The 55,367-nt window shown below is 74.7% G+C and carries 53 protein-coding genes and 3 pseudogenes (2 of these 56 running past the window's edge); 23 read left to right on the top strand and 33 right to left on the bottom strand.

The genetic code is table 11. The features are described 5' to 3' along the window. The 3 genes in view from OH807_RS02150 to OH807_RS02140 are tightly spaced (at most 12 nt apart) and all read right to left on the bottom strand, a layout consistent with a single transcriptional unit that may run on beyond the window. Positions 1–520, bottom strand: partial view of a helix-turn-helix domain-containing protein gene (locus tag OH807_RS02150; protein WP_406193110.1) — the 5' portion only. It extends 371 nt beyond the left edge of the window; only the first 520 of its 891 coding nucleotides appear in the window; its start codon is at positions 518–520; its stop codon lies beyond the left edge, outside the window. A gap of 12 nt (positions 521–532) precedes the next feature. Then, positions 533–817, bottom strand: a complete 285-nt coding sequence (locus OH807_RS02145; RefSeq protein ID WP_406193107.1) for a DUF5984 family protein — start codon at positions 815–817, stop codon at positions 533–535. Beyond that, the gene (locus tag OH807_RS02140; RefSeq protein WP_406193104.1) at positions 814–1,050 is read right to left on the bottom strand and encodes a hypothetical protein; all 237 of its coding nucleotides are present in this window, start codon (positions 1,048–1,050) and stop codon (positions 814–816) included. The genes OH807_RS02145 and OH807_RS02140 overlap by 4 nt, the downstream gene beginning before the upstream one ends. Before the next feature lie 376 nt (positions 1,051–1,426). Between OH807_RS02140 and OH807_RS02135 the strand changes: the two genes are divergently transcribed. After that, positions 1,427–2,683 (top strand): FAD-dependent oxidoreductase, encoded by a 1,257-nt coding sequence (locus OH807_RS02135; RefSeq protein ID WP_406193102.1) that lies wholly within the window; start codon positions 1,427–1,429, stop codon positions 2,681–2,683. A 115-nt stretch (positions 2,684–2,798) separates the two neighbouring features. Here the strand turns inward: OH807_RS02135 and OH807_RS02130 are convergent, their stop codons facing one another. The 3 genes from OH807_RS02130 to OH807_RS02120 form a co-directional block, all read right to left on the bottom strand. Beyond that, complete coding sequence (locus OH807_RS02130) at positions 2,799–3,233, bottom strand: hypothetical protein (RefSeq protein ID WP_406193099.1); 435 nt, start codon at positions 3,231–3,233, stop codon at positions 2,799–2,801. A gap of 88 nt (positions 3,234–3,321) precedes the next feature. Continuing rightward, complete coding sequence (locus tag OH807_RS02125) at positions 3,322–4,245, bottom strand: RNA polymerase sigma-70 factor (protein ID WP_406193097.1); 924 nt, start codon at positions 4,243–4,245, stop codon at positions 3,322–3,324. A 153-nt stretch (positions 4,246–4,398) separates the two neighbouring features. Beyond that, positions 4,399–4,884, bottom strand: a complete 486-nt coding sequence (locus OH807_RS02120; RefSeq protein WP_406193095.1) for a carboxymuconolactone decarboxylase family protein — start codon at positions 4,882–4,884, stop codon at positions 4,399–4,401. Between the two features lie 238 nt (positions 4,885–5,122). Here OH807_RS02120 and OH807_RS02115 point away from each other — a divergent pair, with 238 nt between their 5' ends. After that, complete coding sequence (locus tag OH807_RS02115; protein ID WP_406193093.1) at positions 5,123–5,962, top strand: hypothetical protein; 840 nt, start codon at positions 5,123–5,125, stop codon at positions 5,960–5,962. A 41-nt stretch (positions 5,963–6,003) separates the two neighbouring features. Here OH807_RS02115 and OH807_RS02110 read toward each other — a convergent pair whose 3' ends face one another. Together OH807_RS02110 and OH807_RS02105 are read right to left on the bottom strand one after the other, a co-directional pair. Continuing rightward, positions 6,004–7,242: an RNA polymerase sigma factor gene (locus OH807_RS02110; protein ID WP_406193090.1), complete on the bottom strand. Its 1,239-nt coding sequence runs from the start codon at positions 7,240–7,242 to the stop codon at positions 6,004–6,006. Further along, positions 7,239–7,610, bottom strand: coding sequence for a YciI family protein (locus OH807_RS02105; protein ID WP_406193087.1), 372 nt, complete (start codon positions 7,608–7,610; stop codon positions 7,239–7,241). Before OH807_RS02105 ends, OH807_RS02110 begins: the two co-directional genes overlap by 4 nt. 170 nt (positions 7,611–7,780) lie before the next feature. Between OH807_RS02105 and OH807_RS02100 the strand changes: the two genes are divergently transcribed. The 3 genes from OH807_RS02100 (at position 7,781) to OH807_RS02090 (ending at position 10,670) form a co-directional block, all read left to right on the top strand. Then, positions 7,781–9,343 (top strand): MFS transporter, encoded by a 1,563-nt coding sequence (locus tag OH807_RS02100; RefSeq protein WP_406193084.1) that lies wholly within the window; start codon positions 7,781–7,783, stop codon positions 9,341–9,343. 131 nt (positions 9,344–9,474) lie between these two features. Then, on the top strand, positions 9,475–9,747 hold the full coding sequence (locus OH807_RS02095) for a hypothetical protein (RefSeq protein ID WP_406193081.1): 273 nt from the start codon (positions 9,475–9,477) through the stop codon (positions 9,745–9,747). Positions 9,748–9,833: 86 nt separating this feature from the next. Next, positions 9,834–10,670 (top strand): DUF1963 domain-containing protein, encoded by an 837-nt coding sequence (locus OH807_RS02090; RefSeq protein WP_406193079.1) that lies wholly within the window; start codon positions 9,834–9,836, stop codon positions 10,668–10,670. Between the two features lie 118 nt (positions 10,671–10,788). Here the strand turns inward: OH807_RS02090 and OH807_RS02085 are convergent, their stop codons facing one another. Further along, a complete protein-coding gene (locus OH807_RS02085) occupies positions 10,789–11,460 on the bottom strand; it encodes a DUF4097 family beta strand repeat-containing protein (RefSeq protein ID WP_406193077.1) in 672 nt (223 codons plus the stop codon). A gap of 225 nt (positions 11,461–11,685) precedes the next feature. Here OH807_RS02085 and OH807_RS02080 point away from each other — a divergent pair, with 225 nt between their 5' ends. Continuing rightward, on the top strand, positions 11,686–12,576 hold the full coding sequence (locus tag OH807_RS02080; RefSeq protein ID WP_406193074.1) for a helix-turn-helix domain-containing protein: 891 nt from the start codon (positions 11,686–11,688) through the stop codon (positions 12,574–12,576). A 152-nt stretch (positions 12,577–12,728) separates the two neighbouring features. Next, complete coding sequence (locus OH807_RS02075) at positions 12,729–13,331, top strand: hypothetical protein (RefSeq protein ID WP_406193071.1); 603 nt, start codon at positions 12,729–12,731, stop codon at positions 13,329–13,331. A gap of 135 nt (positions 13,332–13,466) precedes the next feature. Here the strand turns inward: OH807_RS02075 and OH807_RS02070 are convergent, their stop codons facing one another. Next, the gene (locus OH807_RS02070; protein ID WP_406193068.1) at positions 13,467–14,111 is read right to left on the bottom strand and encodes an MFS transporter; all 645 of its coding nucleotides are present in this window, start codon (positions 14,109–14,111) and stop codon (positions 13,467–13,469) included. Between the two features lie 80 nt (positions 14,112–14,191). Here OH807_RS02070 and OH807_RS02065 point away from each other — a divergent pair, with 80 nt between their 5' ends. Then, entirely contained in the window at positions 14,192–14,374 is a 183-nt protein-coding gene (locus OH807_RS02065) for a helix-turn-helix domain-containing protein (protein WP_406193065.1), read from the top strand. Positions 14,375–14,611: 237 nt separating this feature from the next. Continuing rightward, a complete protein-coding gene (locus OH807_RS02060; protein ID WP_406193062.1) occupies positions 14,612–15,319 on the top strand; it encodes a M24 family metallopeptidase in 708 nt (235 codons plus the stop codon). Between the two features lie 112 nt (positions 15,320–15,431). Here OH807_RS02060 and OH807_RS02055 read toward each other — a convergent pair whose 3' ends face one another. Beyond that, entirely contained in the window at positions 15,432–16,646 is a 1,215-nt protein-coding gene (locus OH807_RS02055) for an MFS transporter (protein WP_406193059.1), read from the bottom strand. A gap of 249 nt (positions 16,647–16,895) precedes the next feature. Next, positions 16,896–17,255: a hypothetical protein gene (locus OH807_RS02050; protein ID WP_406193056.1), complete on the bottom strand. Its 360-nt coding sequence runs from the start codon at positions 17,253–17,255 to the stop codon at positions 16,896–16,898. A gap of 185 nt (positions 17,256–17,440) precedes the next feature. Between OH807_RS02050 and OH807_RS02045 the strand changes: the two genes are divergently transcribed. After that, on the top strand, positions 17,441–17,794 hold the full coding sequence (locus OH807_RS02045) for a VOC family protein (RefSeq protein ID WP_406193053.1): 354 nt from the start codon (positions 17,441–17,443) through the stop codon (positions 17,792–17,794). A gap of 651 nt (positions 17,795–18,445) precedes the next feature. On the opposite strand, the gene OH807_RS02040 is transcribed toward OH807_RS02045, so the two are convergent. Next, positions 18,446–18,877 (bottom strand): glutaredoxin domain-containing protein, encoded by a 432-nt coding sequence (locus tag OH807_RS02040; protein WP_406193050.1) that lies wholly within the window; start codon positions 18,875–18,877, stop codon positions 18,446–18,448. Between OH807_RS02040 and OH807_RS02035 the strand changes: the two are divergent. Continuing rightward, positions 18,861–19,308: pseudogene (locus OH807_RS02035) on the top strand (EamA family transporter); the annotation flags it as partial. The gene OH807_RS02040 and the pseudogene OH807_RS02035 overlap by 17 nt on opposite strands. Positions 19,309–19,387: 79 nt before the next feature. On the opposite strand, the gene OH807_RS02030 reads toward OH807_RS02035, so the two are convergent. Both OH807_RS02030 and OH807_RS02025 read right to left on the bottom strand, forming a co-directional pair. Next, on the bottom strand, positions 19,388–19,774 hold the full coding sequence (locus OH807_RS02030) for a VOC family protein (RefSeq protein ID WP_406193047.1): 387 nt from the start codon (positions 19,772–19,774) through the stop codon (positions 19,388–19,390). Next, positions 19,771–20,063: pseudogene (locus OH807_RS02025) on the bottom strand (ArsR/SmtB family transcription factor). Before OH807_RS02025 ends, OH807_RS02030 begins: the two are co-directional and overlap by 4 nt. A 217-nt stretch (positions 20,064–20,280) precedes the next feature. On the opposite strand from OH807_RS02025, the gene OH807_RS02020 reads away from it, so the two are divergent. From OH807_RS02020 to OH807_RS02000, 5 genes are all read left to right on the top strand, one after another. Continuing rightward, a complete protein-coding gene (locus tag OH807_RS02020) occupies positions 20,281–20,979 on the top strand; it encodes an ArsR/SmtB family transcription factor (protein WP_406193044.1) in 699 nt (232 codons plus the stop codon). After that, the gene (locus OH807_RS02015; RefSeq protein ID WP_406193041.1) at positions 20,976–21,713 is read left to right on the top strand and encodes an SRPBCC domain-containing protein; all 738 of its coding nucleotides are present in this window, start codon (positions 20,976–20,978) and stop codon (positions 21,711–21,713) included. The genes OH807_RS02020 and OH807_RS02015 overlap by 4 nt, the downstream gene beginning before the upstream one ends. 137 nt (positions 21,714–21,850) lie before the next feature. After that, entirely contained in the window at positions 21,851–22,423 is a 573-nt protein-coding gene (locus OH807_RS02010) for a dihydrofolate reductase family protein (protein WP_406193038.1), read from the top strand. A gap of 148 nt (positions 22,424–22,571) precedes the next feature. Continuing rightward, positions 22,572–23,339 (top strand): class I SAM-dependent methyltransferase, encoded by a 768-nt coding sequence (locus OH807_RS02005; RefSeq protein WP_406193035.1) that lies wholly within the window; start codon positions 22,572–22,574, stop codon positions 23,337–23,339. Positions 23,340–23,460: 121 nt separating this feature from the next. Then, entirely contained in the window at positions 23,461–24,072 is a 612-nt protein-coding gene (locus OH807_RS02000; protein WP_406193032.1) for a DUF402 domain-containing protein, read from the top strand. A gap of 15 nt (positions 24,073–24,087) precedes the next feature. Here the strand turns inward: OH807_RS02000 and OH807_RS01995 are convergent, their stop codons facing one another. The 14 genes and pseudogenes from OH807_RS01995 to OH807_RS01930 form a co-directional block, all read right to left on the bottom strand. Then, positions 24,088–25,239, bottom strand: coding sequence for an iron-containing alcohol dehydrogenase (locus OH807_RS01995; protein ID WP_406193029.1), 1,152 nt, complete (start codon positions 25,237–25,239; stop codon positions 24,088–24,090). Continuing rightward, positions 25,236–26,468 (bottom strand): phosphoglycerate kinase, encoded by a 1,233-nt coding sequence (gene pgk / locus OH807_RS01990; protein ID WP_406193026.1) that lies wholly within the window; start codon positions 26,466–26,468, stop codon positions 25,236–25,238. The genes OH807_RS01995 and pgk overlap by 4 nt, the downstream gene beginning before the upstream one ends. Further along, positions 26,458–27,531, bottom strand: coding sequence for an N-acetyl-gamma-glutamyl-phosphate reductase (gene argC, locus OH807_RS01985; RefSeq protein ID WP_406193023.1), 1,074 nt, complete (start codon positions 27,529–27,531; stop codon positions 26,458–26,460). The genes pgk and argC overlap by 11 nt, the downstream gene beginning before the upstream one ends. A gap of 26 nt (positions 27,532–27,557) precedes the next feature. Next, positions 27,558–28,613 (bottom strand): zinc-binding dehydrogenase, encoded by a 1,056-nt coding sequence (locus tag OH807_RS01980; protein ID WP_406193020.1) that lies wholly within the window; start codon positions 28,611–28,613, stop codon positions 27,558–27,560. Further along, positions 28,610–29,563, bottom strand: a complete 954-nt coding sequence (locus OH807_RS01975) for a hydroxyacid dehydrogenase (protein ID WP_406193017.1) — start codon at positions 29,561–29,563, stop codon at positions 28,610–28,612. Before OH807_RS01975 ends, OH807_RS01980 begins: the two co-directional genes overlap by 4 nt. A gap of 97 nt (positions 29,564–29,660) precedes the next feature. Continuing rightward, positions 29,661–30,326: a phenazine biosynthesis FMN-dependent oxidase PhzG gene (gene phzG, locus OH807_RS01970; protein ID WP_406193014.1), complete on the bottom strand. Its 666-nt coding sequence runs from the start codon at positions 30,324–30,326 to the stop codon at positions 29,661–29,663. 114 nt (positions 30,327–30,440) lie between these two features. Continuing rightward, positions 30,441–32,765, bottom strand: coding sequence for an FAD/NAD(P)-binding protein (locus OH807_RS01965; RefSeq protein WP_406193011.1), 2,325 nt, complete (start codon positions 32,763–32,765; stop codon positions 30,441–30,443). Continuing rightward, on the bottom strand, positions 32,762–33,889 hold the full coding sequence (locus OH807_RS01960) for a pyridoxal-phosphate-dependent aminotransferase family protein (protein WP_406193008.1): 1,128 nt from the start codon (positions 33,887–33,889) through the stop codon (positions 32,762–32,764). Before OH807_RS01960 ends, OH807_RS01965 begins: the two co-directional genes overlap by 4 nt. 90 nt (positions 33,890–33,979) lie before the next feature. Then, on the bottom strand, positions 33,980–35,401 hold the full coding sequence (locus OH807_RS01955) for an MFS transporter (RefSeq protein WP_406193005.1): 1,422 nt from the start codon (positions 35,399–35,401) through the stop codon (positions 33,980–33,982). Next, entirely contained in the window at positions 35,398–36,783 is a 1,386-nt protein-coding gene (locus OH807_RS01950; RefSeq protein WP_406193002.1) for a condensation domain-containing protein, read from the bottom strand. Before OH807_RS01950 ends, OH807_RS01955 begins: the two co-directional genes overlap by 4 nt. Next, on the bottom strand, positions 36,780–38,552 hold the full coding sequence (locus tag OH807_RS01945; RefSeq protein ID WP_406192999.1) for a non-ribosomal peptide synthetase: 1,773 nt from the start codon (positions 38,550–38,552) through the stop codon (positions 36,780–36,782). Before OH807_RS01945 ends, OH807_RS01950 begins: the two co-directional genes overlap by 4 nt. Before the next feature lie 263 nt (positions 38,553–38,815). Then, positions 38,816–39,643 carry an isocitrate lyase/phosphoenolpyruvate mutase family protein gene (locus OH807_RS01940; protein WP_406210633.1) on the bottom strand — a complete coding sequence of 276 codons (828 nt, stop codon included), beginning with the start codon at positions 39,641–39,643 and terminating at the stop codon, positions 38,816–38,818. Positions 39,644–40,023: 380 nt separating this feature from the next. After that, positions 40,024–42,882: a M4 family metallopeptidase gene (locus OH807_RS01935; protein WP_406192996.1), complete on the bottom strand. Its 2,859-nt coding sequence runs from the start codon at positions 42,880–42,882 to the stop codon at positions 40,024–40,026. Positions 42,883–43,166: 284 nt separating this feature from the next. Continuing rightward, positions 43,167–43,586, bottom strand: a pseudogene (locus OH807_RS01930) (SRPBCC family protein); the annotation flags it as partial. Positions 43,587–43,625: 39 nt separating this feature from the next. On the opposite strand from OH807_RS01930, the gene OH807_RS01925 reads away from it, so the two are divergent. The 6 genes from OH807_RS01925 (at position 43,626) to OH807_RS01900 (ending at position 51,720) form a co-directional block, all read left to right on the top strand. Beyond that, entirely contained in the window at positions 43,626–44,297 is a 672-nt protein-coding gene (locus OH807_RS01925; protein WP_406192993.1) for a TetR/AcrR family transcriptional regulator, read from the top strand. Positions 44,298–44,358: 61 nt separating this feature from the next. Continuing rightward, entirely contained in the window at positions 44,359–44,673 is a 315-nt protein-coding gene (locus OH807_RS01920) for a hypothetical protein (protein ID WP_406192990.1), read from the top strand. 338 nt (positions 44,674–45,011) lie between these two features. After that, a complete protein-coding gene (locus tag OH807_RS01915) occupies positions 45,012–47,012 on the top strand; it encodes an ATP-binding protein (RefSeq protein WP_406192987.1) in 2,001 nt (666 codons plus the stop codon). Between the two features lie 118 nt (positions 47,013–47,130). Beyond that, positions 47,131–48,603, top strand: a complete 1,473-nt coding sequence (locus OH807_RS01910; protein ID WP_406192985.1) for an MFS transporter — start codon at positions 47,131–47,133, stop codon at positions 48,601–48,603. 113 nt (positions 48,604–48,716) lie between these two features. Next, positions 48,717–50,081, top strand: coding sequence for a carotenoid oxygenase family protein (locus OH807_RS01905; protein ID WP_406192982.1), 1,365 nt, complete (start codon positions 48,717–48,719; stop codon positions 50,079–50,081). Between the two features lie 157 nt (positions 50,082–50,238). Then, entirely contained in the window at positions 50,239–51,720 is a 1,482-nt protein-coding gene (locus tag OH807_RS01900; RefSeq protein ID WP_406192979.1) for an alpha/beta fold hydrolase, read from the top strand. Between the two features lie 151 nt (positions 51,721–51,871). On the opposite strand, the gene OH807_RS01895 is transcribed toward OH807_RS01900, so the two are convergent. The 3 genes from OH807_RS01895 to OH807_RS01885 all read right to left on the bottom strand — a co-directional run bounded on the left by OH807_RS01895 (position 51,872) and on the right by OH807_RS01885 (position 54,313). Then, complete coding sequence (locus OH807_RS01895; RefSeq protein WP_406192976.1) at positions 51,872–52,426, bottom strand: hypothetical protein; 555 nt, start codon at positions 52,424–52,426, stop codon at positions 51,872–51,874. 129 nt (positions 52,427–52,555) lie between these two features. Then, complete coding sequence (locus tag OH807_RS01890; protein WP_406192973.1) at positions 52,556–53,809, bottom strand: serine hydrolase domain-containing protein; 1,254 nt, start codon at positions 53,807–53,809, stop codon at positions 52,556–52,558. Between the two features lie 219 nt (positions 53,810–54,028). Then, positions 54,029–54,313: a hypothetical protein gene (locus tag OH807_RS01885; RefSeq protein WP_406192970.1), complete on the bottom strand. Its 285-nt coding sequence runs from the start codon at positions 54,311–54,313 to the stop codon at positions 54,029–54,031. 205 nt (positions 54,314–54,518) lie between these two features. Here OH807_RS01885 and OH807_RS01880 point away from each other — a divergent pair, with 205 nt between their 5' ends. Continuing rightward, the gene (locus OH807_RS01880; protein ID WP_406192967.1) at positions 54,519–54,911 is read left to right on the top strand and encodes a nuclear transport factor 2 family protein; all 393 of its coding nucleotides are present in this window, start codon (positions 54,519–54,521) and stop codon (positions 54,909–54,911) included. A gap of 292 nt (positions 54,912–55,203) precedes the next feature. On the opposite strand, the gene OH807_RS01875 is transcribed toward OH807_RS01880, so the two are convergent. Then, a protein-coding gene (locus tag OH807_RS01875) for a DeoR/GlpR family DNA-binding transcription regulator (protein ID WP_406192964.1) crosses the window boundary here: on the bottom strand, positions 55,204–55,367 show its final stretch. The gene runs 595 nt beyond the window's last position; the window shows 164 of its 759 coding nt (coding positions 596–759); its start codon lies off the right edge, out of view — the gene reads right to left on this strand; the stop codon is at positions 55,204–55,206.

Below are 55,367 nucleotides of genomic sequence, written 5' to 3'. Positions count from 1 at the left end.
AGGCCCAGGAGACCTCGTCGGCCCACTGCGGTCCCTGGTCGAGGCGCGGGGCGAGGAAGGCGTCGAGCAGGCGGAACCGCTCGGCCCAGTCGCTCTGCTCCGCCGTCCGTTCGATCAGTTGCCGGGCCGGGCGGCCGAGGAGGTCGGGAAGGTCCGCCCAGTTGTGTTCCAGCTCGCCGAGGACGGGGCCGAAGAGCCGGTGCGCGTCGGCGGGCCGGAGCGAGAGCGACACGCCCTCCAGCCGGCCCTGGTGCTCCGCGACGGTGGCCGTCCGCCGCAGCCCGCCGACGGGGGAGGCGGCCCGGAGCGCGGCCCGGTGGTCGATGGCGTCGGTCAGCCGTAGGGGTTCGGAGAGTCCGACGACCAGGGTGACCACGTCGGTCGGCACCTCCAGCCGGCGCCGCCCCCGGCGCAGGTCGAGCCGGTACCCGCGGTACCGGAGCGCACGGGCCGTCTGCCAGGATCCGCCGTCGGGCAGGGTGCCGGACGAAATTGTCAGGTGTCCGTCAATCTGACTCATGCATCCATACTGTCAGCGCGGCGCGGAGCCCGGGAGTGCGGCCCGGAGCGCGGCCCGGCCCGCGGTGGCGGCGCTCCCGGCCGCGAGGAGCAGCCGTACGCCGGCCCGGACGGTGTCCCAGTCGGTGCCCGGCTCGCGGTCGAGGGCGCGGGGCAGCCGGGCGGCCCGGTCCCGCTGCTCCCGGCGCAGTTGAACCACGTCCACGTCGACTCCGGGCCGTGGGCCGAGCGGTCCGAAGCGGAACCGGATCCCCGGGTCGGTGCGGGTCGTCGGCCCGGGGATCCGGTCCGGGCTCACGGGTGCTGGGCGTGGTCCAGGGCGATGACGCCGAGGCCGGCCACGGCGAGCCCCACGAAGCCCGCCGCGATCAGACGGATCGTCCTCGGGGTGGCTGCGCCGACCCCACCGAAGGCCCAGCGCTCCATCAGCCGGAGGACGCTCCCGGCGGATCCCCGGACGTCCAGCGCAACGAGTCCGCCACCGCCGATGACGAGGACGAACCACAGGACGACGAGTGTGTTCCTGATCATCAAGGCCCTTCGGCTCCGGGGGTAGTGGCCCGCACGGCCACCGTCGGCCGGGCTGGCCGTTCGTCAAGACGCCCGACCGCCGGGGCGCTCGGGCGCTCGGGCGATCAAGGCCGACGGGGGCGTCAGTGTGCCACGGGGGCCGGAGCCCGGGCAACGGTTATCCGGCGGCTGTACCGGGCGAGGCCGGGACGGGCGGGTTGGCCCAGCCGGCCGGCGGCGTGCTAGCGTCGCGGCCGCTGGCTGGAATGCGCGAAAAACTCGCTCCTGAATGGTGTTTCTGAGCGGCGCCCGTGCGGTGTTCGTTCCTCGTCGAGGAACCCGGTGCTTCCTTCGTGATCGTGAACGAAGGCAGAGGACTGTGCTTTTTCCGTACCGTGTGATCATCGTCGGCGCCGGACCGGGCGGGCTCGCGCTCGCCCACGGCCTGCGCGGACTGGGGGCGGACGTCACCGTCCATGAACGTGACGCCCACCCCGATGCGCGCCCGCAGGGCTACCGCGTCCAGCTCGACGAGCCCGGCCTGACCGGTCTGGAGCGCTGCCTGCCCGCCCCGCTGTTCCGGCTCTGCCTGGCGACCGCGGGCGCGCCGCCCGCGCGGGTCTCGGTCCGCAACCGCCGGCTGGACACCCTCGCGGACCGGTCCGCAGCCCGGCCTGGCTCCGCCGCCGGCTCCGCCGCCGGCCCGGGCTCCGCGCCGGGCCCGTACGCGGTCGACCGGCCGACCCTGCGCCGGATCCTGCTCAGCGGGCTCGCCCACCGCGTGCACCACGGTGCCCGGCTGGTGGACTGGGCGTACAGGGCGGACGGCAGGGTCACCGCGCGCTTCGCGGACGGCCGGAGCGCGACCGCGGACCTGCTGGTCGGCGCGGACGGCGTCAACTCCGTCGTGCGCCGCATCCTGCTGCCCGGCGCCCGGGTCGAGGACGCCGGCCTCCGGTTGGTCTACGGCCGGATCCCGCTCGGTGCGGCGGGTCGGGCGGGCATCCCCGACTGGGTGTTCGACAGCGTTTTCACCGTGGTCACCGGCGGCCCCGGCCACCCGCACCTGGGGCTCGGACCGGTGGAGTTCGCCACCAGGCCGGATGCGGCCGGCGCCGCCCTGACCCCGCCGGTGGCGCTGTCGCCGGCCGGCGACTACATCGCCTGCATGGTCGGCGCCCCGGCCGGCCACCCGGCGATGCCGCCCTTCGAGGAGCTGCGCCGGCTCACGCCGAGCGCGTTGCACGGCCTCGCCCTGCGGATGATGGGCGCGGACTGGCACCCGGACGTCCACGGCCTGCTGGCCCGCTGGGACACCAACTCGCTGTTCCCGCTGCGGATCTCCACCGCCGGGCCGGTGCCGGCCTGGGAGCCGGGGCCGGTCACGCTGATCGGCGACGCGATCCACGCGATGAGCCCGGTACTGGCGATGGGCGCCAACACCGCTCTCCGTGACGCCGGCGAACTCACCCGCGCCCTCGCCGACGCCTCCGGGGCCTCCGACGTCTCCGGGTCGTCGGGGTCGTCCGCGGCCGGCCCCGGTGGGGCCCTGGTGGCCGCCGTCCGGGTGTACGAGGAGCGGATGAGGGAGTACGCCTCCGCCGCCGTGGCCGACTCCCGCCGGACGGGGCAGCAGCGGGTCGGGCAGCGGTAGCCGGGAGTGGAAGGGGCGCCGGCCGCGCGGCAGCGCCCCGACCGCCGGCCCGTCGGACAGCACCTCCGGCGGGCCGGCGAGGTCGGGCGGCTCTGCGCGGTCAGGCCTCGCGCGGTCAGGCCTCGCGCGGCCGCAGGCGCGCGAGTCTCCTCAATGCCTCCTCACGGACGCCCTCGTCGCTGTCCGTCGCCAGCTCCCGCAGCTGCCGGGCCATCCGGTTCGCGCCCCTGGCCGTCGTCCAGCCCGGGGCCCCGTCGAGCGCGGCCTGGATCTCGTCCGCGGTCCACTGCTCGGCGGCACGGCTCCTGGCGAGCAGGACGTGACGCAGACCGACGGTGTCCCCGCGGGCGAGGAGCGCCTCGGCGGTCTCGGCGGTCACCGCCGAGTCCTGGGGATCCAGCAGGAGGCGGTGGAGGACGTCCGCCACCTCGTCGATCCGGTCCGGGGCCGAGGCCGCGAGCCGCCGCCCGGCCGCGGCGCGCACCGACCAGAGCTCGGAGCCCGCATTCTCGATCGCCGTGCGCCGTTCCCGGCCGCCGCAGTCCACCATGCCGCCAGTGTGCCAGGGCCGGCGTCCCCGGCGTGCCGGGGTGTCGGGTTGACGGTGCTGCGGCTCCCACCGGGGGCGGGCCCCGGGGTCAGCGCGCCTGCCGGCGGGCCTCCTTCGCCTCGCGCTGGACGGCCCAGGCGTCGGCGACGGGGCCGAGGTGGGCGAGCTTGTCGGGGTTGACCACCGTGCGGACGGCCTGGATCCGCCCGTCGAGCACGTCGAGGCTCATCGCGTGCAGGATCCCGCCGTCCCGGTCGCGGAGGATCGCGCCGGGCCGGCCGTTGACCTCGCACGGTTCGAGCGTCGCGTCGATCCTGAACAGCGCGAGGAAGCCCGCACCCAGGACGCGCGCCACGTTCCGCGCGCCCACGACGGTGTTGGCGAGCTGCGGGGCCTTGCCGCCGCCGTCCCCGACCAGTTGCACGTCGGCGGCCAGCAGGCTCTGCAACCCGCCGACGTCACCGTCCTTCAGGGCGTCGAAGAACCGCGTGGCGAGTTCCTGGCGTTCCTGACGGTCCGCCGAGAAGCGGGGGCGCCCGTCCTCCATGTGCCGCCGCGCGCGCACCAGCAGCTGCCGGCACGCACTCTCCGAACGCCCCACTGCCTCGGCGACCTCGTCGAACCCGAAGGCGAACACCTCCCGCAGCAGGAAGACGGCCCGCTCCAGCGGGCTGAGCCGCTCCAGCAGCAGCAACGCCGCCATCGACACCGAGTCGGCCAGCTCCACCGAACGCTGCGGATCCTGGTACGGGTCGCTCAGCAGCGGCTCGGGGAACCACGGCCCGACGTACCGCTCCCGCCGGACGCGCGCCGAGCGCAGGACGTCGATCGAGATCCGGGTGACCGTGGTCGACAGGAAGGCCTTGGGGGACGTGGGCGTGGTCGCCGAGCCGTCGAACCGCAGCCACGTCTCCTGCACCGCGTCCTCGGCCTCGCTCACGCTCCCGAGGATCCGGTAGGCGATCGAGAACAGCAGCGGCCGCAGCTCCTCGAACTCCTCGACCTTGCTCATGCCGACGTCCCTTCCCGTTGAACCGTCCCGTTGAACCGCCTTGTCGAACGTCCCGTTGAACCGCCCGGCCGGCGCAGTGCCCGTGGGCCCCGGGGCCCGTCCCCGTCCCTGCGCTCGGGGCCCCGGGAGCCCCGGGAGCCCGCGGTGCTCGGCTCAGTGGAACTGCCCGGGCCGGTAGTCGCCGGCCGGCTGCCGGGTGATGACGTTCAGCCGGTTCACCGTGTTCATGAACGAGACCAGGATCACGAGGGCGGTGAGCTGCTCCTCGTCGTAGTGCGCGGCGGCACGCGCCCACACCTCGTCGGTGACCCCGCCGGCCGCGTCCGCGATCCTGGTCCCCTGCTCCGCCAGCTCCAGCGCGGCCCGCTCGGCCTCGGTGAAGACGGTGGCCTCCCGCCAGACCGCCACCAGGTGCAGCCGCACCGGGGCCTCACCGGCGGCGTCGGCGTCCTTGGTGTGCATGTCGACGCAGACCGCGCAGCCGTTGATCTGGCTCACCCGAAGGGCGACCAGCTCCTGCGTGGCCGCCGGCAGCGGCGAGTCCTTGACCGCCCTGCCGGTGGCCATCAGGTGCTTGAGGGCCCTCCCGGCGGTCCGGTCGGCTGCCGGGTCGGCGAAGTAGTCCAGTCGGGCGTCCATGGTCCGTTCCTCCGTGCTCGTCGGTGCCTGTGCCCCCTGAGACGGGATGGCCCGGCCCCCTGTGACACGGACGGGTGTGACCTGCGTCTCCTCGCCGGTCGCCGGTCGCCGGTCGCCGGTCGCCGGTCGCCGGGCGGTCGGGCGATGCGGGGCGGACGGCCGGGCCGGTCCCTCGCGGCGGTCACTCCTGGTGGCCCTCGTCCGGGCCGGACGGCGGCCGCGGCGGTATGGTCGGCCTGTGGTTCGACCCGACGAGCGCGCCGAAGGCGCCGGACCGTTCACGACCCGGCTGACCTGGCGGTTGGCCGAGGGCGGCTCGGCGGTCTGGGAGTCGCGCCTGGCCCGCAAGCGCGGCCTGCTCCGGGTGCGCGCCGAGGCGGGGACGGAGGGCCCGCCGCGCAGCGCGGGCGGCGCGGCACTGCACCGGCTGCGCCTTCTCAACACCGTCGCCGCCGTCGCGTTCACGATCGGCGGTGCCCTGTTCGCGCTGGGGGCCGCCGTCGCCGAGACCGGGTCCGCCGGTGCGACCGCGATCGCCACGATCTACTTCGTCGGCGGTCTGTTCTTCAACACCGGTGGCTACACCTCGCTGCTCCAGGCGGTCAACGCCCCGCGCCGCTCCCGTGCGACGGACTCGCTGGTGACGCGGGGCTGGCGCTGGTGGAGCTACGAGCCCGGGCGGATCGACTGGCTGAGCGCCCTCGTCCTGTTCGTCGGCACGCTGGTGTTCGGCGTCAACCTCTTCGACTCCTTCCTCCAGGGGCTCTCCGTCCAGCAGCAGGACCGGCTGATCTGGGCCCCCGACCTGGTCGGGTGCGTGCTGTTCCTGGTCTCCGGGCACCTCGCGCTGGTCGAGGTCTGCCACGGCCGCCCGGGCCTGCGCCTGCACGACCTCGGCTGGTGGATCGTCGTCGTCAACCAGCTGGGCTCCGTGCTCTTCATGGCCTCCGCGATCGCCGCCTTCACCCGGCCGGAGACCGGCAGCCTGGTCAGCGTCTCCATCGCCAACTGGGGCACCTTCGCGGGCGCGTTGTGCTTCTCCGCGGGCGGCGTTCTGCAGCTCTTCGAACGACCCTAGGACCGGAGGGCGCCGCACCGTGCGCCCCGGGACCGGGACCGTTACGGCGAGGGTGCGACGCCGGGGGCCGGCGGGCCGATCCGGGTGGCCCGGGACTCCAGGTAGCGCTGCTCGGCGAGGCTGGCGGTGGCCTTCGCGGCGCGCCGGAAGTGCGCGTACGCCGCGGCCGGGTCGCCGCCGCGCTCCAGCAGGTGCGCCCGGACGGAGAGCAGCCGGTGGTGGCCGGCCATCCGTGCGTCGTCGTCCAGCCCGGCCAGCAGGGCGAGTCCGGCCGCCGGGCCCTCGGTCTCGGCGAGGGCGATCGCCCGGTTGAGGGTGACCATCGGGTTGGGCGCGATCCGCTCCAGGATCAGGTAGAGGGCGTGCACCTGCGGCCAGTCGGTCTCCTCGGCGGTCGCCGCGTCGGCGTGCGTCGCGGCGATGGCGGCCTGCAACTGGTAGGGCCCGAGGGTCGGGCCGGCCAGCGAGGCCTTGGCCAGCTCGGTGCCCTCGTCGATCAGCCCGCGGTCCCACTTCTTGCGGTCCTGCTCCTCCAGCGGCACGAGGTCCCCGGCCACGGTGGTCCGGGTCTCCCGGCGGGCGTGGGTCAGCAGCATCAGCGCGAGCAGCCCGGCCACCTCGCCGTCCCCGGGCAGCTGCGCGTGCACCGCCCTGGTCAGCCGGATGGCCTCGCGGGCGAGGTCGGGGCGGTGCAGTTCGCTGCCCGAGGAGGCGGTGTAGCCCTCGTTGAAGATCAGGTAGAGCACGTGCAGGACGACCCGCAGCCGCTCCTCCCGCTCCGCGCCCACCGGCAGGGCGAACGAGCCGCCGGAGGCCTTGATGCGCTGCTTGGCCCGGCTGATCCGGACCGCCAGCGTGCCCTCCGGGACGAGGAACGCGCGGGCGATCTCCGCCGTGGTCAGGCCGCCGACGGCCCGCAGCGTCAGGGCGGTCCGGGAGGCCGGCGTCAGCGCCGGATGGCAGCAGAGGAACAGCAGGACGAGGGTGTCGTCGGTGTCCGGCACGTCCTCGGGCAGCGGTTCGGCGGCCGTGGCCGCCTCCCGTTCGCGGCGCGCGTGGTCGCTGCGCAGCTGGTCGATGAGCCGGCGGCTCGCGACGGTGACCAGCCAGCCGCGCGGGTTGGCCGGCACACCCTCGGCCGGCCACTGGAGGGTGGCGGCGAGGACGGCCTCCTGGACGGCGTCCTCGCACCCCTCGAACTGCCCGTGCCGGCGTACCAACGTGCCGAGGACCTGCGGCGCGAGCTCGCGCAGCAGGTCCTCGAAGTCAGGTGCTGTCATGCCTCCAATTGTCCGTCGGCGAACATCACCTGCCGCACCTCGACGCCCAGGCCGTCGATCGCGCTGTCCGGGATCCGTGCCGCCAGTTCGATCGCCCGGTCCTTGTTCTCGCAGTCGATCAGGTAGAAGCCGCCCAGCCACTCCTTGGCCTCCAGGAAGGGGCCGTCGGTCACCACCGGCTGCCCGTTGCGCACCGTCACCACGGCGGCCTGCGACGGGTCGACCAGCGCCTGCGTGGTGAGCAGCTCGCCGGAGTCCTTGAGGGCCTGGATGAACCTGCCGTGGCCCTCGCCGATCGCCGCCTTCTCCTGGTCGGTCAGGGCGTCCAGGACGGCCGGATTGACGTGCAGGCTGATCAGGAACTTCATCGCGTACTCCTCGTGAGGGGCGGGCCCCGGTCGGGCCCTTCGACCGGTGGTCGGAGACACCGCCGCGTTCTTGACATCCTCCGCGGAAATCTCGCACGAACGGATGTCAAGAATCCCGGATCCGCTCCGACCGGCGGGTGAAACGTCGGGCGAACAGGGAGTTTCCGAAGATGCGAGTCGACCGGGCATGGCTGGGGCTGGCGGTCCTCATGCTGCCGACACTGATCGTCGCCATGGATGTGACGGCGCTGCTCCTCGCGCTTCCGCAGCTGAGCGCCGGCCTGGGGGCCGGCAACGTCGAGCAGCTGTGGATCAGCGACAGCTACGGGCTCGTGGTGGCCGGTCTGGTGATCACGATGGGGACGCTCGGGGACCGGATCGGCCGCCGACGGCTGCTGACGACCGGCGCCGCGGCGTTCGCGGTGCTGTCGGTGGTCGCCGCCTTCGCGGTCGACCCGCTGATGCTGATCGTCGCGCGGGCGCTGCTGGGCGTCGCCGGGGCCACGCTGGCACCCTCCGCACTGGCCCTGATCACCACCATGTTCCGCGACGGGCGGGAGCGCGGGCGGGCCATCGCGATCTGGGCGGCCTGCCAGTTCACCGGCGGTGCGCTCGGGCCCGTGCTCGCCGGGTTCCTGCTCCAGCACTTCTGGTGGGGATCGGTGTTCCTGGCCGCCGTGCCGGCGATGCTGGTGGTGCTGATCGCCGGCCCGGTCGTGCTGCCGGAGTACCGCGGTGAGCGGGTGGGCCGGCCGGACCTGCCCGGGGTCGGGCTCTCCCTCGTCTCGGTGCTCCTGATGGTCTACGGCGTCAAGCAGCTCGCCGTCGGGAGCGTGTCCGCCGTACCGGCGGCGGCGCTCGTCGCCGGGGCCGGCGTCGGCCTCCTGTTCGTCCGCCGGCAGCTGCGGGTGGACGCGCCGATGCTGGACCTGCGGCTGTTCCGCAGCCGTCCGTTCACGGCCGTCCTCGTCGCCCTGGTCCTCGCCGGCGTCGCGATGGCCGGCACGGGCCTGCTGGTCACGCAGTACCTGCAGGGCGTGCTGGGCTACTCGCCGGTTGCCTCGGCGGTGCTGTTCGCCCCGATGGGCCTGGGCGTGGCGGCCGGCACCCTGGCCGCACCCGCGCTGGCCCGGCGGGTGGCCGGGCCGACCGCGATCGCGCTCGGACTGGCGGTGTCGGCACTGGGCAGCCTGCTGCTGGTGGGCGTCGGCGGCGGGCACGCGCTGCCGCTGGTGATGACCGGCATCGCGCTCCTGGCGCTGGGCACCGGCCCGCTGTTCGCGCTGGGCACCGGACTGGTCATCGGATCCGTCCCCCCGGAGCGGGCCGGTTCGGCGGCGTCGATGTCGGAGACGGGCAACTACCTCGGGGGCTCGCTCGGCTTCGGTCTGCTCGGCGCGGTGGCCGCGGTGGTCTACCACGACCGGGTGGACGGCACGTCGGACTCGCTGGCCGGCGCGATCGCCGCCGCCCGGCACCTCCCGGCCGGCCGCGGCGCGGACGTGCTGCACACCGCGCGGGAGGCCTTCATCGCGGCCCTGCACGTCATCGGCCTGGTCGCCGCCGTCCTCTTCGCCGCTCTGGCCGTGCTGGTCCTGCTCATGCGCCCGGTCACCGGGCCCGGCCCGGCCGAGCTCCCCGCGCCCGAGGGGACGACGGCGCCCGAGGGGACGGCGCCCGAGGAGACCGGCGAGCTCGCCACCCCGACGGCCGGCAGCGCGCGCCCGGCCTGAACGACGGCGCGTGCGGGCGGCCCCCGCCACTCGCGCGGCAGGGGCGCCCGAGCGGCCGCCGGGGGCCCGCCCGGCCGCTCCGCCGGGCGGCGCGGGCGCCGATGTCGGTGGTGGTTGGGATGCTGGCGGGCATGAACGACGACGCACTGATGCGGGGCAGGGTGTACGGGGCGGACCACGACGACCCGGATCCGGGCCGTCGGCCGGGCCGCGTCTACCGCGAGCTGGTGGCCGGCCCGCTCGACGGGCTGCTCCTCGACGTCACGGGCTGGAGCGAGCAGGACTTGGCGGACGGCGCGGCGCTGCCCACCGAGATCGGCGCCCACGGGGCGGGCGGCCGTGCCCACTACGGGCCCCGCCCCGGGGATCCGCGGCACTGGGACTGGGCGGGGGACAGCGCCTGATCCCGGGCCCGGCCCGCTTCCTGACGGACCGGCGGCGCCGCTCCGGCGATCGGCAACGGGCGGCCGGAGGTCCGTAGAGTGGCGCCATGATGCGCCCGAACCCTGTGACCGCCGCCGACGAGCGGACGCTGCGCCGCCTGATCGGCGAAGCCGGACTCGCCCCCTGGGAGGACGAGTTGGTCGCGGTGGCCGAGCACGGGATCGCGCTCGGCCCGCGGCCCGCCGGCTTCGACGGGCCGGAGCCGTTCTCCCGGTGCGGCGGAGTGCCGGACGTCCCGCCCGGCTTCGTGTGGCCGCGGACCGGCTCCGGCCCCGAGGCGGTGCCGGACTGCTTCGTCGCCCAGCTCGACCTCGCCGAGATCGGCGGCGAGGACGCCAACGGGCTGCTCCCGGCGCGCGGCCTGCTCTACTTCTTCTTCCTCGGCCACGAGGGCTTCGGCGGCCGCGACCCGGTCACCGTCCTCCACTTCCCGGACGGGACGGCCGCCGGCACCGCGCCCCACGACGTCGCAGCGGATCCGCTGTTCGCCGACCCCACCGCCGGCTGGGGCGCCCCACCGTGGGAGTTCACCGGCCCGCCGGCCCCGTTGTACGCCGCCGGCAAGGCCGTCCCGGCCCGGATCGGGCGGTTCCACGACGACCCGCTCGTCGAGCTCCCGGACGAGGCCGCGGACCGTCTGGCCGCACTGGACGCCACCGCACTCGACGTCGCGCCGCAGCACGGCGCGTACCTGGTGCTGCTCGGCCCCGACCCGGATCCGGACCAGTACGTGGTGCCGCCACGCGGTCGTGGCCCGGAGCGGATCCTGCTCGACGCGGGCCGCCCGGACTTCACCGGGTGCCCGCTCTACTACGTGATTCGCGACGAGGACCTCGCCGCCGCCGACTTCAGCCGGGTCGAGGCGGTCACCGTCCAGCGCTGACCGCCCGGCATCCTCCTGGCCGCCCTGGCCGCCCTGGCCGCCCTGGCCGTCATCGCCGCTCCGGTCGTGAGCGCCGGTCGCCGTCGAGGGCGGCGACCTCGCGGACGGCGGCGTTCGGTCAGAGGCTGCTGGCGCTGATGTCGCCGTGGTCGGTGGTCGCGTGGATGGCGAGGCCGGCCGCGGCGCCCTCGGTGTTCCGCAGCGCGTTGTGGATCCGGCCGTAACCGGTGCCCGCGTCGAGGGAGGCGGAAACGCCCGGGGCGGCGCCGACCGTCACGGAGCCCATCCGGGTGCGCAGCACGACGGTGCCGGAGGTGGCCTCGGCGATGCGGATGTCGCCCTGCTGGGTGCTGAGCTCCGCGGGGCCGGTGAGGCGGCCGACGGTGATGTCCCCGGCGTGGGCGGTGACGCGTGCGCTCGCGGCCTCGTCGATCTTGACCGTGCCGTGCGCGCCCTCGAAGGCGACGTCGCCGAGCCGCCCGACGCCCCGGAACTCCGCGGCGGCCGCCGTCGCCTCGACGCGCGAGCCGGTGGGGAGCTGGACGGTCACCTCGACGGATCCGGAGGGGCCGAGGAACTGGTGCTTCTCCGCCGGGGCCTTGACCCGCAGGACGCCGTCGCCGTACTCCACGGTGGTCTGCTCGGCCGCCTTCACGTCGCGGCTCCTGGTGGCGTTGGCGGGCCGGATCTCGACGGTGGCGTCGCCCCGGTCGGCGGCGATGACCTGGATGCGTCCGGAGGGGATCTCCAGGACGGCGGCGATCGCGGCGGAGGTGTCGAACTTCAGCATGGTGTGCTCCTTGCGCAGCTTGTTTCTGACACCAGAAACGCTACGTTGCGTTCGCGAAGTGCGCAACGACATCGTTGCGCTGAAGTCATATCTCGGCAGCTCAAGAGCTGTTTTTCGTTGCAACGAATACAGATCTAACGCAATGGAAGCAAGGTCGCTCGTTGCATTGGACTGTGATCGAACGCTACGCTGACGGGCATCGGGAACGTATGGAGGGAGATCGTGGTGCCGGGAGGCAGGCTCAGTCAGCAGGAGCGTCAGCAGATCGCGTCGGGGGTGGCCGACGGACTCGCGTACGCGGAGATCGCCCGGGGCCTCGACCGGCCGACCTCGACGGTCACCCGGGAGGTGATGCGCAACGGCGGCCCGACGGCGTACCGTGCCGACCTGGCCCACCGTGCCACCGAACGCCGCGCCCACCGGCGCAAGCCCGCCCCGCCGCGCGGACAGGGGGCGCCGGTCCAGGGCTACGGGCGCGACGACGAGGCGGTGCGCGAGTACGAGGAGGAGTTCACCACCCTCTTCATGCACCAGGGTCTCCCCAGGATGGTGGCCCGGGTGCTGACCTGCCTGTTCATCACGGACGCGGGCAGTCTCACCGCCGCCGAGCTCGTCCAGCGCCTCCAGGTCAGCCCGGCGTCCGTCTCCAAGGCGGTCGCGTTCCTGGAGGAGCAGGGCCTGATCCTGCGCGAGCGCGACGAGCGCCGCCGTGAGCGCTATGTCGTCGACGACAACGTCTGGTACCAGTCGACGATTGCCAGTGCCCGTGGCGTCGCCCGGGTCGCCGACACCGCGCGGCGGGGCGTCGGCGTCCTGGGCCGCGGCACGCCGGCCGCCGCCCGGCTGGAGAACATCGCCCGCTTCAGCGAGTTCATCAGCGAGAGCATTCTGCGCGCCGCGGAGCAGGTCCGCGAAGTCCTCCACACGAAGCCCGAGCTGACCGCGGGCGACGACGGCGACGACGGCGACGATGGCGACGATGGCGACGATGGCGATGACGGCGATGACGGCGACGGTGGCGGCGCCGACGACGCTGCCGGGCCGGACGCGGATCGCGGACAGGCGGTCGGCGGCGGTCCTGCGGTGCCGCCGGTGCCGCCGGTGTCGCTTTCGTGATCGTGTCCGCTTTAGGTCAAGATTGCCAGTTCATCAGATCTCCACCTGTCCTGCACATGATCTCCGCATAAGGTGAGGCCGTTCCGCCCCGGTTTCCCCCGTCAACGGGCCGCCATACGCGTGCCCGTCGCCCGAAGTGGAGTGAATCGACCATGTCTGTCCGTCACTTGTGGAAGCACCTGACAACGTCCGTCGTCCGCAGGGGAGTCGGTGCCACACTCGGCGCCCTCGCGCTCATCGCGGCCTTCGTCCTCGCGGGCACCGCCGCCGGGACGTCGAGCGCGGAGGCCAAGCCGGCGGGCTGGGGCGGCCCCGGGAAGTGGGCCTGCTCCGGCGCACCCGTGCAGTCCGGATGGGTCATCACCCTCTACGACCGGACGGGTTGCAGCGGCTCCGGCTCCTGGTACCAGGAGCCGGTGAAGGACGGGATCTGGACCTGTTCGGGCTCGCCGATCGTTCCCGGGTACGTCATCTCGGACCACATCCAGACCGGCTGCAACGGCATCGGCTCCTGGCGGCACAGCCTCCCCAAGGACGGGATCTGGACCTGCGGCGGCTCTCCGGTCATCAGCGGGTACGTCATCACCGACTACATCCGCAACGGCTGCAACGGCGTCGGGTCCTGGCGGCACAACCTCGCGCGCGTCGGGCTGTGGACCTGCCCGGGCTCGCCCGTTCCGGCCGGCTTCCGGGCCAGCACCTACAGCGCCGGCATGTGCAGCGGCCTCGGCGCCTGGGTCCTGGTCCGCGCCTGACCCCACCGCGCACCCCGGAAACACCGCGCACCCCGGAGGCACCGCACACCCCTGTGCGGTGCCTCCGGCACGTCTGCGCAGCGGCCCGGCCCCCCGGCGGCCCGTCGCGTACGCCCGTCGTGCCGGTCATGCCCGTCATGCCCACCGCTCACGCCCGTCCGTCGGTCCGTCGAGCCCGGTCCGGCCGGCGCCCGGCAGGGTGGCGACGACCAGGGCCGCCAGGCTCGCCGCCGCTCCGACGCCGGCCACGGCGGGCCAGCCGCCGTGCGCCCAGGCGAGCGAGCCGGCCAGGGACCCGAGGGCGATGCCGAGGAACCGGAGGGTGAAGTAGCAGGTGTTGAGGCGGCTGTGGACGGCCGGGTCGAGGGCGAAGAGGGCGCTGTGACAGATGACCTGGTTGCCCCAGGTGCCGACGTCGAGGGCGACGACGCCGGTGGTCAGCCAGCCGATCCCGGACCGGCCGGTGCCGCCGCCGGGGAGCAGCAGCGCCCACGCGGCGAGGGTGACGGCGATGGAGGCGGCGAGGGCGCGGTGCCGGCCGAAGCGTTCCGTCAGTCTCCCGGCGGCGGTGGAGGCGAGGGCCCCGGCGAGGGCCACCAGGCCGAACAGGCCGACCACGGTGGGGCCGTAGTGGTAATGGTGTTCGAGCAGGAAGGTCAGGGCGGTCCAGAACGCGCCGAAGGAGACGCCGACCAGGCCGCCCGCGACGGTGACCCGCCGGACCAGCGGGTGCGAGGCGAACAGGCGCGGCACCGAGGCCAGCACGTCCCGGTACAGCACGGCCGCGGCGCGCGCAGGTTCCGGCCGCGACCGGGACGACCCTCGCCCACTGGGTCCAGCAGGCGCGGCTGATCCACGCCGTGACGTTGCTGACCAGGGACACCCCGGTCACGACCGTCGCCTCCGTCCTCGGCTACGCCACGCCGAGCGCCTTCACCGCGATGTTCCACCGCACCCTGGGTGTGCCCCCGAGCAGTTACTTCGGCGCCCGCACCGCGGCGGCAGCGGCGGCAGGGCCGGCCCCCGTCGCCACCGGTGGGTGACCGGGAGCGCCGCACCGGGAGCGCCGCACCGGGGATGCCGTACCGGGGGCCCGTCCGCCGTTCCCGTCGGCCGTTCCCCGCCCGCCGCCCGGCAGGTGCATATCCGCTTGGCTGCGACACCCCGCCTGTGCAGGATGGGCGAGGGGCGACGGAGCCACCTCCCGTGGTCCGTACGCCGCCCGGCGCGGGCCGGCACGCGCAGGACCGCACCACGACGAGCGGAAGAGGTAGTGGGACATGACAGCTGAGAACCCCGACGTGCTCGAACTCCGGCGCGCCGAAGGCCTGGTGGCCGCGCAGGAGAAGGCGGTCGCGCTGTTCGCCGAGGTCGAGGCACGCGGGCTGGTGGCACCCGGCGCGGGGGAGCGGGAGGTGAGCGACCGGATCCGCGACCTGGCCAACGAGATGTTCGGCACCACCAAGCACTGGCACAAGCGCATCATCCGCTCCGGACCCAACACCCTCTCCCCGTACCAGGAGAACCCGCCGGACCGCATCATCGGCGCCGACGACATCGCCTTCGCCGACTTCGGCCCGATCTTCGAGGAGTACGAGGCGGACTTCGGCCGCACCTACGTCTTCGGCCACGACCCCGACAAGCACCGCCTCGTGCGGGACCTCCCGCTGATCTTCGACGCCGGACGCGCCGCCTTCGAGGCCGACCCGGGCATCACCGGCAAGGAACTGCACGCCGAGGTCGAGCGCCTGGCGGCCGAAGCGGGCTGGGCCGTCGGCATCTGGCACGCCGGCCACATGGTCGGCGAGTTCCCGCACGAGACCAACGAGGGCGCCAAGGCCGCCTCCTACATCACCCCGGAGAACGGCAACCCGCTGCGCGGCACCGACCGTTCGGGCCGGGTCCGCCACTGGATCCTGGAACTGCATCTCGTCGACCGGGAGCGCGGCTTCGGCGGCTTCTACGAGCAACTGCTCGATCTGGCCTGACCGTTGCGGCCGGGCCGGGCCGGGCCGGCGCTCGGTCGCGCGGGCGGGGCACGCCCGGCCGTACGTGCATGGGGGAGAGCCGCGGCGACGGCGCGGTACCGTCGCCGCGGGCTCAGGCACCGGTCCCGCCGCCCGGGCCGGCGTGGCGGAGCAGGTAGGCCCCGGAGGCGACGGCGAGCACGGCCATGCAGGCGGCGAAGACCAGCCCGGCGTCGGCCAGGCCGAGCGGCTCGCTGAGCAGGCCCACCCCGATGACCGGGATCGAGATGCCGCAGTAGGCGACCACGAAGAGCGCCGAGAGGGCGCCGCCGCGGTGCTCGGCCGTCGCGGCGGCGGCGATCTCGCCCACCGCCCCGCGCAGGCCCATGCCCTGGCCGACGCCGCCGACCAGGGCGCTGAGCACCAGCGGCCACAGGGTGGTCCGGGCGAGTGAGGCGGCCAGCAGCGCCAGCCCGGCGACGAGCACCAGGCAGCCGAGCGGGATCGCCCGTTCGGTGCCGAGCCGGGGCACCAGGAGCTGGCCGAGGGTGGAGGCGGAGAAGGCCGCGAACACGATGAGACCGACGACCGCGTGGTTGTGGACGTCCAGGCTCTCGGCAAGGAAGGCCGGGGTGACGGAGGTGAACAGGCCCAGCAGGGCGAAGCCCGCGAAGGCGGCGATCCCCGCGGGGAGGAACACCCCCCTGATCTCCGGGGGCAGGAAGGGCCGCTGCGGCCGGGCGGTGCGCAGTGGGCGGGCCCCGGCGACGGTCTCCGGGAGGAACCAGCTGACGGCGAACGACGCGGCGAGCAGGACGAGGTGCACGACGAACGGCAGCACCAGCGGAGCGGGCGCGTACTCGGCCAGCAGCCCGGACAGCAGCGGCCCGCAGCCCAGGCCGCCCATGTTGGCCGCCGTCGCGACGAAGCCGGCGCGCGCCCGGCGGTCGGGCGGGGCGAGCTCCAGGACGTACGCGGTGGCGGTACCGGTGAACAGGCCCGCCGACAGGCCGGACAGCAGACGGCCCAGGCAGAGCAGCGGCAGGCCTCCCTCGGCGAGGAAGGCGACGGCGCTGCAGGCCGCGAGTGCCAGCCCGCAGAGCAGCACGGGCCGGCGCCCGACCGAGTCGGAGACGTTGCCGACGAACAGCAGGACACCGATCACGCCGAACGCGTAGACGGCGAACACGACCGTCACCATCAGTTCGGAGAAGCCGATCTCCTCCTGGTACAGCCCGTACAGCGGGGTGGGCAGGGTGGTGCCCGCCATGCAGACGGCGAAGGCGGCGGCGGCCCCGAGGTAGGCGGTGCGGCCGACGGCAGGCCGCCCGGTCCGACGATCACTCATCCGCCCACGGTAGGCGTTCGGGCCCGCCGGCCCCGGGCCCGGCGGGGTCGCGCTGCGCCGAATGGCCGCCGTCCGATCCCCGGGGAGGAGGCACCGGTGCGGGCGCGGCGCCGGCCGGGTCCGGCCCGACAGGAAATCCTTCGGCGTAGGGCCCCTGAAGTGGCGTCATCTCACCGTCCGGCGCCGAAGAATTTACGGTGTCTTGCCGGCTCCCAGCTCGGCACCCCTGGCCCGGCTACCCCGGCGCGGCTACCCCCGGCGCCGCCGGACGCGCCGCACCTGCTCCTGCACACGCGGGGGAGCCTCGTCGCCGGGCCCGGTCCGTCGTTCCAGCCGGTGGGTGACCACCTCGCCGAGTGGCCGGTCGGCGGACTTGCGCCACTGACCCGTTCCGCGCCGCCCGAACCGTACCTGCGAGTCGTCCAGTGCCCCGCCGAAGGCCCGCAACCGTTCCAGCGCCAGCTGTTCGCCGCGACGCAGCGCGTGGTGCCGGGCCCGCCGGGCCCGGGGGATGTTCTTCCGTGAGCTCTTCTGGTTCTCGCCGTAGACGTTCCGACGGTCCTTCAGGTAGCTCAGCCGCTTCTTCTCCTGGGGTGACCTCCGTCGCATGCGCGTCATCGTCCCCCGGCCGGGGGCGGCCCCGCACCCGGTTTTCGGCGACGGACCGGGTCTTCGGCGACGGGCCGGGCCGCGAAGAGTGCCGGGGCCTGCGGACGCCCTGGACGCCCTGGGCGCCGAGGCGGCCGAGGGTGTGGTGCCGTCCCGCCCGAGCAGGGCCCTGGCAGGATGGCGGCATGGAACGAGTGCTTGGAATCGGTGGATATTTCCTGCGGGCCGCCGACCCGGCGGCCCTGGGCGCCTGGTACCGCGAGTGTCTGGGCCTGGACGCTGACGAGAACGGCCTGTGGCATCAGGAGGCCGGGCCGACGGTGTTCGCGACGTTCGAGTCCGGGACGGAGTACTTCGGGTCCCGCACCCAGCAGGTGATGCTCAACTTCCGCGTCCGCGACCTGGAGGCGATGCTCGCGCAACTGCGTGCCAAGGGCGCGGACGTGGCCGCGGAGACGCAGGAGATGGAGGGGGTCGGCCGGTTCGGCTGGGTCACCGACCCGGAGGGCAATCGCGTCGAGCTCTGGCAGCCCGCCTGACAGTTGCCCCCGCAGGCGCTGGGACCGGCGGGCGCGCTACCCCGTTCGAGGGGTGTTCCGGACGTCTGCGGATGGATCCGAACAGGGCTGGGTAGGCCCCGGGCCGCTCTGAGCCGGCCCGACTCCTGGGGCGGCATCAAGGGCAATCAGCAGTTCCGGGGCCGGTACCTCCAGGAGCCCGACGCGCACCAGCGGCTCTTCGACGAGCAGCTCGCGCGGACGAACCCGAACAAGGAGATCAGGGTCCCGGTGCGGATCACCCAGGCGGCCGACGACGAGCGCGGCCAGGCCGCCGTTCCCGCTCCTGGGCACCGACGCCCTCGTCGACGAGCTCAACGAGACCGACAAGGACCACGGGATCGAGGTCGAGTACGAGCGGTTCGCCAAGGGCGTCGTCCCCTCGACCGGGCCGCTGGGCGGGCACTTCGCCACCATCAACCACGATGCCGCCGACCTGGCGGACTGGGTGCACGACCGCTTCACCGGCGCCTGACACCCGCACCGGGGTGCGTGGGAACCGGGGTGCACGGGGCCCGCCCCGGCCGGGTCACCCCGGGTCCCTGCCGCGGCACCCCGCCCCGGCCCGTGAAGGAACGGGACGGACCGGGCCGGGGCCGTCCGCCCCCGGGGAGCGGCGGGGGCCCGCCGGTGTCAGCCGCCGAGCTGGGCGAGGACCCAGGCGGGGTCGGGGTTGACGTGCGGGCGGCCGGCGAGCACGACGGTCGGGACGGTCTCGTTGCCGTCGTTGACCTCCCGCACCGCCGCCGCACCGGCGGGGTCCTGCCAGATGTCGACCCAGTGCAGCCGGCGGGCGCTGCGGCCCAGGCGGAACCGCAGGCGCAGGCAGTACTTGCAGCCCGGCCGCCAGTAGACGACCGGGCGGCCGTCGGCGGCGCTGCGGCGCTGCGCCTCCTCCGCGCCGACCGAGCGGGGGAAGACCAGCGGCGAGTGCAGTACGGCGAGCAGGAGGAACAGCAACAGCAGTGGCACGGCCGTGCCCGGCTTGCCGCTGACGGTCACTGAGGCGGCGACGAGCGCGCCGCAGCCCGCGAACAACAGCGACAGGATCCAGGGGCGCATCATGACGCCGAAGGCTACCGGTGGCGTCGTCCCGGTGGTGGGGCCGGGGCGCCCGGGCGCCTCCCGTGCCGGTCGGAGCCGTGCGCGCCTGCACCAGGCGCCGGCCGACAGCGGGGTGGCCCCGCTTCGTCGGCCGGGCGGTCTCCTCGGCGGTCACCCTGGCTGCGGCGGGGCTGCTGCGCCGCCGGCTGGGCCCGGAGCGGCCCGCGTACGCGATCTCGGCCGCGGCGGGCGTGCTGGACTCGGTGGCGAACCTGCTCTTCCTGCTCGCCGCCCGCAGCGGTGACCTCACCGTCGTCGCGGTGATCACCGCCCTCTACCCGGCCGGCACCGTCGTGCTGGCGCGCGGCGTCCTCGGCGAGCGCATCCACCGCAGCCAGTTCGTCGGCCTCGGCGTGGCCGCCGCCGCGGTCGGTCTGCTGGCCCTGGCCTGAGCCCGGGCGGCGCGGGTCCGACCGGCCTGAGCCCGCGCCACCCGGGCTCAGGCTTGTCCGGGGGCCTGCCCGCCGGGGCCTACTTGCTGTGCACGAGCTGGATCAGGTTGCCGCAGGTGTCGTCGAGGACGGCGGTGGTGACCGGGCCCATCTCCAGCGGCTCCTGGGTGAAGCGCACCCCCAGGGCGCTCAGCCGGGCGAACTCCGCGCGCACGTCGTCCACGGCGAACGAGGCGAGTGGGATGCCGTCGGCGGCCAGCGCCGTCCGGTACGGCCCCACCGCGGGGTGGCCGGCGGGCTCCAGCAGCAGCTCGGTCCCGCCCGGGGCCTCGGGGGAGACGACGGTCAGCCAGCGGTGCTCGCCCAGTGGGACGTCGTGCTTCCGCACGAAGCCCAGCACGTCCGTGTAGAAGCGCAGGGCCTTCTCCTGGTCGTCGACGAAGACGCTGGTCAGATGGATCCTCATGGGGTGCTCTCCGGTGCGGCGGGCCTGAGCCATCGCGTCGCGATGCGCTCCAGGGGTGCGGTGTTCAGGTGGTGGAGCTTGTAGTGGCCCTCCCGCCGCGGGGCGACGAGGCCGGCGGATCCCGGCACGGCCAGGTGTTGGCCGACCGCCTGCCGGGACAGCCCCGGGCGGTGCCGGACCGCCAGCCGGGTGCAGATCCCGAACGGCGTCCGGCTGTCCCGTTCCACCGGTTCGTCGAGGATGCCCGGCGGGTGGGGCCGGCCGGTGCCTCGAAGAGATCCTCCGCCATGCCCCCACCGCAGGCAAGCAATGACTTGCCCGTCGAGGCAGCCGTTTCCAGGACGCGCGCTCCGGCGATGCCCGGTCGACGATGGCGGCGGGCCGAGTCGGCACGGCACGGCGGGGCGGGAACGGCGGGGCCGGAAGGGCCGGGCGGGAACGGCGGGGTGGGCTCCGACAAGTTTTCCTGTCTTGACAATTTTATTCGTCGGTACGATCCTGGAACGGTGCTGGACGTCGCCGTGATCGAAGAACCCGCCGCGGCCGAGGCCTCCCTGGACCCGATCCGGTCCCGGATCCTCGCCGCTCTGGCCGAGCCCGGCTCGGCCACCATGCTGGCCGCGCGCCTGGGCCTGCCCCGACAGAAGGTCAACTACCACCTCAAGGAGCTGGAGCGGCACGGGCTGGTCGAGCTCGCCGAGGAGCGGCGCAGGGGCAACGTCACCGAACGGGTGTACCGCGCCATCGCCGCCTCCTACGTGATCTCCCCGAGCGCCCTGGCCGCCGTCAGCCCGGATCCGACCCGGTCCCCCGACCAGCTCTCCGCCCGCTGGCTGCTGGCGCTGGGGGCCCGGCTGGTGCAGGAGGTCGGGACGCTGCTGACCGGCGCCGCCCGGGCCCGGCAGCGGGTTGCCACCTTCGGCATCGACGCCGAGGTGCGGTTCGCCTCGGCGGCCGACCGGGCGGCCTTCGCCGACGAGCTGGCCAGGGCGGTGTCCGCCCTGGTCGGCCGCTACCACGACGAGTTCGCCGAGGAGGGCCGGAGCCACCGGGTGGTCGTCGGCCTCCACCAGATCCCCGCGGTGCCGCCCGGCGCAGTCACCCGGGCCGGCGCGGCCGGCCCGCCGCCGGCGGCCGCTGACGCGCACCGGACCGGGACGGCGACCGGGACCGAATCCGAAGCAGGACAGGAGAGCCGACCATGACACACCCGTTCGAGATCGAGCTGGAGGCGATCCTGCCGGCGACCCCGGAACAGGTCTGGGAGGCGATCGCCACCGGACCGGGGATCGACTCCTGGTTCATGGGGCGCAATGAGGTGGAGCCGCGCGAGGGCGGGATCGCCGCCATGGCCACGGGCGGCCACCGGGAGGAGGCGGTCGTCACCGCCCACGAGCCCGGGAAGCGCTTCGCCACCCGGACGGCCGCCGCCGCGGACGGCCGGTTCATGGCCTTCGAGTACCTGATCGAGGGGCGGGACGGTGGCAGCACCGTGCTGCGCGTCGTCCACAGCGGCCTGCTCGGCGACGACTGGCAGGACGAGTACGACGCCCTGCGCCGCGGGTGGCCCTTCCACCTCCACACCCTCCGCGAGTACCTGGCGCACTTCCCGGGCCGGGTCGGGGTGCCCGTCTTCGCCGTGGCACAGCCGGCCGGCCGGTCGGCGCCGGAGGTGCGGGCGGCGCTCACCGCCGCGCTGTCGCCGGCGGCCCCGGTGGTGCTCGGTGCGCGGGTGACCGCCGCGCCGACGGGCCTCCCGCCGCTGGACGGCGAGGTGGTCTGGGCGGACGACGAGCGCTTCGAGCTCCGCACCACCGACGGGCTCTACACCTTCCATCACGGTTCGGGCGTGGCGCTGATGTTCCACCACCTCTTCGGCCCGGCCACGGAGGGGGCCGAGGCCGCCTGGCAGCAGTGGCTGACCGGCGTGCTCGCCTGAGCCCTTCAGCTGTACCGCGCCGCCCTCCCCGGGCGGTGCACCCAACCCGGGAGCCCGCGGCGGACGCACCGCCACCTCACCGCCACTGCGGCGGCGGGCCGACCGGAACCGCACACCAGAAACCTGAGGAAATCACCATGCGCACCCTGATCAGCACCGCCTTCATCTCGCTCGACGGCGTCGTGGAGGGCCCGGGCGGCGAGCCCGGCTACCGCAACTCCGGCTGGACGTTCAAGGACGTCGACTTCCTCCCCGAGGCGTTCGACATCAAGGGGCGGGAGCAGGGCGAGGCCACCGCGCTCCTGCTGGGCCGGGTCAGCTACGAGGCGTTCAGCCCCGTCTGGCCGGACATGGCCGAGTTCGGCCAGTACCGCACCATGCCCAAGTACGTCGTCTCCACCACGCTCGCCGAGGACGCGCTCGTCACCAACTGGGGCGAGACCACGATCCTGCGCTCCCTCGACGAGGTCGCCGCCCTGAAGGAGACCGAAGGCGGCCCGATCATCGTCCACGGCAGCGCCGAGCTGAACCACGGCCTCGCCGACGCCGGTCTGATCGACCGTTACCACCTGCTCGTCTTCCCGCTCCTGCTCGGCGCCGGCAAGCGCCTCTTCCCGGCCACCGACAAGGACGCCCAGAAGCTGGAGCTCGTCGAGCACGCCGTGTACGCCAACGGGCTGCAGCTGAACGTCCTCGACGTCGTCCGCTGACCGGTCCGCCTGTCCCCGCCCCGGCCCCGTCCTTCCCGGCGCCGGGCAGGACGGGGCCGGGCCGTCCACCCCGTCCACCCCGCTGCCCCCGCCCTCCGGGTCGGAAAACCCCGGCGCCGGCGGTCCGGGCCGTGCCAGGATGCTCGGCATGTCTGCTCGTGCACTGGGTTTCGGCGTGATCGCGAAGGCCTACGAACGGTTCCGTCCGGGGTATCCCGACGAACTCTTCGAGGTGGTGGCGGCGTACGCGGGCCGGCCCGTCCGGACGGCCCTGGAGATCGGTGCGGGGACGGGCAAGGCCACCCGCCTGTTCGCCGGGCGCGGGGTCGCGGTCACCGCGACGGAGCCCGACGAGGCGATGCTCGCCGAGCTGCGCAGGGCGGTGCCCGCCGGCGTGCGGGCCGTCCGGGCCGCGTTCGAGGACGTGCAGCCGGGCGACACGTACGACCTGGTCTACGCGGCGGCGGCGCTGCACTGGACGCGTCCGCAGGGGCGGTGGCCGAGGGTGGCCGCGCTGCTGGAGCCCGACGGTGTGTTCGCCTCGTTCGCCGGCCCGTTCCAGCCGGCCGACCCGGCCGTCGAGGAGGCCGTCCGGGCTGCCCGGGCGCCGTTCCTGGCGAGCGACGACGTCCCCCCGCCCGACGGGACGGCGCCGGACGCGCAGCTGCGCTGGCCGGGGACGGAGCTGCAGCAGTCCCGGTACTTCACCGACGTGCAGCAGCACGTCATCGGGCGTCGGACGACCATGAGCGCCGCCGACTACGTCGGCCACCTGTCGACCGTCTCGGCGTACCTCCAACTCCCGGAGCCGGCCCGGCAGCAGGCCTACGAGGCGATCGGCAGGGCCCTCCCCGCGACGGTCGAGATCGTCGCCGACCTCACCGTCCACCTCGCGCGCCGGCGGCCCGAGGGGTGACGCCCCCGTCCACCGGCCGACGTCGACGGCCGGCCAACCGCCGTCACCCGTAAGACATCTGACGGTTCGCCAATGCAGTCCCCCCTCCTGCGGCGACGGACCGGCTGCTACGGTCCTGGGCATGGCGGCGCGCACTTTCTCCGTGGACGAGGTGATCGTTCGTCGGGAGATCCTCGACGGACGCGAGTGGATGGTCTGCCCGGTGCGGGTGGTGGCGGACACCGGTGACCTCCTCGCGGTGTACCTGGCCCGGGGCACACCCCTCACCTTCGGCGGCGGGGAGTTCCGCTGGGGGCTGCACCCCTGGACGGCGTTCGCACCGTACTGGCAGTCCGAGGGCGTGCTGCAACTCCAGCGGCCCGGCGACGGGTACGCGGTGTGGGCGCGGCGCAGCGGCGGCGAGTTCACCGACTGGTACGTCAACTTCCAGGAGCCGATGCGCCGCACCGACCGGGGCTTCGACACGCTCGACCAGGAGTTGGACCTGCTGCTGCCGGCGGACGGCTCGCCCCCGCGCTGGAAGGACGTCGACCACTTCGAGGAGCGCCGTCGCAGCGGCGGCTTCACCGAGGCCGAGGCCGACTCGGTCGGGGTCGCCGCCGCGGCGGTCATGGATCTCGTCGAACGCGGTGCCGGGTGGTGGGAGGTGTGGCGTGACTGGCGGGCGCCGCAGGGGTGGGAGGTGCCGGCGGCGGTGCCGCTGTCGGACGGGGCACGGCCGGCCCGGGCGTGAGGGGCACCGGGACGGCTACAGGGCCTCCGCGTAGAGGGCCCGCAGGTAGGCGGCGTCCGCGGTGGCCCCGGCGGGGTCGTTGTCCAGGTTGCCGCTGACCCCGGCCACCAGCGTGTCGAGGTCCGCCGAGGTGACGCCCCAGTCGCGAAGCCGCGCGGTGAGCCCTGTGGCTGCCAGCAGTCGTCCGGCTCCCTCGTGCACCGAGGCGGCGCCGAGGACGTCGGCCAGCTCGCCGAAGGCCTCGGGGGCGCGGACTTCGGTCCGGCGCAGCCAGCCGGGGTAGAGGACGGCCAGCCCCCTGCCGTGCGAGATGTCCAGGCCCGGCAGCGATCCCATGGCCTGCTGGAGGCGGTGCGGCAGGCAGGTGCTGGCGGTGGCGACGTTGACGCCGCCGAGCAGCGCGGCGAGTGCGAGCGCCGTCCGGTGGGCCGGGTCCGGGTCACCGCGGAGCAGCGGGGGCAGATGGGTGGTGATCAGCCTGATCGCCCGGTGTGCGCGGGCCCGGCCGGCCGGTGTGGCCAGGGCGGCGACGGAGCCCTCCACCGCGTGGGCGAAGGCGTCGAAGGCCGTCTCGGCGAGGACGGCGGGCGGGACGGTGGCGATCAGGTCGGGGTCGACGACCGCGGTCCGCGGGAACAGCGCGTCACCGCGGATGCCGGAGCGGAAGCGCCGGACGGTGTCGGTGATGATGGCGCCCTTGGTGACCTCGGATCCGCTGCCGGCGGTGGTGGGGACGGCGACCAGTGGCAGGACGGGGGCACCGGGGGCGAGCGTGGTGCCGATGACGTCGCGCACGGTGCCTTCCCGTCCGGCCGCCACGGCCACCGCCTTGGCGGCGTCGAGCGCGCTGCCGCCGCCGAGGCCGACGACGACGTCGCTGCCGGCCGAGCGGGCGAGGACGGCGGCCTCGTCCACCTCGTCGGAGCGCGGGTTGGCCGAGATCCGGTCGTGGACCGTCGCCTTCACCCCAGCGCCGGCCAGGGAGGCGAGGACGCGGTCGAGATGGCCGTGTCGGCGGGCGGCGGTGCGCCCGGTGACGACGAGGGCCCGGACGCCGTGCCGGCGCACCAGTTCGCCGACGCGGTCCGTGGTGCCGGCGCCGAACACGACGCGGGTGGGTACGGGGAGGTCGCGGGTCAGGTCGCGGGCCTCGTCGGGCGTGGTCATGCGTCATTCCTCCGGGGCCGGGGGGAGCGGGAGCCCGTCCGGCTCCCGGCGGTGCTGGAACGCAGCGCCTCCAGCACCGAGGAGGTGCCTTCGACGAGGAACTGGAGGGCGGAGCCGCCGCCGGTGGAGGCCGGACCCGTCCAGGTGAGCTCGGCCGTGGTGTCGCCGCCGAGGAGCAGGGCGCTGCCGGGCGGCACGGCGGACAGCGAGCGCAGGACGGCGTCGGAGGCGGTCGTGTGGCCGGCGAGGTAGCGCGACGGCGTCCCGGCGAGCAGGGCCCGGGGGGCGCGGGCCAGGAGCCGCAGTGCCCAGGGCTCGACGACGAAGTCGACGATGGCGTGGCCCGGGGGTACTCCGCGCGCGATCTCCACCGCGGTGGCGGGCACGGTGGCGATCCGGTCGGCCGGCGCGGTGAGCACGGTGGTGGGCAGGTGGATCCTGGTCCTGCCGGGGGCGGCGAGGACGGCCCGGGCCGCCTCGGCGCATTCCCGCGGCCGCTCCCCGAGGTCGGAGGCCCCGACGTCGTTCCCGCGTGCCCGCAGCACCGTGTTCAGGACGACGCCGGCGGGGACGAGGAGGTCGTGGCGGCCCGCCAGGCCGGCGAGCCCCACCAGGGTCTTCTCGGGTTTGCGTCCGCCGAGGACGGCCGCCCCGCCCGGCGGGGCGGCCGGTCCGGCCGCCCACGGCGCGAGGAACCGCACCTCGGCGGCGAGCGACCCGGCCGCCCAGCCCGGCAGGTGGTCGAGCAGCCCGGTGTTGGAGGCGTGTGCCCGGTGCGCCTTGGAGAAGCCGCCGACCGCCACCAGATCGCCCAGCAGCGAGAACCGCCCGGCAAGCTCCGCACTGCCCGCCTCCTCCCCGGCGTGCAGGCGGGTGTTGCCGAAGAGGACGATCTCCCCGTCCCGCATGCGTGCGGCCGTGCGGGTGGCGTCGTCGGACGCGTTCTGCGGGTGGTAGCGCACCGGCCGTGCCAGTACCCGGCTCAGGTACGCGGCGATGTGCGGAAGGTGCTCGGCCGTGCCGTCCCGGTGGCTGCCCTGGTGGGACAGGACGCAGACCCGGGCGCCGGCGTCGGAGAGCCGGGCGAGGTCGGCCACCTCGCTGTCGATGCGCGCCGTGCCCGACAGCGAGCGGGGCACGTTGAACCCGGCCGAGAAGATCCAGCGCTCGCCGCGGGCCACCGGCCGGTCGGCGAGCAGCGGGATCCCGGCGAGCGGGTCAGAGGCCATAGCTGCGCAGCCCCTCCGCCTCGGGCAGGCCGAGCGCCAGGTTGAGGTTCTGCACGGCCGACCCGGCCGCGCCCTTCACGAGGTTGTCGCTGACCGCCACCACCCGGGCGATGCCGAGCCGGGCGTCGTAGTCGAGGCCGATGTGGACGAAGTTCGAGCCGGCCACCGCCGCCAGGTGCGGGAAGCGGCCGTAGTCCTTGTCGGTCGGCCCGCCGAGGGACGGCTGGTGGTTGACCCGCACGAAGTACTCGCCCCGGTCGCCCTCGCCGTAGAAGTCCAGGTAGCGGGCGAGCAGCGACTCGCGGGTCAGGCCGTCGCGCAGCTCCGGCCGGACGAGCACGCTCGCCTGGATGTGGATGCCGCGGGCGAAGTCGCCGTGTGCGGTGCTGAGGTCGACCGTCACCGGCGCGCCGGCCAGGCGGGCGAACTGGTCCTCCAGTTCGGGTGCGTGGCGGTGGCCGCGCAGGCTGTACGGCAGCAGCGAGCCGATCACCTCGGCGTGCAGGACGTCGGTGCGCGGTGTCGTCCCCGCGCCCGTGGTCCCGTTGACGGCGGCGATGTGCAAGGGGATGCCGGGGCTCGCGAGACCGGCCCGGACGAGCGGGGCGAGGCCGATCAGCGCGGTGATGGCGTAGCACCCGGGGTTGGCGATCAGACGGGCCTCGCGGATGCGGTCGCGGTGGAACTCGGTGGCGCCGTAGACCGCCTCGCCGAGCAGTTCGGGGGCGGTGTGCTCGCGGCCGTGCGCCGCCCGGTAGCGCTCCGGGTCGGCGAAGCGGAAGTCGGCGCTCAGGTCCACCACCCGGGTGCCGGCGTCGAGGAGCGCGGGGGCCAGTCGCATCGCCTCCCCGGAGGGCGTGCAGAGCAGCACGGCGTCGAACTCCGCCGCGGCCGCCACCACGTCCTCCACCGGGACGAAGTCGAGGCCGCTGCCCAGCAGGTTGGGGTGGAGCCGTTCGAACGGCTCCGCGGAACGGGAGGTCGGGACGATCCGGGCCACGCCGGGGTGGTTCAGCAGCAGCCGGCACGCCTCCCCGCCGGTGTGCCCGGACCCCCCGACCACCGCCACGTGTATGCCTGCCCGGCCGGTCACGCCGACCACCCGCTCTCGAACTCGGAGGGATCCGTCGTCACATGGAGCATGATCTTCCCTGTCGGTGTGTCGGCCCGGTCCATCAGCCGCAGTGCCTCGGCCGCCCGCTCCAGCGGAAAGTGATGGGTGACCAGCGGCAGCGGATCCAGGCCGCCGTCCGCGAGCCAGCCGATGACCTCGGCGAAGTCCCGGGGAGTGGAGAGGGCGGAGGACCGTACGGTGATCTCCCGCCCGACCAGCGTGTTGAGGTCGACCCGCGGCCGGTCCTCGAAGTAGCTCACGACCACCACCTCGCCGCCCGGCCGCACCGCGCGCACCGCCTGGTCCAGGACGCCCGGGTAGCCCGCCGCGACCACCACGGTGCCGGCGGGGCGCCCGCCGAGGGCGGCCAGCGCCTCCGGCACAGGGTCCCCGGCAGCGGCGTCGACGTACCCGTCGGCCCCGGCCGCGCGCGCCAGCTCCCCCTTGCGGGAGCCGAGGTCGACGCAGACCACCGGCGTGCGGCCCAGCCGGCGCGCCGCCACCGCGCAGCCCAGGCCGACCGTCCCGGACCCCAGGACGAGCACGCCGCCGTCCCGGCGGGCGGTGCGGACGGCGTGCAGGCCGATCGAGAGGGGCTCCACCAGCGCCCCGGCCACCGGGTGCAGACCGGGCGGCAGCCGGTGCGTCATGTTGGGCCGCAGCAGGACGTGGCGGGCGAACGAGCCGTCCCAGCCGAGGTGGCTGAGGTTCAGCTTCCGCCCGCACAGGTTGACGGCACCGCTGCGGCACGCCTCGCAGTCCTCGCAGTGCGAGAAGGCGGCGGAACAGACGAGGTCGCCGACGGTGAAGCCGGTGACGCCGGTGCCGACGTGCTCGACCGTCCCGGAGAACTCGTGCCCGAGCACCGCCGGGGCGGTCTTGTAGGGGTGGGTGCCCCGGTAGGCGGACAGGTCGGAGCCGCAGATGCCGGTCGCGGCGACGCGGACCAGCAGCTCACCGGGGCCGGGTTCGGGCGGGCGGGCGTCGCGGCGCTCCAGCTCCCGGATCCCGGTGAGGACGACGGCGCTCACACCACCCTCCCCGCCGCCGACCCGCCGGCCAGGGCTCTGCGCAGTTCGGTCACCAGGATCCGGCCCACCCGGAGCTGGGCGTCGGTCGTCGTGGCGCCGATGTGCGGGGTGAGGACGACGTTGTCCAGGGCGGCCAGCGCGGGCACCCCGCGTTCGACCGCGTGGACGTCCAGCGCGGCGCCGGCGAGCCTGCCGCGGAGCAGCGCGTCGTGGAGCGCCCCCTCGTCGACCACACCGCCCCGGGAGACGTTCACCAGATAGGCGTCCGGGCGCATCAGGGCCAGCTCGGCGGGGCCCAGCAGGCCCCTGGTGCCCTCGGTGAGGGGCACCGCCAGGCAGACCACGTCGGCGGTGGACAGCAGTTCGGCGAGCGGCAGTCTGGTGACGCCGCGCCCGCGCAGCTGCGCGTCGCGCTGCGGGGAGGGCTGGGCCACCGATGCGACGACGTGCATCCCGACGGCCCGGCCGAGATCGGCGAGCCGGGAACCGATGCGACCCAGCCCGACCACACCGAGCGTACGACCGGCCAGCTCGGGGCCCGCGGAGCCGGTCTTGTCCCAGGTGCCCCCGCGGATCCGGCGGTCCGCGCGGACGATCCTGCGGGTCACCGCGAGGATCAGGCCGAGTGCCAGCTCCGCCACCGCGCCCGCCGAGGCCCCGGGGATGTTGAACACCTGCACCCCGGCGCTGCGGCAGGCCGCGAGGTCGATGTTGTCGGTGCCCGTGCCGGCCCGGGCCACCACGCGGAGCCGCTTGGCCTGTTCCACCTCCCGGGCAGTGATCCGCACTCCGCTGCGCACGACGAGGGCGTCGGCGTCCGCCACCAGCACGGCCAGCTCGTCCTCGCCCGGCCGCAGCCGGACCACGACGTCGTGCTCGCGGCTCAACTCGGTGACCGCGTCGGGATGCAGGGGATCGAGCACGACGACACGGGTTCGCCCTTCGGGCATGGTTCTCCTCCTCGATGGCGCGTCGGTGGGAAATCGGTGGCGCGTCTGCGGGGGTGCGTTGGTGGGGGGCTTCGGAGGGATGCGCCGGCGGGGTGCGTCAGGGCTGGAGCCGCCGGTGGCTCCAGGCGGCCGTGCCGGGCGCCGCACGCTCGTACTGCAGCCGCCGGTGCAGGCGGTCCGGGCTGCCGTACCAGAACTCGACGCGCTCGGGGAGCAGCCGGTAGCCCGTCCACTCCGCGGGGCGTTCCAACGGGGCCTCGCCGTCCGCCAGCCGGCGTGCCCGTTCGCGCAGCTCCGCCTCGTCGTCCAGAGTGCGGCTCTGCCGGGACACCGCGGTGGTGGCCCGGGCGGCCCGTGGCCGCTCCGCGAACAGTCGGTCCGACTCCTCGGCGCGGAGCAGTTCCACGCCCCCGGCGACGGTGAGCTGCTGGAGCGTCTCGCGCCAGTAGAACGTCACCGATGCCCACGGCCGCTCCGTCAGCTCCCGGCCCTTGCGGCTGCCGCGGAAGCTGGTGAAGACCAGCCCTCTCCCGTCGGCCTCCTTGATCGAGACGACCCGGGTGGAGGGCCGCCCGGAGGCGTCGGCGGTGGCGATGACGGCCGCGTTCGGCTCGCGCACCCCCCGCTCCCGCGCCCCCTCCAGCCAGGCCCGCACCAGCCCCAGGGGCTCCTCGGGGGGTGCGTCGAACTCGGGCAGGTGGAGGCCGGTGTCCCCGGTGAGGGTGTCGGCGGCCGGCGTGCGGGGTGTCGTACTGGATGTCACGGTGCCTCGTCTCGACGTCTGGGAGCGGTGCTGCGGTGCTGCGGTGCTTCGGCGCTGCTTCGGTGCGGCCGGGTGGCCGTGCGGCTGCGCGGCGCGGCGGGGCGGGTGCCCTGATCAGACCGCCGCCGGCGCCGCGGCCGCCCGCGGCCAGAACTCCCTGAGCCAGCAGAGGATGTCCTGCATGACGTGGTGGTTCTGGTTCGGGCGGAGTGCGCCCAGCTGAAAGAACATCACGCCTTCGCTCGGCGGCCCGAGCAGCGTGAGCCGCCGGTCGGTGCTGCCGTCGGCGCGGACGGGGTGGAAGTCGTCGGTGAGGTCGAGGCCGCCGGGGACGAAGTCGGGCTCCCCGATGCCGGGGTTGCGCCAGATGCGGACGAGCCCGCGGCGCAGCAGGTTCGGGTAGAGCGGCAGGACGTCGTGCTCGGCGTCGAACGGGTGGACCCGCGAGTCGACCAGGACGTGAAGGGGGATGTCGGCGCCGGTGATTGGACCGCGGACGCGGAAGCGGCCGGTGCCCTCGTCGCCGTGCACCTCGGCGTCGGGGCCCGCGGAGACGTCCACCAGGCCCTGCCGGACGAGGGCGCGGATCTTCTCCATGACCTCCAGCGCCGCCCCGTTGCAGAGCCGGTTGTGGTGGCGCATGAAGACGTCGAGGAAGTCCCGGTGCGAGGAGGCGTGCAGCCCGCCGAAGTCCAGGGCGGCGGCGAGCACGTCCCGGAGGTCCCGCCAGACACCGTCGGCCGCGGCCTTGGCCGGGTTCCACAGGTTGTCCTGCGCGGCCCAGCGGTGGTCCAGGTCGAAGAAGTCCAGGACCGCCTCCCGGTACGCCTGCGGCGTGGTGTGCGCCCCGCGGGGGAGGGGCTCGACGGTGTCCCGCCAGGAGAAGCGGTTCTCCGCGGCGGTACGGCCGTGCCGGTACGGCGACTCGGACGCGGCCACCGCGGCCGCGAACTCCGCCCGGCCCCCGTCCAGCAGGTCCGCCAGCTCCGCGCCGCGCTCCGGCCCGAACACCACCCGCAGGTAGCGGGGCAGCACCGCCCGCGCGGACGCCGCCGCCTCTCCGTCGGTGGCCCCGGGGCCGGCCCCGCCCGCGAGGACGGCATCCACTGCGGCTGCCGTGCGGTCCACCTGTTCCTCCAGCGGGGCGAGCAGGCGGGCCACCGAGGCCTCGGTGCCGGCGCCGGCACCGCCGTCGGCGAGGAAGGACTCGTACTGCGGCCGCGCCGCGTGCTCCAGGTGGCGGCCGTACTCCTGCCCGAAGAACGTCGTGTAGTAGAGGTGCGCCATCTCCAGGATCACCAGCGGCAGCAGGTGCCTGCGGAAGTCGAGCTGGGAGCGGACGCGCCCGCTCACCCGGGCCGGCCGGCCGGCGGAGGCGCGCAGCCGCTCGACGGCCCGCTCGGTGAGGAACACGCCCCGGTGTTCGAGCCGTTCGGGATCGCGCTCCTTGCCGTTGTAGGGGCGGGCGAAGGTGAAGAGGCCGGACCGGCTGAACACGGCCACCGAGGCCGGCTCCGCACCGGAGGGCAGGTACTCCAGCGAGCCGTCGGGGCGCGGTGCGAAGCGTCCGCCGCGACCCTCGGTGAGGTGCAGGACGACGTCGATCGCGGTCAGGCCCATCCCCAGGCAGCCGACCGTCGTCCCGGGGCCGGCGATGTCCGGGCCGAAGGCGTTCTCCAGCGGGTAGGCCGAGGGGACGAAGGCGGCGCTGTGGCGTGCGGCGAAGCGGATCCATCCGCGGCGGGCGGCGGAGGCCAGCGGGTCGTTGGAGGAGTGCCCGGTGAGCATCAGGACGTGGTCGGCGAGGACCGGTCCGTCCTCGCCGGCCGGTCCGCCCTCGCCGGCGCCGGCCGTCACGACCTCCAGGCGGCCGTCCCCGCGCTCCACCAGGTCCACCACCTCGGACCGGTGGAGGTGGACGCGCACGCCCCGGCGCTCGCGCAGCAGGGCCACGTAACGCTCGAAGCGGTCGCGCAGTGCCTCGCCGTGGACGTACCGTTTCGGCCAGTCCTCGGCGGACAGGTCGTAGACCGGGTCGCCGGTCTCCAGGAACCGGGCCCGGCACCACTCCAGCAGGGTGGGCCGGTCGGCCGGGTCGAGCAGGGGGCCGGCGTCCGCGACGGACTCGTCGGCCGCGAACGCGACCTGGCCCACGATCCGGTTGAGGAAGCTGGTGACCGGCTGGTCCGGGCTGTGCACCTGCCCGGCCCCGAACTGCCCCGAGCGGTCGAAGACGTGGACGTCGAGCGCCAGCGGCCCGTCGGCCGCGTGCGCGGTGGCGGCGAGCCGGTCCAGCACGTAGGTGCTGCTCGGCCCGCCCCCGACCAGGGCGAGGCTCACCCGCGGGCCGGCCGTGGCGGTGTCGGCCGTGGCGGTGCCTGCCGTGGCGGTGTCGGCCGCGGCGGCGCCTGCCGTGGTGGTGTCGGCCGTGGTGGTCATGCGGCCGCCTCCACGTGCTTGGCGATCACGCGGTCGTAGGCGGCGAGGAACCCGTCGATGTCGCCCTCCGTCAGCTGCCCCATGTTGGCGACCCGGAAGACTCCCGCCAGCTGCTCCTGGGTGGAGTAGACCACGTAGCCCTCGGCCTTGAGCCCGTCGTGCAGCTCGTCGTAGCCGATGCCCTCCGGGAGGTGGACGTTGGTCACCGAGTTGGCCCGGTGGCCGGGCGGGAGGAGGAACCGGGCGCCGCGTTCGGCGAGGCCGGTGCGGATGCGTCCGGCCAGGGCGGCGTAGCGCTCGCCGCGGGCCGCCGTGCCCTCGGCGAGCGCGAGGTCCAGCGCCTTCTCGAAGGAGTTGAGCACCTGGAGGGCAGGGGTGAACAGCGGTGCGTTCCTGCGGTCCTGGGAGATGTAGTGGCCGTAGAGGTCCAGGTAGAAGGTGCGGGCCGGGACGGTCTCCAGGGCGTCCAGACGGTGCCGGGGCGCGGTGACGAAGCTGACACCCGGCAGGCCCTCCAGGCACTTGTTCGCGGTGCCGACGAGCCAGTCGACGTGGTCCGCACGGATGTCGACCGGCTCCGAGCCCAGACTGCTGATGGCGTCCACCGCCAGCTGCCGGCCGTGCCGGGCGACGACCTCGCCGATCTCGCGCAGCGGGTTGAGCTGGCCGGTACTGGTCTCGTGGTGGACCAGCCCGACGTGGGTCAGGGACGGGTCCGCGGCCAGCACGCGGTCGACCTCGGCGGGATCGATCGGGTTCGTCCAGCCGAACTCCAGGTGCCGGCGCGGCACGTCGTGGACGCTGACGATGCGGTGCAGACGGTCGCCGTAGTGGCCGTTGTCCAGGATCAGGATGCGTCCGTCCGCCGGGACGACGGAGGAGAACACCGCCTCCAGCGCGGCGGTGCCGGATCCGGCCAGCAGCACGGACGTGTGGGTCTCGTCCCCGCCGCCGATCCTGGCCGCCTTCACCCGGACCCGGTTGATCAGTGCCGCGGCCTCCGGCTCGCGGTGGCAGCTGTCGGGTGCGGCGATAGCGGTCCTGACCTCGTCGTGGACGTTCACCGGGCCGGGGTTGAGCAGGACGAGGCGGTCGACCGGGGCCGAGGGTGCAGGAAGGGACATCGGGTACCTCCTGGGAGAAGGATGGGCGGGACGGACCCGGCGGGACGCGCCGGGCAGGAGTGGGAACGGTGGATCGTGGGCGCGGGCCGCTCAGCGGCCGCCCGGGCCGGCCGCCCTGCGCAGGGACGGGTTGGCCGCCGCCGTCAGGAGCAGCGCCGCGCCGCAGCCCGCGACGACCAGGCCCAGAGCGTGGACGACGCCGGACGCACCGGCCCCCGCGGGCAGGAGCTGAAGGAGGACGGCCGCCAGCGCCGCGGCCACGTACTGACACGTCCGGTAGAGGCCCGAGGCGACGCCGACCCGGTCCGCCTCGGCCGCCGCGAGCATCGCGGACTGGTTGCCGATGCTGTTGAAGCCGTTGGGCAGCCCGAGCAGGGCGCTGACGAGGAGCAGCGCCCACACCGCGGTACCGGTGTCCACGGACGTCCACAGCAGCAGGCCGACGCCCGCCAGCGCGGTGTTGCCGATCAGCAGCGGGACGAGTACGCCGTGCCGCTGCTGGACCCTCGCCCCCAGGCCGGTGCTGACGAAGCCCAGCGCCGCGACCGGGAACACCACCAGGCCGGTGACCGCGGGGGAGAGGTGCCGACTCTCCTGGAGCCACTGGGGGAATCCGTAGAAGACCAGGTAGAACGCGGTGTACGTGACCAGCGTCCGGGCGTAGGTGAAGCTGAGCGCCCGGTTGCGCGCCAGCAGCCGTACGTCGATGAACGGGGTCGGCGCCCGCAGCTCCCACAGCACGTGGGCGGCGAGGAGGACGGCGGCCACCGCGAGGAGCCACCCGGCGGGCCGGGACTCGAACGAGAGCAGGAAGACCATCAGGGCGACGACCACGCCCACGAAGGTCAGCAGGCCCGGCAGGTCGAGGGCCCGCAGCAGTCCGGCCCGGCCGACCGCCGGCACGGCATCCGCGGGGACGGTGCGCCGCACCCACCAGCAGGCCAGCAGCGCCAGCGGCACGTTCACCAGGAAGATCGCCTGCCAGCCGAACCCGCTCACCAGAAGCCCGCCGATCGGCGGTCCCAGTGACACGGCCGTCTGGCCCGCCATGGACAGCGTCGCCAGCGCCTTCGTCGGGGTGCCCCCGCTCGCCGCGGTGGAGCCGCGGATGATCGCCACGGCGGCGGGGTACTGCGCCGAGCCTCCCAGCCCGATGACGATGCGGCTCACCGTCAGGGCGCCGAGCCCCGGCGCCAGGGTGCCCGCCACCGAGCCGAGGACCACCAGCAGCAGGCCGCCGAGGTAGACCCGCCGGGGACCGTACAGGTCGGTCAGCCGCCCGGCGGTCGGGGCACCGACCGCCGTGGCCACGTACAGACCGGAGACCAGCCAGGACAGCCCGGTGCCGGTGCCGAACTCGTCACCCAGGGCGGGCAGCGCCACGGCGATCATCGACGAGTTGAGCGCGAGCAGGAAGACCCCGGTGCCGACCGCGTGGCGCAGCCCGGCCGGTACCCCGGGCACCGCCTCGCCGGTACCGCTGCCACCGGCCTTCGTGTCCGGCCGGCTCACGTGCGCCCCGCCCTTCCGCTCGGCACGGGGATCCGGGCCAGCCGTTCCAGGTGGCCGGTCACCGCGTCCCACAGGGCGGCGACATCCGTCCCGGTGTACCAGTCCGTCTTGTAGTTGACCGCCATCCCCAGGCCCTGCGGCCCGCGTTCCTGCCACTGCGTGGCGAGCGCGGCGTCCTGCCAGCCCAGCCGGAGCGGCACGGGATCGGCCCGTGCCCCCGCGAAGAGGTCGCCGTGGCCCTCGCGCATGCGTTCGGGCTGCGCGTTGAAGGAGAGGAAGGGCGTGGCGGCCTGCGTGCCGAACAGCTCCGGGCGGTGGTCGTGGATCTGTGCGGGCCAGGGGACCCGGCTCGCGTCCAGGCCCGCCGCCACGGCCGCCCGCAGGGCGTCGAGGTGACGCAGCGGATCGCTCCAGCCGCCCGGCTCGCTCGCCACGACCACCTTGCTCGCGAACCAGCCGACGCTGTGCCGCAGCGACGGGTGCGCGCGGTTGGCGACCGTCATGGTGGTGGCCACCTCCCGCCGTCCGGAGAGGTCGGCCAGCGCGGCGTGGACGGCTGCCAGGACGAGGGTGAACCGGGTGGTGCGGGTGGCCCGGGCGAGCGGCAGCAGCCGGTCGTAGTCGGCCGCGTCGAGGGTGCGGTCGAGCCAGCGGTTGCGCTCGTGCCGGACCGGGAGGCGGCCGGTGAAGCCCTTGAGGGGAGTGTCCGGTACGGGGCTGCCGCCGGCCGGCCGCCCGGCGAGCAGGCCGCGCAGCCGTTGCCCGGCGGGGGAGTCCAGGTAGGCGTGCTGACGTGCGGTGAACTCCGCGAAGTCCTGCTCGACCACCGGAAGGGGGCCGTCGGGGGCGCCGACCTCGGCGGCGTACAGCGCCCGCAGGTCGCGCAGGAGGACGCCTGCGGACCAGCCGTCGGTGACGAGGTGTTCCACGACGAGGGCCACCAGGCTTTCCGGTGTCGGGGCCGCGGGCTCGCCACTCCTCTCACCCTCGCCACCCTCGACGCGCACGGTGATCAGGCGGGCCAGCGGGCCGTTCGCGACGTCGAACGGCTCGGCGGCCGCGCGGCGCAGTGCTGGTCCGGCCTCGCCGCCCGGGGCGGACAGCCTGGTCAGGCCGGCCGGTTCGGCGCCGGTGAGCCGCCACAGGCCGTCGCCCCCGTCCCGGCCGTGGTGCGGGCCGAAGGAGGTGAGCAGGACGGGGTGGCGCCGCTGGAGCCCCCGCCACGCGCGGTCCAGCGCGGTCAGGTCGAGAGGGCCGGTGATCCGGAACGCCCGGACCGAGTGGTGGGGATTGAACACTCCGCGCGCGGCCTCGGCGGCGCTCTGCCGCAGCCGGTGACGGTGGTTCCAGTGCGCCCGCACGATGCCTTCGTGGACGGTCACGGCGCCCCCGCGGACCGGGCGGGCGAGGGAACCGCCAGCCGCTCGGTGATCTCGGCGATGGTGGGCGCCTCGAAGAGCAGCCCCGGTGGGACGGGACTCCCGAGCACGTCCTCCAGCCGGGCGGCGATCTCCAGCGCGAGGAGCGAGTCGGCCCCGCGTTCGAAGAGGTCGTCGTCGGGGGCGAGCGGGGAGAACCCGAGCACGTGCTCGCACACCTCCGTGACGCGGTCGGTCGATCCGCCGGCCCGGGCCCGCGACGCGGCGCAGGACGGCACACCGGTCAGTGCGCGCAACCGGACGCGGTCGAGCTTTCCGCTCGGCAGCAGCGGCAGGCCGTCGGTCACCAGGTTGAGCACGGCCGGGACGGCCGCGGCGGGCAGCCGCCCGCCGACCGCCCGGCGCAACGCGTCGCGGGTGACGGGCGCGGCCGGGCCCCCGTCCGCCCCGTCCCCGGGCGCACCCACCTGTACGTGGCCGACGAGCAGCAGGCCGCCGCGATCGTCCCGGACACCCACCACGCCCGCCTGGAGCACGCCCGGCACGGATTCGAGGACGCGTTCCACCTCGCGCAGCGCGATCCGCACCCCGCGGACCTTGACCTGGTCGTCGATCCGGCCGAGCAGGTGCAGCGTGCCGTCCTCGTCGAAGCGGCCCAGATCACCGGTCGGGTGGAGCAGGTCGTCCGGGTCTCCGGGCCGGCGGGGGCGGAAGGCCTCCGTCCCGTCGAGGTAGCCGTACGACCGGTAGGGCGTGCGGATCACGACCTCGCCGCCGGGGGAGAGCGCGGCCCGGGTACCGGGCAGGGCCCGGCCCACGGGCTGCGGCCCGGGGGCCGGTTCGGCCGGCACCTCGTACCAGAACTTGGCCAGGGTCGTCTCGCTCGGCCCGTACAGGTTGACGACGCGGCCGCGCGGGGCGAGCTGCGCCCGCCACTCGCGCACGAGTTCGCCGTGGAGCTGCTCACCGGCGAAGAAGGTCAGCCGCAGACCGGTCGGTGCCGGGCCGGCGGCGCCCCGGTCGGTCGGTTTAGGGCCGTCGGCGTTACGGCCGGCGGCGTTCGGGGCGGCGAGCCAGCGGCGGGCGAGCGAGGGCACGGTGTGCAGGACGGTGACCGCGCGCCGGGACAGGAACTCCCGCACGCGGTCGGGGTCCAGCGAGCGGGACTCGGGCAGGCAGAGCGCCGCGCCGCTGACCAGCGGCGTCAGGATGTCGCGCAGGGCCACGTCGAACGCCCAGCTGGTCAGTTGTCCGACCCGGTCGCCCGGCCCTATGCCGAACGTGTCCCGCTGCCACTGCACGAAGTGCGCCAACCCGGCGCCCCGGCCCAGGATCCCCCTGGGCGTGCCGGTGCTGCCGGAGGTGAAGGTCACGTAGGCCGCGTCGCCCCGACCGGTGGCGTCCGCGGTCTCCCCCGGCGGAGCGGCGTACGGGAGCGGCTGCGTCACCCCCTCCGCCGTGACGAGCCCGGCGGCGCGGCCGGCCTCCAGGACCGCGGCCCTTCGTGCGTCGGGCAGCAGCGGATCCAGCGGGAGGACGACACCGCCCGTGCGCAGGACGGCGAGGAGCGCGGCGACCGAGTCCGGGTGCGGGGACTGCTCCACCGCGACCACGTCGCCGGTGCGGACAGGGCCTGCGGACAGCGCGTCCGCGAGGGCGGAGACCCTGTCGTCGAGGCCGCGGTAGGAGAGGTCGCCGTAGGGGGAGAGGAGCGCCGGCCGTGCACCGTGCGCCTCGACGGCGGCGCTGAACAACCGGCTGACGGAAGGCACCGGAACGAGGGGGAGGTCGTCGTCGAAAGAGGCCCCGGGATTCCCGGCCGGGTGCCTCCCCGGATTGTCGGCGGAGAATTTCGCCGCCTGCTCATCGAATTCTGTTTCAGGCATGATGACTCTCCGGACCCCGTTTCGGCAGGCGTCTTCTGTTTCCGGTGGACCGGATTCCCGAGGTCCGGTCCGGGCGGTGGTACGACCGGCTTTCCGGTCGGTGGCGGTCCCGGCTTTCCGGCCGGTCGTCCGGCCGGTCGTACCGCGGGTTATGCGTCGAGCTTCTGCCAGTCGGCGAGCTGCTGGAGTGCGAAGATGTCGCCGACGGAGGCGATGCTGTCCTCCAGCGCGGTCGTGCCGCCGTTCTGGTAGATCGAGCGGAAGATCGTCCGCAGTGAGGAGACCGTCGCCCGCAGGCCCTGGTTGGCGTAGATCACGACGGAGACGCCGGCCGCGGTCGCCGCGTCGATGTGCCAGTCCGGGTAGGTGGTGGGGACGACCACGACCGGGAGCCGGTCCTGCCACGCGTCGAGGAAGGCGAGGACCTGCCCGTTGGTCTTCTGCTTGGAGTGCACGAGGACGGCGTCCGCCCCGGCGTCGGCGTAGGCGGCGCAGCGGGCCAGGGCCTCGTCCACGCCGAGCCCGGCGATCAGGGCCTCGGTGCGGGCGATGACGAAGAAGTCGTCGGTGGACTGCGCGTTCTTCGCCGTTGCCACCTTCCGGGCGAACGACTCGGTGTCCAGGAGGTCCTGGCCCTCGCCGACGAAGCTGTTCATCTTCGGGAACAGCTTGTCCTCGATGCAGATCGCGGTGATCCCGGCGTCCTCGAACTCGTGCACCGTGTGCGCGACGTTCATGTTGCCGCCGTAGCCCGTGTCGCAGTCCGCCACGACCGGGATCCGCAGGGCCTTCTGCATGTGGACGGCGGCTTCCAGGTACTCCGTCGCCGTGAGGATGCTGGCGTCCGGCAGGCAGCGTGCCGCGGACACCTCGAAGCTCGACGACCAGACCGCCTGGAAGCCCGCCTCCTGGGCGAGGACGGCCCCCAGGGCATCGTGCGCCCCGGCCACCCGCGCAATTCTCTCGGCGGCCAGCACGGATCGGAAAGAAGGGTAGCTCTTCCTGCTCACGCATATCCCCCTCGTGTGCGATTTGTTGACCAGGAGTCAATCACACGTCCACCTGTCGACGGGTGGCGATCAAGCGAAAGAGGAAGCGGCTCATACGAATGCAATGCTGCCGCAACGACCGGCGGCCGGTATTCATTCGTCCGCAATGTGAACCGTGACTTCTGCGGTCCAATTCGCCGATAAACGGCACTGGTTCACTCAATTCCCGTCCGTCCCGGTGGTCACCGGCGGCCCGAATGCGCGGGGAGGCCGGTGAAGGCGGCGCGGTCGTCGGTGCGGGCCCCGGGCGGCCGTCCGCCCCGGCGCCTGGAGGCGGCGCCGGGGCGGACGACGGAGCGGTGGCCGGGTCAGCAGGCGCCGGCCGGGCGGTTGCGGACCACGAGATCTCCGCGGCCCGGGGTGGCGTCCAGCCAGACCACCCGGGTGCCCTGGTCGGCGGCGGGGTGGGACTGCGTGCCCCGGTTGCAGGAGACCCGCGCAGGGGTGCCGCCGGTGACGGGCAGCTGGTACAGCTTCGGCAGCGCCGCGTTCGTCCAGCCGGTGCTCGGCCTGGCACCGCGGTGCTGGAAGGTCACGGCCCGGTCGGTGGCGGTGATCTCCATGTCGTCCGGGGTGCGGGGTGCGTCGCCGGGGACGAGGTCGACGGCGCCGGAGCCGTCCAGGGCGCCGGACCGGACGGTGACGCCGCCGGTGCGGTCGGCGGCGGCCGCCGTCCAGAGCAGCCGGCCGCCCGCGAGCACGGGGGAGGAGAGGAACGGCGCCGCGGTGCCCTGCGGGGTGCTCGTCGGGTACTGGGCGACGACCTTGCCGGTGGCGATCGAGTGGACCGTCGGCGCCTGGACGGTGGCGCCTCCGGCCGTCCAGGTCTCGATCCAGCCGAGCAGGCCGTCCTTGAGCGCGAGGTACGAGACGGCGTCCGGCGCGATGGTGTGGCCCTCGGGCAGCGGGAGTTCGACCGGCGGGGCGCCGTTGTGGGAGAGCTGGACGCGGTTGCGGCCGGTTGCGCCGTCGAGCACCACGAAGGCGATGTCCCCGCCGGATATCCGGACGCTGACGGGCGACACGCTGGAGGACTTGAAGAGGCTGCGGACCTCCCCGCCGGCGAGCGGGCGGGTCAGCACCTCCGTCCCCCAGGCGCCGGTGGCGTCGGGCCCGATCGCCAGCCAGACGGCGGCCCGGCCGTCGGTGGCGGACCAGCCGTGCATCCGGCCGTCCGCGGGGCTGAGCCGGGTGGGGGCGCCGGAGCCTGTGGTGGAGCCGGTGTACAGGGCGATGCCGCCCTGGCCGTTCGCGTCCTCGTTGCTGCCCATCACCCAGTGGCCTCCGCCGGCGGCCGGTCCGGTCGGGGCGGAGGCGCCGCGCAGCAGCGTGCGGCTGTCCGTGTCGATCCGGTTCTGCCAGCCGGCGCGGATGCCGTGGGCGTCGAACGCGCCGGCGACGGAGCGGAGTTCGGCCCGGCCGAGGTTCATCGAGCGGCCGGCGGCGAGGACGGCGTTGCGGCCGTCGACGAAGTCGTCCAGCGGGGTGAGGTACTCGGTGAGTGCGCGGTAGACCAGCCGGTCGGCGGTGAGCGGGTCGAGGGTGCGCCGGAGGTCCCAGAGCGCGCCGGAGAAGATGGTGGAGTTGAGGTGCACGCCGCCGCCGTCGAGCTCCAGCCCGGCGCCGAGGTAGTCGTCGACGGTGGTGCGGCGGTCGTCCAGCCGGCGGTTCGCGCACTCCTCGGGGGTGCCGGTGCGGCACAGTGTCTCGCCGAGCAGCGCGGCCTTCGGGTCGGTCATCGCGACGCCGTGGGCGGTGACGTCGATGGCGTTGCCGAAGTAGTCGGCGAGTGCCTCGTTCATCGCACCGGACTGCCCGGCGTACTCCAGGTTCGCGGTGTGCTGGATGACGCCGTGGGTCATCTCGTGACCGGCGACGTCGAGGGCCACGGCGAACTGGCGGTGCTCGGCATCGCCGTTGCCGTAGATCATCTTCTGCCCGTCCCAGGTGGCATTGGGGAAGGGGGCGCCGCCGTTGCTCACGTTCACCACGGAGGTGATCGGGCTGCCCTTGCCGTCCAGGCCGTCCCGGCCGAGCCGGTTGCGGTAGAAGTCGTACACGGTACCGGCGTTGACGTGGGCGTCGGTGGCACCGCTGGTGCCGGTCGAGGCCGGGAAGTCCGGCCCCGGGGAGCCGGCCGGGAGGGCGTCGGCGGGCAGTCGGCCGTACTCCCGGTAGTCCCGCCCGGCCCCGTCGTAGGTGGAGACGGTGACGGGCCGGCTGAGGTCGACGAGCCGGTAACTCCCGTCCGGCTGACGGGCGATGTTCACCGGGACGGTCCGGCCGAGGTAGTCGGGGGCGGTCCCGGTGGCCGGTTCGCCGGCGGTCGCGGCGGTGGATCCGGCGGTCGCGGCGGCGGTCGCGGCGTGCGCTGCGCCGGCCCCCGCCGCGGCAGCGCCGGGAGCGCCCGCAGTGCCTACCGAGGCACCCTCGGCCCCGACGCCCTCGGCCTGGAAGAGGCCCTGGGCGTCGTGGGCGAGGGCGACCGCGCCCCGCGTGGCGTCCACGTAGACCTCGCGGACCAGCGGGCCGCCCGCCGCGGGCCCGTCGGCGCGCACGGTGAAGTGCTGGGCGAGCCGCCCGGCGCCGCCCGGCAGGATCACCGGGCCGCGGTCCTCGGCGGTGGCCCCGGCGCGGGCGCGCGGGTCCGTGAGGGAGTCGAGTGCCAGCCTGCGCAGGGTCGCGGCCGGTACGGCGGGCGTGGTCGGAGCGGTCAGTCCGGTGAAGTACTTGCCGCCGACCGACTCGACCCGCTGGCCCGCGCCCTCGCCGGTGAGGCGGACGAGGTACTGGCCGCCGAGCACCGGCACACCGCCGTGGTACTGCTGGAACCTGACGGTGTGCCGGCCCTCGGCCGTGCGCTCGACCGCGAGCTCGGTCAGCTGCCCCGGGTCGATCCGGTACCGGTCGGGGTCGGCCGCGAGGTGGGCCCGGGCCGCGTCGCCCGGCGTGCCGGGGGCCGCCGCCGACAGCCCGGTCACCAACTGCGGGGCGGCGGTGCCCTCACCGGCCACCAGGCCGGGGACGGGATCGGGGTCGGCGGTCGGGCCCGGCGGCCCCGGTGGCGCGGCCAGGGCGGGGGACGAGGCCAGGGTGAGTGCCAGCGCCAGGCTCAGGGCGGCACCCGCGCCGAGCACCTTGGCCGTCGGACGGGAACGATGGTGCACTGCGGTCCTCCACGGGAAATCGGCAGTGGTGACAGCGCCGCGGGGGCGGCGATGTGACGATCAGTCACCCGATGCTCGATCGTGGACGCCCGGCCCGTCCAGGCTCGCGCGGGAATGTGCCGAGGGGGACGGCGACCCCTGCACACCGGCACGGCGGCCCGGCGTCCGAACGGGCACGAACCGCCCGCGGCGGCAGAAACCGCCCCCACCGGTGAACCGTCGCCGGCCGCGCCCCGTTGCCGCCCGCGGAGGTGGGGCCGTGGGGCGGCGGTAACGGCGGGCGCTCAGCGCGGCCCGGTGCGGGTGCGGGCCTCGGCGGCGGCCTTCAGCTCGCGCAGCCAGGATTCGAGGCCCGCCCGCAGGATCGCGGTCGCGGTGGGCACGTCGGCCTCGACCTGGGCGCCGGTGTGGGTCTCCTCGGTGCTCACGCGGACGCCGCCCGGGACGGCGGTGAAGTTCCACACGTGGACGCCGTCGATACGCAGTCCTTCGCCGATCGCCGGGCCGGTCCAGCGGATGCACGCGTTCGGCTCGATCTGCCGGACGGTGGAGGTGATCTCCAGGCCGGTGGCCGGGGTCGACGGGTTGGGCGGGATCGGGGTGGTCCAGCGGAACGCCGAACCCTTGCGGAAGCGGCCGTGGTCGAGCCGTTCCACGGTCTCGACGGCCGTCTGCCAGGTCGGCCACCGCTCCACATCGGTCTGCTCGGGGATGTAGCAGATGACTGCGGAAGGCGGCGGACCATGGCGACGAGCGACGCGCACACCCCGCGGGAGCGCTACCGCGCCCAGGTGCGGGCGGAGATCACCGGGCGGGCCTGGGAGCAGATCGCGACGGCAGGCGCGTCCGCGCTCTCCCTCAACGCGATCGCCAAGCAGATGGGCATGAGCGGCCCCGCGCTCTACCGCTACTTCGCCAGCCGCGACGACCTGATGACCGAGCTCGTCCGGGAGGCCTACCGCAGCCTCGCCGAGACCCTGCGCGCGGCCGCCGCCAACGGCGCCGGCCTGGCCGCGCTGGCCCACGTCCTGCGCGACTGGGCGCTGGCGGACCCGCAGCGGTACTTCCTCGTCTACGGCACCCCCGTCCCCGGCTACCAGGCACCCGCGGACATCACCGCCATCACCGCCATCTCCGCCATCTCCGCCGAGATCATGACCACCCTGCTCGACGCGTGCACGGCGCACGCTTCGGGCGATGCCGCGACACCCTTCGACGCCTACCTGGAGGGCCACCGCGGCTGGGCCGCCGGCCACCCCGCGCCGCCCGCGGCGCTGCACCGGTTCCTGGCGCTCTGGACCCGCCTGCACGGGGTGCTGTCGCTGGAGCTCGCCGGCCATTTCGCCGGCATGGACCTCGACCCGGCGCGGCTCTTCGCGGCCGAACTCGACGACCTCCTGACGCCCCGGGCCTGAAGACCCCCCGACCGGACGCACCGGCAGGTTTTGCGCAGGTGATGCGGGTCAGACTGGGGGCATGGGCGACTACGTGATCACTGTTCCCGGGACCGTCGGACGGCCGATGGACGAGCAGGCGCGCCGCGCGCTGCTCGCCGTCGTGCACGGTGCGGATCCCGAGGTGGTCGGCACCGAGGTGCCCGACCTGGATGTGCTGACCCTCGACGAACCCGAGGGGACGTTCGTGCTTCGGCTGGAGGTGGAGGCCGCCGACCGTGCGGGGGCCCGGGCGGCGGCACTGGAGCTGGCCCGGCGGGCCTTCGCGGCCGCCGGCTACGAGGCGGACGCCGTGAACGTCGGCCCGCCGGTGGTCACCGGCATCGACGTGGGCTGACCGCGCGACGGTGCCGGTGACCCCAGGCCGGCCCCACGGCGGCCGCTCCCGCCGTCCACCCCACCCGCCCCACCTACCCCACCTGCCCCGTCCGTCCTGTCCCGTCCTGTCCCGATAGGCCCGCGGCCTGCGTTTTCCCCGGTTCGGTGAATGCGCCCGCCTGATGCTTCAATCGGGTCGATCAGTGGCACGGACGGCCGCCGCTCGCTGTGACCGGGACGGCCGGGGAGCCGGACCGCCCCGCCGCACCACCCCTACCGGCGCCCGGCGCCGTGGGGCCCGGGGGAGGGGAGTCCGGTCGGAGCGGGCGGGGCCGGGACGCGGGGAGAGGAACTGACGTGGCGTCAGTGGGTGAGCGGCTCAACAGAGCGCGGGAGCGGGCCTTCATCGGGCGGGAGGAGGACGTGCAGCGCTTCCGGGCGGCCCTGTCCGGCGATCCGCTGGCACCGTTCGCCTTCTACCTGCACGGCCCGGGCGGCATCGGGAAGTCGACGCTGCTGCGCTCCCTGGCGGACCAGGCCCGCGCGGAGGGCCGGCTGCTCGTCGAACTGGACGGACGTTTCGTCGGCCGGGACCCAGCCGACTTCGAGCGCGCGGCCGCCGCCTTCCTGGACACCCCCGGCACGGTGCTGGTCGTCGACTCCTTCGAGCACTGCCAGTGGCTGGAGAGCTGGCTCTGGCAGCGCTTCCTGCCCCGCGCCGCCGACGACGCGCTGGTCGTGCTGGCGGGCCGCCTCGCGCCCCAGCCGCAGTGGACGGCCGACCCCGCCTGGGCCGCCGTCCTGCACGTGCGCGAGCTGGAGCCGTTCTCCGAGGAGCAGGCCCGCAGCCTGCTGACCACCGCTCGGCTGCCGCCCGAACTGCGTGAGCGGGTGCTCCGCTTCGCCGGCGGCAACCCGCTGGCCCTGTCCCTCGCGGCCGCCGCCGGCGAGGCGGGCTGGAGCCGGGAGGAGATCTGGGCGCCCTCGGCCGACATCCTGCGCACCCTGCTCACGGGGCTGGTCGGGGAGGTGCCGACCTCGGCCCACCGCCGAGCCCTGGAGGTCGCGGCGCAGGCGCACTCGACCTCCGAGGAACTCCTCGCCGCCGTGCTGCCCGAGGAGGACGTCCACCGGCTGTTCGCCTGGCTGCGGGAGCTGCCCTTCATGGAGTCCACCCCCCAGGGGCTCTACCCGCACGACGCCGCCCGCGAGACGCTCGCCGCCGACCTGCGCTGGCGGGCGCCCAACGCCTTCGAGACGATGCGCCAGCGCCTGGCGGACGAGTACCTGCGGCTCCTGCGCGAAGCGCCCGAGCAGCGCGGCTGGACCGTCACCGACGAGCTCTTCTACCTCTTCCGGGAGGGGAAGACCCTGGCCCGGCTGCGCACCTGGTCCCGAGAGGACGAGGTGCACGAGCGCCCGCTGACCCCGGACGACCTCGATGTCGTGCTGCGGATGACCGAGGAGACCGAGGGCCCGGCCTCCGCGGAGCTGGTGCGCTACTGGGCGCAGCGCCAGCCGCAGGCGTTCAGCGTCTACCGCCTCGTCAGCACGGGCCGGGTCGTGGCGTTCACCGCCCGCCTGGCGCTGCCCGCCCCGCCCGACGCCGAGGACGTGGCCACCGACCCCGTCGTCGCTGCCGCCTGGGCGTACACCGAGGCCGACCGGCCGGTGAGCCCCGGCGACCACATCGGCGTGAGCCGCTTCTCGGTCTACCCCGGGCGCTACCAGGTGCCCTCGCGGGTCATCGACCTGAGCAGCTCCCGCGCCCAGGCGGAGGCCGCCCGCGCCCGCGGCCGGGCCTACGGCTTCGCCGTCTACCAGGACGCCGAGACCTGGGCCGAGCGCGTCCGGGGCACCCTCACCGACACCGGGGCGCGGCCGCGGGTCGGCGCGTACACCTACGGGGTGTTCGCCGTCGACTGGCGCCGCATACCGGTGGAGACCTGGCTCGGCCACTTCATCTCGCCCCCCGACACCCCGGCCCCGTCCGGGCCCTCCGGCTTCTCGCGCTCCGCGTTCGACCAGGCCGTGCGCGAGGCCCTGCCGCACTGGCGCGACCCGGGCGCGTTCGCCGCCTGCGCCCTGCTGCGCACCCGCCTGGCCGCCGACTTCGCCGACCCCGCCGAGGAGTTGCGCGCCCTGCTGCGCCGGGCCGTCGACGACCTCGCCCGGGACCCGCGCGGAGTGCGCGCCCGCGAGGCGCTGACCGCCGGCTACTTCTCCGGTGCGCCGACCCAGGAGGCCGCCGCCCGCCGCCTGGGCCTTCCGTACGGCACCTACCGGCGCCACCTGCGCCAGGGGCTGGACCTGCTCTGCGAGGCCCTGTGGGCCCAGGAGTTGCACGGCACCCGGTAGGAGACCCGGCCCGCGCGGGCCCGGACCGGCGGGGGTGGACAGCTGCGGACAGGAGTGGACAGCACCCGCCCCCGCCGGGCCTGGAAAGTGGACACCGCCCGACACGAGTCTGTGCGTCATGAACGTTGCACGCACGCAGATCCAGCAGGAGGCACGGCCGGCCCACCGCCCGGGCGCCGCGCTCGCGGCACTCGCCGCGGCCCAGTTCACCGTCATGCTCGCCACGTCGATCGTCAACGTGGCACTGCCGCAGATCCGCGCCGGCGTCGGCCTCTCGGACGCCGGCACCACCTGGGTGGTCAACGCCTACGGCCTGGCCTTCGGGGCGCTGCTGCTGGCGGGCGGGAGGGCGGCCGACCTCCTCGGCCGCCGCCGGGTGCTGATCGCCGGTCTCGCCCTGTTCGCCGCGGCCTCGCTCGCTGCGGGAGCGGCCACCGCCCCGGGCGTGCTGATCGCCGCCCGCGCCGCCCAGGGCCTCGCCGCCGCGGCCGTCGCCCCGGCCGCGCTCGCCCTGGCGATGGACCAGTTCCCCTCCGGGCCGGGGCGCGGCCGGGCCCTGGGGGTCTGGGGCGCGGTCTCCGGAGCGGGAGGAGCGGGCGGCGTCCTGCTGGGCGGGGTGCTCACCCAGGCCTGGGGCTGGCCCTGGATCTTCCACTCGGTCGCACTCGGGACGGTGCTGGTGCTGGCCGCGGTGGCGGCGCTCGTGCCGGCGGCGCCCGGACGGCGGGAGGGGCGGTTCGACCTGCTCGGCACCACGGCCGTCACCCTCGCCCTGACCTGCCTGGTCTGGGGCCTCACCACCGCACGCGGCGCCGGCTGGACGGACGGCCGGGTGCTGGGCGCCCTCGGCTCGGCCGCCGCCCTGCTCGTGGCCTTCGCCGTGATCGAGCGCCGCCGGCCGAACGCCCTGGTACCGCCACGGCTGCTGACCACCGGCCGGGTGGCCGCGGGCAACCTGCTGATGGCGCTGCTCGGATCCGTCTGGATCGGTCTCTTCTTCTTCCTGCCGCTCTACCAGCAACAGGTCCTCGGGTCCGGGCCGCTGGCCACCGGGGCGGGACAACTCCCGCTCGCCGGTGCCAATATGCTCGGGGCGTCGCTGGCACCGCGGATCTCCCGGCGGATCGGCGCACCGGCGACCGTGATCACCGCCCTGCTCACCGAGGCCCTCGGACTCCTCTGGCTCTCCCGGATCGGCGCCCACGGGAGCTACCTCGCCGACATCCTCGGCCCGAGCATCCTGATCGGCCTGGGCCTGAGCGTCGCCTTCGTCCAGCTCACCGCACTCGCGGTGGAGGGCGTCCCGCGGGAGGACGCGGGCCTGGCCGGCGGGCTGGTGAACACCACCCGGCAGGTCGGTGGCGCGATCGGCCTCGCCGCCCTGGCCACCCTGGCCGGCTCCGTCACCGCCCGCGCGGCCACCCACCAGCCGCACCTGGAGGCGCTCACCGCCGGGTACCGGGCGGCCTTCGCGGTCTCGGCCGCCCTCCTGGCCGCCACCGCACTGCTCGCACCGGTCCTCACCCGCAGCACCGGTGCGCGACCCGCCGGCACCCCCGCCCGCCGGAGCACCGACCCGCGCACCGTGTGAACCGCCGGCCCGGCCGGGCCTCGCGCGGACCGGCGAAACCCTCTACCACCACGCACATCCACCTTCTCCCGAACACAACTGACGATCAGTCACCCCTATTGAAAGGCCCCGTCATGACCGGCTCGAAGCCCTACCTCACCGGCCACTACACCCCCGTCGTCGAGGAGGTCACCGCTACCGACCTCACCATCGAGGGCACCCTGCCCCCCGAGCTGACCGGCCGGATGCTCCGCAACGGCCACAACCCGAAGCCCGGCGTCACCCCCACGCACTGGTTCAAGGGCAGCGGCATGGTGCACGGCATCCGGCTGCGCGAGGGCCGCGCCGAGTGGTACCGCAACCGCTGGGTCCGCACCCCCGCCCTGGACGGCGCCCCGTACATGACCGAGCGCGGGCCGGACCTGACCGCCAGCCCCGCCGGCACCCACGTCATCGAGCACGGCGGCCGCCTGCTGGCCCTGTGCGAGGCGAACCTGCCCTTCGAGCTGACCCGCGAGCTGGAGACGGTCGGCGCCTACGACTTCGACGGCAAGCTGCGCGGCGTGATGACCGCGCACCCCAAGGAGGACCCGGTGACGGGGGAGCTGCACTTCTTCGGCTCCTCGCCCTTCCCGCCGTTCCTGACGTACCACGTCGCCGACGCCGAGGGCGAGCTCGTCCACAGCGCCGACGTCCCCGGCGCGACCGCCTCGCTCAAGCACGACTTCGCCATCACCCGCCGCCACGTGGTCTTCATCGAGGGCAACGTCACCTTCGACCCGTCCGAGGCCTCCGGCATCCCGTACAGCTGGAGCGAGCAGCAGCCCGCCCGCATCGGCGTGATGCCGCGCGGCACCGACGGCGCCCGGCAGGTCCGCTGGTTCTCCGTCGAGCCGGGCAACATGCTGCACGTCTCCAACGCGTACGAGGACGGCCGGGGTCGCATCGTCCTGGAGGGCCCCACCGTGGACCGCGAGGGTTTCCGGCTCTCCTGGAACTGGTGGGTCGGCGCTCCCGGTCGCGGCACCGAGCCCGCCGCCCGCTCCTACACCCGGCGCTGGGTGATCGACCTGGCCGACGGCACCGTCGACGAGCAGATCATCGACGACCTCGCGGTGGAGTTCCCCACCCTCAACGAGGCGTACCTGGGCGCCGAGAACCGCTACCAGTACGCCATCTCCTTCCCCGACGAGAAGGGCTTCGGCGGCTACGGCGTCGTCAAGTACGACCGGACCACCGGCGCCCGCCGGATCCACCGGGTCGGCGACGCCCGGCTGCCCGGCGAGGCCGTCTTCGTCCCCGCCGCCGGGGCGACCCGCGAGGACGACGGCTACCTGCTGACGGTGGTCTCCGACCTCAAGCAGGACGCCTCGCAGCTGCTGGTCATCGACGCCTCCGGCCTCGACCGGATCGCCACCGTCCACCTGCCCCACCGGGTGCCCGCCGGGATCCACGGCTCGTGGATCCCGGACAGCGCCTTCGGGGCCGACGCGGGCTGATCCCCCCACCGGCGGGGCCGGGAACGCCGGCCCCGCCCCGGCCCCGCCGCCCCGCACCCCGCTCCCCACCTTGCCCGCCCCGGCCCCGCCGGACGCGTACTCCGAACCGTGCCCCGGCCCCCGCCGGACGCGCGCCCCCGAAAGACCGAGGACCCCCATGCCGAACAACCGGAAGACCCGCCGCTGGCTCGCCGCCGGCCTCACCGTGCTGGCGGCCGCGGTCGCCGCGCCGGCGACCGCGCAGACCGAGGACGCCGACCACCGGGCCCCTGCCGCCGCCGTCGACTGGCACGCCTGCGCCGACACCGACTTCGCCCACATGCAGTGCGGATCGCTCCGGGTCCCGGTCGACTACGCGCGCCCCGGCGCCGGCAGCCTCACCCTCGCCCTGGTCCGCCGGCCGGCCGACGACCAGGCGCACCGCCGGGGCACCCTGCTCCTCAACGACGGCGCCGGCGGCTCCTCGATCGAGCAGTTGCGCCTGGCGATGCACATCCACCTGCCGCAGTTCGCCGACGACATGACCCAGAAGTTCGACCTGGTCGCGGTGGACCCGCGCGGAGTGGGGCACAGTACGCCGATCGTCTGCGGCGAACCCGCCAAGCCCGCCGGCGTGACCCACTTCCCCCAGGACCAGGCGGCGTTCGACGCCCTCGTCACCCAGAGCCGGGTCTTCGCCGACGACTGCCTGCGCCGCAACGGCCCGCTCGCCGCCCACGTCGACCTGACCAGCACCGCACGGGACTTCGAGGCGGTGCGGATCGGACTGGGCGAGCAGCAGGTGAACTGGTACGGCATCCACTACAGCACGCTCCTCGGGCGTACCTACGCCGGTCTCTACCCCGACCGGCTGCGCACCATGGTCCTCGACACCGCGCTGGACGACACCGGATCGCCGCTCTCGCGGATCACCCAGGAGGCGGCGACCGCCGAGGATGCCTTCAACCGCTTCGCCACCTGGTGCACGGCATCGACGGACTGCGCCCTGCACGGCAAGGACGTCGCGGCCGAGTACGACGCCCTCGTGGCCCGGGCCGACCGCGCTCCGATCCCGACCGGGGGGACGGCCCACCGGCCGCTGACCGGCGAGGACATCCGCGAGGCCACCCAGGACTACCTGACCCTGTCCGGCCACTCCTGGCCGGACCTGGCGAAGGCCGTCGTCAAGGCCCAGGGCGGCGAGGCGACGGACTTCACCGTCGACCCGGACAACACCCTCGACCCCGTCCAGGTCCAGGTGCCCGCCTGCCTGGACGCCGCACCCGCGGTCAGCACCTTCGCCGAGCTCGCCCGGCTGCAGAAGCAGCTCGCCGCCGTCTCCCCGCACCTGGGCGGCGCCGTCCGCTCCTACAAGGCCGTCACCGGCTGCCTCGGCTGGCCCGTCCAGGCCCGGCCCGTGAAGGCGGGCGCCCCGGTCCACGGCGCGCCGCCGGCCCTGGTCCTGCAGTCCACCCACCAGGCCCTCGCCCCCTACAGCGCGGGTGCGGCCCTGGCGGCCCAGCTGCCGGGCAGCGTCGTCCTCGGCCGGGAGGGCGACGACTACAGCATGTTCCTGGTCTCCGGGTGCGTCCGGGAGGTCACCAACCGCTACCTGACCACCCGTGCGCTGCCCGCCCCCGGCACCACCTGCACGGACTGACCACACGCCCCCCTGCTCCGGGGGCACCCTGAGCGGCTCCACGGGCCGGCCCTCCGCGCCGGCCCGTGGAGCCTCCTGCGTGACGCCCTGCCGACCTCCGCGGTCTCCGACGGCGCTCCGACGGCGCTCCGACGGGCCGGCCGCGCGTGCGTCAGGACGGACCGTCGTCGGCGCCGGCGAGGTCGAGGATCCGGCCGACCTCCTCGAAGATCTGGCCCTGGGTGTAGGCGTTGACGCTGATCAGCGAGGTCATCATGGTGGCCGTCAGCTCGGCGAGGTCGACGAGCAGGTCGAAGAACCTCGTCCGGCTCTCGGCCCAGACGCGCGCCATGATCCCGGGCGCCTCGGCGATGGCGGCCGGATCGAAGAAGGCCCGCAGCAGCGCGGGCACCTCCTCCTGCCAGGGGCCGTCCGCGCCGTCTGCGGTCCGCCGCTCCTCGGCGGCCCGGGCCAGCAGGCCCGCCATCAGCCGGTCCGGCTCGGCGCCGTGGTGCTCGGTGAACAGGCCGCTGACGGCGGCGCCGGCGAAGGCGACACCGACGGCCAGGAACGAGATGTTCTCCATGCCCCCGGCCGCGACGTCCTTGCGGGCGGTGGCGGACACGACCCGGCACACCGGGTGCTCCGAGCGTGCCGAGGCGGTGCGGCACGCGGGATCCAACGAGGCACGGAGGAGCGCGAGGACCGGGTCATCAACAGCAGGCATGGCACCATCCTGGCCCGCCCGCGTACCCGTGTCCGGCGAACCGGTAACCGGATGCTGACTTCCCGTTACGCCGCGGCTGCGGTGCGGTGCGGCCGTGGAGGTGGGGGCGGGGGGCGGTGCGGCCGTGGCTCAGCCGAAGTCGGGGATCGGGTGGTCCGGGGCGAGGGCGGCGGCGATCCGCTGGGCGATGGTGTGGGCGCTGTGGCCGCCGGGGGCGGTGGGGCTGTTGGTGGTGGAGACGGCGATGGCCAGGTGTTCGCACGGGAGGTAGTCCTGCGAGGCCGAGTAGCCGAAGAACAAGGGGTGTTGGGAGATCCAGTCGTTCAGGACGAGCACGCCCGTCCCGTAGTGGGTGGCCTCGGTCTGTGCGATGCAGACCGTCGCGGGGCACTTCCCGGTCGGCGTGCCCAGGCCCACCGTCCCCGGGTTCAGGAACTGTTGGTACGAGGACGGGGAGAGCAGCTCGCCCGAGCCGATGCCGACGGCCGAGCGGGCCAGGTCGCAGATGTCGGTGGTCTCCACCGCGCCGGGGGCGGTGGTCCACGACGGGTTCCAGAAGGTGGACTCCTCGTAGGTGCCGCGTTCGGCGGTGAACGCGTGCAGGACGGGCGTCGGGATGTCGGGGGTGAAGCTGTTGCCGGTCTCGTGCAGTCCGAGCGGGCCGGTGACCAGCTGCCGGAGCAGGACGTCCAGCCGGGTGCCGGTGATCTTCTCCAGGGCGGCGCCGAGCAGGACGAAGTTGGCGTGCGAGTAGCTCCAGTTGGTCCCCGGCTCGTACCGGAGGTCCTGACGGGTGGAGATGCCCACCAGTTCCTCGGGCGTCCACTGGCGGAACGGGTCCGCGTAGACGCTCTCGCCGAACCCGGGGCTGGTGACGTAGTCGACGAGCCCGGTGGTGGAGGCGCCGAGCATGCGCAGGGTCATCCGGTCGCCGTAGTCGTGCGGGAGGTCGGGCAGCCGGCGGCCGATGGGGTCGTCGAGGCCGGCCCTGCCCTCGTCGACCAGTCGCAGGAGCGCCGTGCCCAGGTAGCTGATCGCGATGTTGCCGTTGCGGAAGTGCATCGCGGGCTCCGCCGGGACCCCGGTCATCGACTCGCCGAGGGCGGTGGTGACGAGTTCGCGGCCGTCGACGGTGACGCGCAGGATCACGGACTTGAGGTCCAGCTCCGTCCTGGCCTGCTCGGCGATCCGCAGGACGTCCCGCGCGGGGCCGCTTTCGGGCAGGGGGGAGCTGACGCACGGCCGGTGGTTGCCGCCGGCGTCCGTCGCGCCGCCGCCGGCGTCCGTCGCGCCGCCGCCGGCGGCCGTGGCCGGAGCGCCGAGGGCGATGAGCGCCGTGACCGAGGCGAGGCACAGCAGGGAGGAGGGTCGGGTGGGTCTCATGCCCGCACTATCGGCCGCAGGCGGCCGGCGAGCGGCCCAGCCGTGGCCGACCCGCTCGGAGATTCCCCCATGGGGACTCGGACGCCCGGGGCCCGGCGCCCACGCGGTCCGGGGGCGCCCGAGACGCTCCGTGCGCCGGTGCGTCCGCCGCCCCGTCCGGGGGCGGGCCGGCCCGGCCGGGCAGCTCCCTCCGGGCCGAGGGGTCGTCCGCGCGGCGCCTCAACCGGCGTGGGCGGCGGTGGGTGTGGTGTTCCGGCAGGTGCTGCACGTGTGCCAGCGTGGTCGGGACGCCGACTCCTCGGCGTCACCGAACCGGTGCGGGGCGACGGTCATCCCGACGGTGTCCAGGCCGCACAGGGTGTGGGGAGCGCAGGCTCCCGACGCCTCCGTGACGGCGACGTGCGCGCGGCGTACCGGGTGCTCCGGGTCGGCCGGCGTGTGGTCCGGGTCAAGGAGCCGAACGTTGGTGGGGATGTCCGGATCCAGTACGACGACGATGTCCATCCCCCCAACGTGGCCGCCGGGCCGTTCCGCCGCACCCGCACGGCGGCATCCGGACCAGTCGGACCACCCGCCCGGGCCCCGCGGTCTCCCGAATGCTCCGCCGGGCAGATGAGCGTGCGCGACGCACGCATTCGATGCTAAGGTTCACGAGAAGCGTGCTCAAGGCACGCATTTCACCGGATCTCCCGTTCCGAAAGGAAGCGCCATGACCCGCACCGGCATAGCCGCCGCCCTCAACGACCTGCTGTTCGACCGCAGCCTGACCGTCGACGAGGCGGCCGACCGTCACTTCACCCCCGACTACCGGCAGCGTACCGACGGCGAGTGGGCCGACCGCGCCGGGTTCGTGGAGCACATCGCCCACCTGCGCACCATCGTCGCCGGCGGCTCCGTCGAGGTGCACGAAGAGCTCTACGACGGCGACAAGTACGCCGACCGGCACACCGCCAGCGTCACGAAGACCGACGGCTCCACAGTGCGGATGGAGGTGTACGTGTTCGGCGAGTTCGGCCCCGACGGCCGGTTCAGCCGGATCGAGGAGACCACCCTGCTGCTCCAGGGCGCCGACGCCGACCGCGGCATGGGCAGCGCACGCTGAAACCGGCGCCCCCCGCACGGAGCCGGCAGGCCCGGTGCGCGGGGGCGGCACTCTCGCGCCGGGCGCGGAACCGGCCGTGTGCCCGCGCTGTCGAAGCCCGTGCCGCCGCGTGCCCGTGCCGTCGAAGCCCGTGCCGCCGCGGCCGGTCACACCGCCCTCCGTCCGGGCCTCGTCCTCCAGGGCGCCGGCACCCCCACCGCCTGCGCGGAGCAGCCGGTGGCCGCCCGCCGCTGGTCGTTCCGGTGGGACCGACCCGGGGGAGGCCCGGTGCACCCCGACCGGCCCGCAGTCGTCAGTCGGCGGTCAGGATCTCCACGCCGAGCGCCGTGAGCTGCTCGACGACGGCGTTGTGCGGGTCGGCGTCGGTGATCAGTCCGCTGATCTTCTGCCAGGGCAGGACGCGGAACCGCGAAGCGGTGCCGATCTTCTCGGACGAGGCGAGGACGTACGTCTCCG

Source organism: Kitasatospora sp. NBC_01560 (assembly GCF_045208415.1).
In the GTDB taxonomy this organism is placed as follows: Bacteria; Actinomycetota; Actinomycetes; order Streptomycetales; family Streptomycetaceae; genus Kitasatospora.
Note: the sequence above shows the minus strand (reverse complement) of the source record. Positions and strands in the feature narration are given on the sequence as shown.

Coding starts and splice junctions, on each gene's coding strand:
- OH807_RS02140 (WP_406193104.1), bottom strand. CDS start 1,050: ATGATCAGGAACACACTCGTCGTCCTGTGGTTCGTCCTCGTCATCGGC.
- OH807_RS02130 (WP_406193099.1), bottom strand. CDS start 3,233: ATGGTGGACTGCGGCGGCCGGGAACGGCGCACGGCGATCGAGAATGCG.
- OH807_RS02125 (WP_406193097.1), bottom strand. CDS start 4,245: ATGAGCAAGGTCGAGGAGTTCGAGGAGCTGCGGCCGCTGCTGTTCTCG.
- OH807_RS02120 (WP_406193095.1), bottom strand. CDS start 4,884: ATGGACGCCCGACTGGACTACTTCGCCGACCCGGCAGCCGACCGGACC.
- OH807_RS02110 (WP_406193090.1), bottom strand. CDS start 7,242: ATGACAGCACCTGACTTCGAGGACCTGCTGCGCGAGCTCGCGCCGCAG.
- OH807_RS02105 (WP_406193087.1), bottom strand. CDS start 7,610: ATGAAGTTCCTGATCAGCCTGCACGTCAATCCGGCCGTCCTGGACGCC.
- OH807_RS02100 (WP_406193084.1), top strand. CDS start 7,781: ATGCGAGTCGACCGGGCATGGCTGGGGCTGGCGGTCCTCATGCTGCCG.
- OH807_RS02095 (WP_406193081.1), top strand. CDS start 9,475: ATGAACGACGACGCACTGATGCGGGGCAGGGTGTACGGGGCGGACCAC.
- OH807_RS02090 (WP_406193079.1), top strand. CDS start 9,834: ATGATGCGCCCGAACCCTGTGACCGCCGCCGACGAGCGGACGCTGCGC.
- OH807_RS02085 (WP_406193077.1), bottom strand. CDS start 11,460: ATGCTGAAGTTCGACACCTCCGCCGCGATCGCCGCCGTCCTGGAGATC.
- OH807_RS02075 (WP_406193071.1), top strand. CDS start 12,729: ATGTCTGTCCGTCACTTGTGGAAGCACCTGACAACGTCCGTCGTCCGC.
- OH807_RS02060 (WP_406193062.1), top strand. CDS start 14,612: ATGACAGCTGAGAACCCCGACGTGCTCGAACTCCGGCGCGCCGAAGGC.
- OH807_RS02055 (WP_406193059.1), bottom strand. CDS start 16,646: ATGAGTGATCGTCGGACCGGGCGGCCTGCCGTCGGCCGCACCGCCTAC.
- OH807_RS02050 (WP_406193056.1), bottom strand. CDS start 17,255: ATGCGACGGAGGTCACCCCAGGAGAAGAAGCGGCTGAGCTACCTGAAG.
- OH807_RS02045 (WP_406193053.1), top strand. CDS start 17,441: ATGGAACGAGTGCTTGGAATCGGTGGATATTTCCTGCGGGCCGCCGAC.
- OH807_RS02040 (WP_406193050.1), bottom strand. CDS start 18,877: ATGATGCGCCCCTGGATCCTGTCGCTGTTGTTCGCGGGCTGCGGCGCG.
- OH807_RS02030 (WP_406193047.1), bottom strand. CDS start 19,774: ATGAGGATCCATCTGACCAGCGTCTTCGTCGACGACCAGGAGAAGGCC.
- OH807_RS02015 (WP_406193041.1), top strand. CDS start 20,976: ATGACACACCCGTTCGAGATCGAGCTGGAGGCGATCCTGCCGGCGACC.
- OH807_RS02010 (WP_406193038.1), top strand. CDS start 21,851: ATGCGCACCCTGATCAGCACCGCCTTCATCTCGCTCGACGGCGTCGTG.
- OH807_RS02005 (WP_406193035.1), top strand. CDS start 22,572: ATGTCTGCTCGTGCACTGGGTTTCGGCGTGATCGCGAAGGCCTACGAA.
- OH807_RS02000 (WP_406193032.1), top strand. CDS start 23,461: ATGGCGGCGCGCACTTTCTCCGTGGACGAGGTGATCGTTCGTCGGGAG.
- OH807_RS01995 (WP_406193029.1), bottom strand. CDS start 25,239: ATGACCACGCCCGACGAGGCCCGCGACCTGACCCGCGACCTCCCCGTA.
- pgk (WP_406193026.1), bottom strand. CDS start 26,468: ATGGCCTCTGACCCGCTCGCCGGGATCCCGCTGCTCGCCGACCGGCCG.
- OH807_RS01975 (WP_406193017.1), bottom strand. CDS start 29,563: ATGCCCGAAGGGCGAACCCGTGTCGTCGTGCTCGATCCCCTGCATCCC.
- OH807_RS01965 (WP_406193011.1), bottom strand. CDS start 32,765: ATGACCACCACGGCCGACACCACCACGGCAGGCGCCGCCGCGGCCGAC.
- OH807_RS01960 (WP_406193008.1), bottom strand. CDS start 33,889: ATGTCCCTTCCTGCACCCTCGGCCCCGGTCGACCGCCTCGTCCTGCTC.
- OH807_RS01925 (WP_406192993.1), top strand. CDS start 43,626: ATGGCGACGAGCGACGCGCACACCCCGCGGGAGCGCTACCGCGCCCAG.
- OH807_RS01920 (WP_406192990.1), top strand. CDS start 44,359: ATGGGCGACTACGTGATCACTGTTCCCGGGACCGTCGGACGGCCGATG.
- OH807_RS01910 (WP_406192985.1), top strand. CDS start 47,131: ATGAACGTTGCACGCACGCAGATCCAGCAGGAGGCACGGCCGGCCCAC.
- OH807_RS01905 (WP_406192982.1), top strand. CDS start 48,717: ATGACCGGCTCGAAGCCCTACCTCACCGGCCACTACACCCCCGTCGTC.
- OH807_RS01900 (WP_406192979.1), top strand. CDS start 50,239: ATGCCGAACAACCGGAAGACCCGCCGCTGGCTCGCCGCCGGCCTCACC.
- OH807_RS01895 (WP_406192976.1), bottom strand. CDS start 52,426: ATGCCTGCTGTTGATGACCCGGTCCTCGCGCTCCTCCGTGCCTCGTTG.
- OH807_RS01890 (WP_406192973.1), bottom strand. CDS start 53,809: ATGAGACCCACCCGACCCTCCTCCCTGCTGTGCCTCGCCTCGGTCACG.
- OH807_RS01885 (WP_406192970.1), bottom strand. CDS start 54,313: ATGGACATCGTCGTCGTACTGGATCCGGACATCCCCACCAACGTTCGG.
- OH807_RS01880 (WP_406192967.1), top strand. CDS start 54,519: ATGACCCGCACCGGCATAGCCGCCGCCCTCAACGACCTGCTGTTCGAC.